Below are 56078 nucleotides of genomic sequence, written 5' to 3' on the forward strand. Positions count from 1 at the left end.
CGGCGTCGGGGCCGGACGACACGGCGGCGTCGATGGACGCCGCGGCGGACGGGTCGGCGCAGGCGACGCGGTCGAACGACACGCCGTGAGTCCGTGCCTGGGCGGCCAGCAGTTCCGGGTTCCCCCCGCCGGCGGCCAGCCCGACCACGGTAAACCGTTCCGGATTGTCGGCGATCACCTCCAGCGCCTGAGTGCCGATGGAGCCGGTGCTTCCGAGAACGAGAATCCTGGTCTTCACTGGGGTATTGTTACACCCGATACTCAACATTCGCTGAGAGTGTGCCAAAATGCACGTTAACGGGACCGCCGCGGCGCGACCGGGCAGAACGACGGGCTGTCGACGTCGGCACTGACCACGAGCTCAACATGGCACCGCGGCGGCGAAGGTACGGCGCAAACAGGAGGATTACCGTGGCCCACGGACACAAGAAGGAAGAGATCTACAACGGCGTCAGCACTCTCGACGTCCCCGCCGCCAAGTGGGGCTGGAGCGGCCTGAGCGAGGGCGCGCTGCAGAAGGCCGGCTGGATTTCCGTGATCTTCCTGATCGCGATGCTCTGGGGCAACCACCCGGGCAAGGTCGAGAACATCTGGCTGATCGCCATCGCCGCGATCTTCGCCATCGCCCTGCTGTGGCGCGCGTTCTCCCCGAAGGGCAAGCAGGTCCGCACCGTGACCGCCCGCAACAAGCCGCTCGGCCACGTCGAGCCGGTGTGGGCCGATGACCAGGTCCACGGCCGCGGCGCCTACGCCGAGCTGTCCGAGTCCCAGCTGCGTGCCTGGAACCACACCCCGGACACCTACGGCAAGGGCCAGACCTCGATCACCGGCGGCATCCCGAACGTCGACGAGGACAAGGGCAAGACCCTCCAGGCTTAATCCTCTCTGGGGGTCCCCCGGGACACCGGCGCCCGCACCGCGTTTCCACGTGGTGCGGGCGTTTTTTCGTGCTCCGCTGGGCCCGCTTTCCCGGACCCTTCCCCTTAGGTCCCCTCAGGCCCCTTCGGCGGCTAGCTGGCCGCAGGCGGCGGCGATCTCGTTGCCGCGGGTATCGCGCACGGTGCAGGGCACTCCCTGCGCGCGGACGCGGCGGACGAACTCGTCCTGCTGCGCCTTCGGCGACGCGTCCCACTTCGACCCCGGGGTGGGGTTGAGCGGGATGAGGTTGACGTGGACGCGCGAGCCGAGCGCCTTGTGCAGCTTCTTGCCCAGCATGTCGGCGCGCCAGCCCTGATCGTTGATGTCGCGGATCAGCGCGTACTCGATGGAGACGCGGCGGCCCGACTTGTCCGCGTAGTAGCGGGCGGCGTCGAGCACCTCCGCCACCGAGAAGCGGTTGTTGATGGGCACCAGGGTGTCGCGCAGCTCGTCGTCCGGCGTGTGCAGGCTCACGGCCAGGCGCACCGACATGTCCTCGTCGGCGAGTTTGCGGATCGCCGGCGCCAGGCCCACGGTCGACACGGTGACGTTGCGCTGCGAAATGCCGAAGCCGTCCGGCACCGGCTCGGTGATGCGGCGCACGGCGGCGACGACGCGCTTGTAGTTTGCCAGCGGTTCGCCCATGCCCATGAAGACGATGTTGGACAACCGGCCGCCCTCGTCGCGCATGGCGGCGGCGGCCTCGCGCACCTGGTCGATGATCTCCGCGGTCGACAGGTTGCGCTGCAGGCCGCCCTGGCCGGTGGCGCAGAACGGGCAGGCCATGCCGCAACCGGCCTGCGAGGAAATGCACAGGGTCGCGCGGTCCGGGTACTTCATCAGCACCGACTCCAGCAGAGTGCCGTCGCCGGCCTTCCACAGGGTCTTGCGGGTTTCGCCGTCGTCGCAGGAGATGTGGCGCACCGGATCCAGCAGCGGCGGGAACAGCGCTTCCTTGACCTGGCCGCGCGCGGCGGCGGGCAGGTCGGTCATGGTCTCCGGGTCGGCCTCGAGGCGGCCATAGTAGTGGCGGGCGATCTGGTTGGCGCGGAACGCCGGCAGGCCGAGCTCCTTCACCGCCTCCTTTAGGGCCGGTCCGTCGAGGTCGGCGAGGTGGGTGTCGGGCATGCCGCGTCGGGGCGCGTTGAAGACGAGGGGAAGTTCCTTGGTCATGATGGCCCCATCATCGCATGTCGCCCGGTATGGCGGCGAACCGCGCGGCAAGGTTGAATGGTGTACATGACTGAACGCGATTACCCCGACGCCGCCGGACGGCCCGTCACCGGCCGGGACAATGCGCCGCTGGACGGGGGCGCCGACGCTTACGCGGCCCCGCGCGCCGACGTGCCCGCCCGCATGGACGACACCGCGGTGGAACCGCTGCCCGCCGATCCCGTCGACACCACCGAGGCCACCGAGACCACCGAGCCTTCCCGCCCCGCCAAGAAGGGCGGCGCCGCGTCGAGCACGTGGGTGGCGTTGATCGTCGGCGCCCTGCTGCTGATCCTCCTGCTGATCTTCATCATGCAGAACCAGCAGACGGTCGAGCTCCACCTCTTCGGCTGGACGTGGAACTTCCCGCTGGGCGTCGGTCTGCTGCTCGCGTCGATCATCGGTGGCCTGATCATGGCCTGCGCGGGCATCTGGAAGATGTTCGAGATGAAGCGCCAGCTGCGTCGCCGCTGATCGTCCCCTCCCCCGTACGCCGGAAGGCGGGCTCCCCTCGTGGGGTGCCCGCCTTCCTTGCTTTGCGACGCCGCCGTCGGCCCCGTCCGGTCAGAGACCGAAGAGAGTCAGCAGCATCCAGGTCATGGCCGCGGCCGGCAGCATCCCGTCGAGCCGGTCCATCAGACCGCCGTGGCCGGGGATCATCGAGGACATGTCCTTGATGCCCAGGTCGCGCTTGAACTGGGATTCGACCAGGTCCCCCAGCGTCGCGGCGACGACGAGCAAGATGCCCAGGAGCAGTCCGAACCACCAGGGGGCGTCGAGCAACAGCATGGCCGCCGCGACGCCGATGACCGATCCGAAGATCACGGAACCCGCGAAGCCCTCCCACGACTTCTTGGGGCTCACCGCCGGGGCCATGGGGTGCTTGCCGAAGAACACGCCGGCCACGTAACCGCCGACGTCGTTGGCCACCACGCAAAGCATGAAGGTGACGATCACCCACACGGGGTTCACGTCGCCCGGGGTGGGCATCCGCGCCAGGCTGGCCCCGAAGGCAAGGCACAGCGGAATCCACATGATCACGAACGTGCCGACGCCGACGTCGCGAAGCCAATTTCGCGGGGCTTCGTTGGCCCCGTACAGGAACAAGCGGCTGACCATGAGGAACATCAGGGTCCCCAACAGGCCCACGGCGATGCCGGCGACGCCCATCGGCCAGGACAGCCAGATCATCGACTGGCCGCCGATCAGCAGCACCGGGCGCGGGAGCATCCAATCCGACTCCCGCAGGCGCTGCGCCACCTCCCACGTGCCCAGCGCGGCGGCACCCGCCACGAGCAGGTACCAGGCCCACGCCCCCAGGAACAACGAACCGATGACCAGAGCGCCCAAAAACGCGCCCATGGCGATGGCCACGGGCACGTTGCGCCCCGCGGAGTTACGGGGTTTGGGGAGGCGGAGTTCCTCGATGAGGCGCTCAGGATTCGGCGAGGGCACGTCAACTCCGGTTCATCGGGCGATTGGGTACGGGCGGGGAGGTCCTAGACCTCCATCAGCTCGGCTTCCTTGCGCTCGACGAGCGAGTCGATCTGCTCGACGTACTTCTTGGTGACGCCGTCGAGCTCCTTCTCCGCCGTCTGCACCTCGTCCTCGCCGGCGTCGCCGTCCTTCTGGATCTTCTTCAGCGACTCCATGCCCTTGCGGCGCACGTTGCGAATGGCGATCTTGGCGTCCTCGCCCTTGCCCTTGGCCATCTTCACCATCTCGCGGCGACGCTCCTCCGTCAGCTGCGGCACGGTGACGCGCAGGACGTGGCCGTCGTTGGTCGGGTTCACGCCCAGATCCGAGTTGCGGATGGCGTTTTCGATGTCCTGCATGACGGACGGCTCGTACGGCTTGATGATGAGCATCCGCGGCTCCGGCACCGAAATGGTGGCCATCTGGGTGATCGGGGTCGGCGAACCGTAGTACTCCGCCACGACACCGTTGAACATCGCGGGATTAGCGCGTCCGGTGCGGATGTGCGTCAGCTCCTCGCGGCAGTGCTCCACGGAGTTTGCGAACTTCTCTTCTGCGTCGAGCAGCGTCTCGTCGATCATCGTCGCCTCTTCTATCTGGGACAGGTCGAACTCGTCCCTCGCGGGTGTTACGGGTCTTTAATCTATCAGCTGCGCACGAGGGTGCCGATGTGCTCGCCCGCCACGGCGCGGGCGATGTTGCCGTCCGTGAGCAGATTGAACACCAGGATCGGCATGTCGTTGTCCATGCACAGCGAGAAAGCGGTGGCGTCGGCGACCTTTAGGTTGCGCTCGATGACTTCGCGGTGGCTGATGTGATCGAACAGCTCGGCGTCCGGATTCGTGCGCGGATCATCGGAGTACACGCCGTCGACGCCCTTGGCCATCAGCAGCACCTCGCAGCCGATCTCCAGCGCTCGCTGGGCGGCGGTGGTGTCGGTGGAGAAGTACGGCATGCCCATGCCGGCGCCGAAGATGACCACGCGGCCCTTCTCCAGGTGGCGCTTGGCGCGCAGCGGCAGGTACGGCTCGGCGACCTGCGTCATCTGGATGGCGGTCTGCACGCGCGAGTCGATGCCCTGCTGCTCCAGGAAGTCCTGCAGCGCCAGGCAGTTCATCACGGTGCCGAGCATGCCCATGTAGTCCGAGCGGGCGCGGTCCATGCCGCGCTGCTGCAGCTGGGCGCCGCGGAAGAAGTTGCCGCCGCCGATGACCACGCACACCTCGGTGCCTGCGCGGGCGACCTCGGCGATCTGGCGCGCGACGTTCTCGACGACGTTGGGGTCGACGCCCACGGATCCACCGCCGAACATCTCACCGCCCAGCTTGAGCATCACGCGCCGGAAGCCGATGCGGTCGTCCTTGTCGGGGGTGGAGGCGGTCATGTTCCTGCTTTCGTCGCGGGGATATTCGGCTATCGGAGATGGTACACGCGCAAAGGGACGGGCCCCGAACCAATGAAGGTCCGGGGCCCGCCCCTGTGTTCGCGATGCTCGCGGGATCGGCCTAGTGCTGGCCGACCTCGAAACGGGCGAAGCCGGTCAGCGTGACGCCGGCCTCGTCCATGAGCTGCTTGACGGTCTTCTTGGAGTCGGCGACGGACGCCTGCTCCAGGAGGACGATGTCCTTGAAGAAGCCGTTGAGGCGACCCTCGACGATCTTCGGCAGGGCGGCCTCGGGCTTGCCCTCCTCGCGGGTGATGTTCTCCAGCACGGCGCGCTCGGACTCGACTCGATCGGCCGGGACGTCCTCGCGGGACAGGTACTGGGCCTTGAGGGCCGCGACCTGCATGGCGGCGACGTGGGCGGCCTGCTCGGCCTCCTCGCCGGAACCGGTGTAGGCCACCAGCACGCCGACGCCGGCGGGCAGGTCGGCGGCGCGGCGGTGCAGGTACACCGCGACGTTGTCGCCCTCGACGGTCACGGCGCGGCGCAGCTCGAGCTTCTCGCCGATCTTGGCGGAAAGCGCCTGCGTGGCCTCGTCGGCGGTCTGGCCGTCCAGATCGGCGGCGGCGAGCTCCTCCTGGGAGTTCGCCTTGACCTTGGCGGCGGCCTCGGCGACCTTGTTGGCGAACTCGATGAACTCGGAGTTCTTGGCCACGAAGTCGGTCTCGGAGTTGACCTCGACCATGGTGTTGCCGGAGACGGCGATGAGGCCCTCGGCGGCGGTGCGCTCGGCGCGCTTGCCCACGTCCTTGGCGCCCTTGACGCGCAGGATCTCGACGGCCTTGTCGAAGTCACCCTCGGTCTCGACCAGGGCGTCCTTGCAGGCCTTCATGCCGGAGCCGGTGAGCTCGCGGAGCTTCTTGACGTCGGCGGCGGTGAAATTCGCCATGTGCGGCGATCCTCCTTGGTGTCGTGTGTCGGATGGGCCATCGGGAAGCGGCCCGGGAGACTGCCCGTGCGGACAGTCTCCCATATCGACGGTTTCCCGTCCCCGCGAAACTACTCGGCGGCCGGGGTCTCGGCCTGCTCGGCCGGGGCCTCGGTGGCCGCAGCCTGCTCGGCCGGAGCCTCGGTGGCCTCGGCGGCGGGCGCCTCGGCCTGCTCGGCCGGGGCATCGCCGGCGTTCTCGCGCGCGGCGGCGGTCTCGCGCTCGGCGCGGACGCGGCGGCCCTCCTCCACGGCGGAGGAGATGATGCGGGTCAGGACGGTGGCGGCGCGGATGGCATCGTCGTTGCCCGGGATCGGGAAGTCGACGTCGTCCGGATCGCAGTTGGTGTCCAGGATGGCGACGACCGGGATGTTGAGCTTCTTCGCCTCGGAAACGGCGATGTGCTCCTTGTTGGTGTCGACGATCCACAGGGCCGAGGGGACCTTGGACATGTCGCGGATGCCACCGAGGGTGCGCTCCAGCTTGGTGCGCTCACGGGTCAGCATGAGGATTTCCTTCTTGGTGCGACCCTCGTAGCCGTTCTCCGCGGCGTCCATGGCCTGAAGCTCCTTCAGGCGGGACAGGCGCTTGGCGACGGTCTGGAAGTTGGTGAGCATGCCGCCGAGCCAACGGTGGTTGACGAAGGGCATGCCGACGCGCTCGGCCTCGTTCTGCACGGCCTCCTGGGCCTGCTTCTTGGTGCCGACGAAGAGGATGTTGCCGCCGTGGGCGACGGTCTCCTTGACGAACTCGTACGCCTCATCGATGTAGGTCAGCGTCTGCTGCAGGTCGATGATGTAGATGCCGTTGCGGTCGGTGAAGATGAAACGCTTCATCTTGGGGTTCCAGCGACGCGTCTGGTGTCCGAAGTGGACGCCGGCGTCGAGGAGTTCGCGCATGGAAACGACAGCCATGTGAATTCAGGGAAGGCCTCTCGTCCGGTCTGACTAGGACCGCGGCTGCTTCCCTTCCTCGCTTTCTGATTGATGTTCGGTTGAAGTCGCGTGCGGGTTTTCCCCGCACCCTGGCGCCGCGGGAACCTCCGCCACCTCCCGGTTTTCACCGGGCACCTGGCGACGTCGGCTGCGATGTGCGGCGCGCGAAGTCAGCGCGCCCGGGTCTTCCGGGCACACTGCGGGGGACAGCCTAGCGCAACGGGGCTGGTCGCGCCAATGCCGCGGCCCGCGCGTGTCCCGTTGTTCCACAGGCCACGATCCTTCCACTTTTGCGCGTCCCCCGGCGGGTTCGCGCTTGACGACGGCCCGGTGCCCCGGTCGACTGGCGGCATGTTCGCCCCACAACGCGAGTTTCTCGTGGTCGCCGCAGCCCTGGCGTCGCTCCTGCTGGCCCTGTCCACCGCGGTGTGGCCCCCGGATGCCGGGGCCGCGGAGGCGGTCGGCGGCGCGGGGATATCGTCGATCCCGCACGTCAAACCGGTTCCGGGCGGCGTCGTCAAGCCTTACGAACCGCCTCCGCGACGGTGGCTGCCCGGGCACCGGGGCGTGGATCTCGCGGCATCCGAAGGGGCGCCGGTGCGGGCATCCGGGGACGGGACCGTGCATTTCGCCGGGATGGTCGCGGGGATGCCGACGGTGTCGGTCATGCACGCAGACGGCATCCGCACCACCTACCAGCCGGTGCGCTGGACGGTGGCGCGCGGGCAGGTGGTGTCGCGGGGCGACGTGATCGGCACGCTCGACTCTGGCCCGGACCCTGGCCTGCACTGGGGCGCGCTGCGCGGCCGGGACTACCTCAATCCCCTGGACCTGCTGGGCAGGCGGCCGATCGTGCTCAAGCCGCCGGAGTGACGCGGGTCAGGCGCGCGGGTGCGCCCTGCGATGCGCCTCACGGAGACGGTCCGTGGACACGTGCGTGTAGATCTGCGTGGTGCCCAACGAACTGTGGCCGAGCATCTCCTGCACGACGCGCAGGTCCGCCCCGCCCTCGACCATGTGCGTCGCGGCGGTGTGGCGCAGCCCGTGCGGCGACAGGTCGACCCCCGCCGCCGACGTCACCGCATGGACGACCCGCCGGGCCTGGCGCGGATCGAGGCGACCGCCCCGGGCGCCGAGGAAAAGGGCCGACGTGTCCCCGCCCGCCAGCAGCTCGCTTCGCAGGCCCAACCACTCCTCGATCGCCCGCGCCGCGGGCTCGCCGAAGGGCACGGTGCGCTGCTTGTCGCCTTTGCCGGTCACGGTGAGCGTGGCGCGCGCCAAGTCGACGTCGAGAAGATTCAGCGCGCACAGCTCGCCGACGCGGATGCCGGCGGCATAGAGGATCTCGATCATCGCCCGGTCACGGGCCGCGATGGCCAACTGCTTGGGGGCGGCCCCGGCTTTCGAGCCCTCGTTCGACTCGTCGGCATTCGCGGCGTCGGCATTCGCGGCGTCGGGATCAGCACCGCCGGCATCACCTCCGGCGCCGCCCCCCTTCTCCCCTTCGAGCATGGCGGCCGCCTGATCGACGGTGAGGATTTCCGGCAGGTGGCGGTGCGGGCCGGGGCCGGTGACGCGAGCGGCGGGGTCGGCGTCGAGCAAGCCGGCGGACACCGCCCAGGATCCGAAACGGCGGATCGCCGTCACCGCCCTGGCCAGCGAGGTGCGCGCCGCCCCTTCGCGGTGGCGGGCGCCCAGGTGCGCGCGAATCGTGCGGACGTCGAGGTCGGTGATGACGTCGAGCCCCGTCAGCAGCGGCACCAGGTCAGCGCGGTAGGCGCGGATCGTGCGCGGGGCCAGCCCCCTGACGTGTTCGAGGTGGTCGAGGAAGTCGCCGAGGGCGGCGTCAAGATTCGGGGAGAGTTCCCCGGAAAGCGGCGACGACGGCCCCCGGTGGTCCGCGCGGTGCGCGGGCCCTCCGGAAGCCGTCGTCGGTGCCTCACCCATGTTGCAAAACCCTACCCCGGCGAACCGGGTGAACGTCGCGACCCCTGAAGACACGACGCCATTTTCCGGCCCACGTTCGTGGGGCGATCGTCCGGCACCAGCCCGTACCGGACGTTCTCTTAGGCTTGCCTGCCCTATCTTACGTAGGCAGATCGAAAGCGCAAGAGTTGAACGCCGATTTTCCGGAGTTTATTCCGGTCACCGATTTTGGCCACCGGTTTTGGTCACCGGTTTCGCCTGCGCCACATGCTGCCGTCGCGGACCACCATCCCCTTGCCCTCGAGTGCCATCAGCAGGTGCATCGTCAGCGGCAACGTCAGCGCGGCCTCGGCGGCGATGGTGGCGGTGTCGGCGCCTCCTTCGTGCCCCGGTTCGCCCGGCCGCGGCGTGGAATCGTAGACTCGCAGTTCGTTGCGGCTCAGGGCCTGGACGGGATCGGCCGCCCAATCCAGCTCCATTTGCGCATCCTCGTCGACGCTGCCCAGTCCCCGGTACAGCGCCAGAACATGATCGGGACCGGTGACCAGCACCGCCCCGCCCTCCCGGATCGCGTCGTGGCACCCGGTCGACGACGCCGACGTCGCCGGCCCCGGCACCGCAGCCACCGGCCGGTTCATCTGGCGCGCCCACGCGGCGGTGTTCCGGGCGCCGGAGCGCCATCCCGCTTCCACCAGCACCGTCGCCCCGGTCAGACCCGCCACCAGCCGGTTGCGGGTGAGGAACCGGTGCCTGGCGGGCCGGATCCCCGGCGGGTACTCGGTGATGATCGCCCCGCCCTCCCCGATCCTGCGGAACAGGTCCGCGTGCGCCGCCGGGTAATCCACGCCCGGCCCGCAGGCGGCCACCGCGACGGTGCGCCCGCCGACCTCGAGAGCCGTGCGGTGCGCCACGGCGTCGATGCCCAGCGCGCCGCCGCTGACGATCGTCGCCCCGGCCCGGGCGACTCCCGAGGCCAGCCGCTCCGTCATCCGCGCGCCATAGGACGTCGCCGCGCGGGTGCCGACCATCGCGACCGCATCACCGAACAGTGAGTCGAGTCGCCCGCCCCGCACCCACAGCGCATACGGCGGCGCCGCATCGTTGCCGACCGCCGTCGACCCGAGGAAGTGCTGGATCGCCTCGACGGGCCATTCCTCGTCTTCCGCGGTGACTAACCGGAAACCGTGGCGGGCGGCGAGGGCCAGGTCCTCGTCCGCCTGGTCCAGGTGATGCCGGCTTTCGGTTGCGCCCGCCAACTCCCGGGGCAACCCGGAGCGGCGCCTGATCCGCTCCGCCGCCGCCTCCGGGCCCACCTCCCCCAGCATCCGGTTCAAGGCGGGGTGTGGCCCTTCCACCACCCGCGCCAGGTACGCCCACGCCCGGCGCGCCCGGTCGTCCGCGGGCCCGGTCATGCCGCCACCTCCCCGTCCGCGGCGGCATGCAGGTCGCAGGCCGATGCCACGTCCTCCAACGTCGGCAGGTCACGCCCGTCGAGGTCCGCCAGGGTCCACGCCACCCGCAGCGCCCGGTCGACCCCGCGCTGCGTTACCGTCCGCTCCGCCAGCCGGCATTCCAGGTAGGCCATGCCCGCATCATCGGCGGGCGCACGCCTGCGCAGCACGGGCCCCGGCACATCCGAGTTCGCGGTGACTCCCGCGATCCCGAGCTTCTCCCATCTCGCCCGCCCACGCTCGCGCGCGGCGATGACCCTTTCGCGTATCGGCGCCGACTCCTCCCCCGGCTCCGGCCGCACCATCGAATGTCTCGGGTGGATGGGCAGCTGGACGTCGATGCGATCGCGCAACGGCCCCGACACCGCAGCCATGTGCCGCCTGCGGGCCCCGGGCGGGCAGATGCAATCCCCCGGTTCGGCGGCCCCGCACGGGCAGGGGTTGGCCGCCATCACCAGCTGCACGCGACACGGGTAACGCACCTGGTGGCGCGAACGCAGCAGCACCACTTCGCCCTGCTCCAGCGGGGTGCGCAACGCATCGAGGACGCGCGCGGGCATCAGCGTCACCTCGTCGAGGAAGAGCACGCCGCCATGGGCCAGGCTCATCGCCCCGGGCCGCGGCATTCCCGAGCCCCCGCCCAACAACGCCGCCGCACTGACCGTGTGGTGCGGTGCGACGAACGGCGGCTGCGTGATCAGCCCGGCCGCGGCCCCCTCGGCGGTGCCCGCCACCGAATGCACCGCGGTGACGTCGAGCGCCTCCGCCGTGCCCAACGGTGGCAGGATCCCCGGCAGCCGCGCAGCCAGCATCGACTTTCCGGTGCCGGGCGGCCCTGACAGGAACAGGTGGTGCCCGCCGGCCGCGACGACCTCCAACGCCCGGCGCGCCGCGTCCTGCCCGTGGATGTCGCGCATGTCCGGCATCTCCCGCGTTTCGGTGTCCCGCCGTGTCCCGTCCGGTTCATCCACGCCACCGCCGGTCAGCGCCCATCGCCACAGTTGCGCCAGCGACGACACCCCACCCACGGCGATCCCGTCGACCAACGCGGCTTCGGCGACATTGGCCGTCGGCACCACCGCCCAGCGCAGCCCCGCATCCCGCGCCGCGATCACCGCCGGCAGGATCCCCTGCACCGGCCGCACGGTGCCGTCTAGCCCCACCTCCCCGAGCAGGACCGTGCGTTCCAGCCTCCCCCGCGCCTCGTCGGCGTCGTCGAGCCCCGCCGACAACACCGCGCACACGATGGCCAAGTCGAACGCCGACCCGTGCTTGCGCAGGCTGGCCGGCGACATGGACACGACGATCTTCGTCCGCGGCCACGTCAGCCCCGAGTTCACCGCCGCGGTCCGCACGCGATCGCGGGCCTCCGCCACTGCGGCGTCGCCCAATCCCCCGATGTGCATGCCCGGCAATCCGCGCCCCACGTCGGCCTCCACTTCGACCAGCACGCCGTCGAGCCCCTGCAACGCCACGGACGCCGCCCGTCCCACGCTCATCTACGCCACGTCCCGGAACCACTCGACGGCCAGGTCCCCGGCGACGGGCACCACGTCCACGACGTCGAACCCCACATGATCGCACTGCTCGCCGGTTTCGCGCAGCCACCGTGCCGCCGCGCGGCGCAGGCTCCGCATCTTCGCGGGCGTGATCGCCTCCAGGCCGCCGCCCATCGTCGGCGTCGAACGCGTCTTGACCTCCACCACGACCAGCGCGTCCCCGTCCGCGAAGATCGCGTCGATTTCATCGCGCCCCACCCGGACGTTGGTGCCGATCAGCCGCATGCCCCGCCCGACGAGGAACTCGACCGCGGCCGACTCCCCCGCGAACCCCAACTGCTTCCCGTGCCGTCCCCGGCTCCGGCATTTGTCTTCCGTTTTCTCGTCCACGCCCCGACCATGACGGATCACGGAGCCCAAAACCCGCCGGCCGGTGCTCCGGCGGGCGGGTTCTGTGGATGGATCGGGGGCTGTGGAAAACCGCCGTCTACTCGGGAAGACGCAGGTCGGGCTTGTCCAGTTCCTCGATGTTGACGTCCTTGAAGGTGATCACGCGGACGTAGCGCACGAACCTCGCCGGCCGGTACATGTCCCACACCCACGCGTCGGACATGCGCAGCTCGAAGTAAACCTCGCCGCCCGAGTTGTGCGGGATCAGCTCGACGGCGTTGGCCAGGTAGAAACGCCGTTCCGTCTCCACTACGTAGGCGAACTGGCTGACCACGTCCCGGTATTCCTTGTAGAGGGACAGCTCGACTTCGGCTTCGTAGTTGTCCAGATCCTCGGCGCTCACGTCGGCCTCTCCCCTCGTTCGATGCGGTGGCGCTGCTGCGCCGCCGCCACATTGGCGTAACTCATCCGGTGTTCCCGGCTCGCGCCGAGCAGCTCCACCGCGGCCATGTGCGCGGCGGTGCCGTATCCCTTGTGGGCGGCCAGGCCGTAGCCCGGCAGGTCACCGTCGAGGTCAAACATAATGCGGTCCCTCGTCACTTTGGCGATGACACTCGCGGCGGCGATGCATCTCGCCGCCGCGTCGCCTCCGATCATCGGCAAATGCGGCGCGGGCAACCCGGGTACCTTCATGGCATCGGTCAGCACGTACCCCGCCGCCATCGGCAGCTTTTCGACGGCCCGCCGCATCCCCGAAACGTTCGCGTGCTGGATTCCCAGGGCGTCGATCTCCCCGGCCGGGACGATGACGGTGGACGTGGCCGTCGCAAAGCGAAGGATCAGGGGGAACAGGCGCTCGCGCGCCGCCGGCGACAGGGCCTTCGAGTCGGTCAGGGCGGCGAGCTCCGGGATGGTGCGGCGCGGCAGAATGCACGCGGCGATGACGATCGGCCCCGCGCACGCCCCTCGACCGGCCTCGTCGACGCCGGCGACCGGGCCGAAACCGCGGGCGTCCAGGGCGACCTCGTACATGCGGTCCTGCGCCAGCCTGCGCAACGCGGGCCGCGGCAGGTGGTCCAGAACCGCCGGGCGATCGCGCCGCGGCGGCCTAGTTCGCCTGGATGTCCGGGTCATCGACGCCGCCGATGCGGCTGAACGGCAGGATGATCGCCTGCACCTTGCCCACCACGTTGTCCACCGGCACCGAGCCCTGGTGCTCGTCGCCGAGGTGGTAGCGCGAATCGAGGGAGTTGGTGCGGTTGTCGCCCATCATCCACAGGTGATCGTCGGGAATGGTGACGGGCCCGAAGTAGGGGCCGCCGCAGGCCTCGGACCCGACCAGCGGATCGACGGGGTTCTGCGGGGGCGCGAGAGTGAACGACTCGTCGACGAGCTTGCCGTCGACCATGATCCCCGCATCGCCCTCGCGGCACTGCACGGTCTGCCCGCCGGTGGCAATGACGCGCTTGACCAGTGCGTTCTCATCCGGCGCGACGACGCCGATCCAGCTGCCCAACGTCTGCAGCGAGTTGACCACCGGATTTTCGGACCGCTGGTTGACGAAGGCGTCGTCCCACGACGGCGGGCCATTGAACACCAGCACGTCGCCCGGCTCCGGGTCGGAGAAACGGTAGGACACCTTGTCCACCCAGATGCGGTCGCCGGTGCAGCCCTCGCAGCCGTGCAGCGTCGGCTGCATCGACTCTGACGGGATGAGGTACACGCGGCCGACGAAGGTCTGCACGCCCACTGAGATCAGCAGGGCGATGACCACGATGATCGGGATCTCGATCCACCACGGGGTCTGCTTGCCGTCGTCGTCGGCGTCATCGCGGCGACGGCGGGACCTGGTGGCCCGTGCCGTTGCCGGGGCCGGGGCTTCCGCGGCGCGCGCGGGTTCTCCCGACGGCCGCCAACTGGGGCCCTTCGGGGTGCGTCCTGCGTCGGGGCGATCGTCCTCGGTCATGCTTGGCGACTATACGCGCCGGGCCCCCGCCCTCCGCCGCAGCCACGCTGTGCCACCGGGCCGGCGGGCCTCGGCGGGTGAACGAAAAAAACGCCGCCCCGGCACCTCGAATCGGGTGCCGGGACGGCGTCGTCGAAAAGCAAGCGGGCCCGAAAAGGGGCCTGACGCTTAGCGCTTCTCCTTGATGCGGGCGGCCTTGCCGCGCAGGTTGCGCAGGTAGTACAGCTTGGCGCGACGGACGTCACCGCGGAACACGACGTTGATGGAGTCGATGTTCGGGGAGTGGACCGGGAAGGTGCGCTCGACGCCGATGCCGAACGAGAACTTGCGGACGGTGAAGGTCTCGCGAATGCCGCCGCCCTGACGGCGGATCACGACGCCCTTGAACATCTGGACGCGCTCGGTCTTGCCCTCGACGATCTTGACGTTGACCTCGACCGTGTCACCGGCGCGGAAGTCGGGGATGTCGTCGCGGAGCGATGCGGCGTCGACCTTATCGAGAATGTTCATGGAGATTTTCCTATCTACTGTGCTGGACAGAGGACCCTGGCGGCTCTTCCCTGGTGGGCGCTCGGCCGGTTCGTGCCCGAAACATGTTCAGCCGTCGCGACGGACGCCGGTTTCCCTGGGGGGCCGATGAACCCGCGAACAACCGGGACAGTATGCCACGCGGCCCTGGTCGCGACCAAATCTCCCCTGGTGGCGCGTGTCCCGGTCGGTGGCGGGGGTTTCTCGGGCATCATGGAGGGCATGGATGGCTTGACGACGGACCGTGGTGGCTCGCCGACCGGCCGATGGGACATGACGGCGCTGCTCGGTTTCGTGGTCGCTCCGCTCGCGGGATTGGCCGCCGTCGTGGGGTGGGCGCTGTCGGTGCGAAGCCGGTTGCCGGAACCCATCGCCACGCATTTCGGCGCCCGCGGCGAGGCCGATGGCTTCGGCGACCTGAGTGGCACTCTGGTGATCCTCGTCGCCGTCACGGTGCCGATGGTGCTGGTGATGGGGCTGTTGGGTGCATGGCGGCGTTTCCCCCGGATTCTACGCAGGTCGTTGGGCCCGGGGTCGCCGGTATTCGTCGGTTTCATGGCCGGGATCACCGCCGACACTCTCGTTCGACAGTTGGATGCCACGACCGCCGACGGCGTCGTGCTGCAGTCGACGTGGTCGTTCGTCGGCGCCGTCGCCGGCCTCGTCGTGGGCGTCATTGTCGCGATGACGTTGAAGGAGGCGAAGGCTCCGAAGGCCGAGAGCGCGCCCGACCCTGCGCTCCCCCGCGGTCCCCGTTCGGAGCCGGTTCGAACGGTAACGTCGATGGGCATGAAGATTTTGGCTGCGGCATGGATCGCCGGCACCGTGGCCTCGTTGCTGTTGTCTCCGGCGCTGTTCCTGATCTTGGGCCTCAGCTTCTTTTACATCGTGCAGACGTATTCGGTGCGTTTGCGCGTTGACGACGACGCCGTCCGGTTCCGGGCCCTGATCGGCGAGTCGATCCCCATGGCGACGATCACGGCGGCCAGACCGACTCGATACGACTGGGGCGATTCCGGTGGCATCGGGATCCGCGGCGTCGATTACCCGCGCTCGCGAGGTAAGCGCATCGCCGTCGCCTCCCGCTCCGGTGAGGCGCTGGACATCGACACGACGGGAACGAAGTGGACGTTCGTGGTGCCGGATGGCACGGCGGAGTCGCTGGCCGGCGACATCAACGCTCGCCTGGATCGCTTGCACGGGTAGCGCGGTTGGCGTGGTTGCGATGGCCCGTCACCGACGACGCGATCGACACGTCCATGGCCGGATCCGACGTCGGTTACCCCTCCTTCGGCACCCTCGAGCCCCGGACGTTGCCCGGATTCATCCGGAGGGCCGGATCAATCTCGCACAACCGCGCCATCGCTTCGGGGTCATTGTTTTCCGGCTCGTAATCCCACGGGCCGGCCCATTCGTCCCACGCATCCGTGTCATCCCCCAAGTCGGGATAGCCGGCGGCTTTCCACTCGTCCCATTCATCGTCCCAGTCGTCGCTCCACTCTTCGCTCTTCTTCGCGGGGGAGTTCGCCCACAGGTCATCGAGGTGCGCCTCCCGGGCGGCATCCGCCTCACCGCTCTGCGTCTCCCCCGCAATGTTCGCTGCACGGTCCGCCGCCGCTTCCGCAGCAGCCCGGATCTTCGCGTGGTTGGCAGCCCGGATGGTTCTCGTCAACCGCGTGGACCGCTGATCGAAGGACTGCCGCTTGATGTGGGCGATCGGCCCATGCGGCACGGTCGTCGCACACACCTCACCGGCGTGATCCGCCCAGGTGACGGTCCCGTCGGGGTTCATCTCCGCGTGCCAATGCCTGCTGGTCTTCATGTTGTGGTGGTGCTGGCACAAACACTGCAGATTCCACGTAGCGGTCTCGCCCGGGCCGAAGTTGATGACGTGATCGAGCTGGCACCTGTGCGCCGGCACTTCGCACCCGGGAAACCGGCACCCGCCATCGCGGGCTCGCACCCGCGCCTTCTGCGCATCCGTCGGAACATAACCCCCGGTGCAGGAGTCGGCGGACAAGCGGGCGTTGTCGGCCCGCTCCAACCACTGCCGGGTGACGTACTTCGGCAACCACCCGGCCCCGTCCAACCAGAGCCGGAGGTCGTTTTCGCCGGCGTTGCCGTCTGCGTAGACGTTGAGAGTCACCGTCGCGCCGGCGAAATCGCCACGGCACATCGACATCAACGCATCGGCCAAAGAGCACTCGTGCCCGTCTTTGATCTTCGATTCGCGGATGGCGCGGACCGTGGCGTCGAACTCGGCCAAACGGTCCTTGCGCAAGATCGCCCGAAGCTCGCCGTAATCACCGGGGTATTCATTGTCGGCCGTGTACGACTCGCCGGTTATCGGTTGGGCGTCACCTTCGTCGGGTGGGGTGGACACCGGCTCGATCGCCTCGACGATGCGGCGCAATTCCCGGGTGAACACCCGGATGCCGGGCAACGCCTGGAAATCCCTGCGCGGGGTGAGGTACTCGAGGAACTTGTCCTCGACGTCGGAAAGATGCTCGTCGGAGACTGCCACGATGGCGTCGGCGATCTTCGTCAGATGCCACAACGGCCACGCGCCCGACCTGCACGGACCCAGGAGCTTCGGCATGCGCCGCAGCATGATCCCCACGTCGCAGTAATCCATCGCGCGACCCCTGCCCGCCCCGATCCTCGTCGCCACCGATGCAGCGTGGGAGGCGACATCGGCATCGCCTTCCGGCGCCACGGCGATGGCCAAGTCCAGCTCGTTGAGGTTGCGGGCCCGGGCGAGGTTGGTCGCCGGTTCGTCACGTTCGGTGGCCCACCGCTTGCGCGGGGCCCGTTCTTCTCGGTTGCGGCGATGGTCCTTGTCGTCGTGCTCGCCGTCGGTGTTGTGTTCATCGACGGTGTCGTGCTCGTCATCGTCGTCATCGAATGCGCCATGGTCGATAGCCATGTCGATTCCCCCGTAGTTTCGATGGTGAATCAAGAAATGGTGGATCAAAAAACTCACCCGAAGATCGAGCCGGCCCATTCCCCCGCCCCTCGCCTCACCACATACCATACAGGTGTTCGAATCGCGGCAATCGAACATGTGGCAACGATTCGGATTCTTTTCGCACCACATTTCACTTTTATCCCAGCAGAGACACCGACACTCGACTCGCATGCCTGAACGAATCCAGGGGCGGATCGATGCGCACGCCGGCCCGTCGCAAAGCACGACGATCAACCGGGGCTTCTCGCACAATGCCGACAGCCGCTACCGTGGCCACATGGGACATTCATTCATGCGCAAAATCATTGGAGCCAAGATCATGGGGCTCGCCGCGGCGGCGACGATGACGCTCGGGGCCGCAGCCTGCTCGAGCGACGAGCCTGCCGAAGAAGCCCCCGCCGACAACGCAGCCACCACCACCGAAACCACCGAAACCACCACCCCGAACGCCGAATCGGAGACCCGCGAGGCTCCCCCGGCCGGCGAGTCCGAAACCGGGGGCGAGCCCTTCACCACGACCCAAGGTTCGACGACGATCACGGTCACCCCGGGCAGCCCCGTGCCGCTCAACGAGACGATGACCGTCGCCTGGAATTCCGAAGGGCACGCGAGCTGCGGCACCATCCTGACGCTGACCACGCCCGACGACATGCTCCTCCGCTTCGACCCCGACGCGGGTTGCTCGGGCGAGTTCAGCGAAAGCCTGATGGAGAGCCTGGGTGCCACCGCGGGCACGTGGACGCTCTCGCTCATGGGCACCCCGGACGGCGACATCGAGGTCCCGATCGACGTCAGCTAGCCCCGACCGTCGTCCCGTACCAGCCGGCGCCCTCCGGCAGGGCGTCGGCCAGCGCCTTCGTGATCGCCCGGTCGGCCTCGACGCCGACGAGCCCGCCCTTCGGCTCGCCGGAGGACCGCACGCGGATGAGGTGGATCTCCTCGATCGTCGGCGCCTGCTCATGCAGCGACATGTGCTGGTCGAGGAGCATGTTGTCCTCCTCGCAATAGTTGCGCTGGATCCGCACGTCGATGCCGTCGTTCCACAGGCCCAAATCGGCGAGGGCGGCATGCATCTGATTTTCGACGGCCTCCCACCGCGACGCGTCGAGCAGCGCGGTGAGATGAGTGGTGAAGGAAGCCATGGCCCGAGGCTACGCCGACCTAACGGCCGAAACCGGCCTTCTTCAGCGCATCGGCCATGGAGCCGGAGGCGCCGGAGGCGCCGGAGGCGTTGCCGCGGTTGCCGCGCTGGCCGCCCGGTTTACCGCCACGGCTGCCGCCACGCTGGCCTCCGCGCCCACCGCCGCCGCGCCCACCGCGCTCAGGCTTCGCGCCCGGCTCGTCGTCCAGGCGCAGGGACAGGCCGATGCGCTGGCGATCGACGTCGACATCCATGACCTTGACCTTGACCACCTCGCCGGACTTGACCACCTCGTGCGGGTCGGAGACGAAGCCCTTGCTCATGGCGGAGACGTGGACCAGGCCATCCTGATGGACGCCCACGTCGACGAAAGCGCCGAATGCGGCGACGTTGGTCACCGTGCCTTCGAGAATCATGCCCGGGGCCAAGTCCGAGACCTTTTCCACGCCCTCCTTGAAGGTCGCGGTCTTGAACTCGGGGCGCGGGTCGCGGCCGGGCTTGTCCAGCTCGGCGATGATGTCGGTGACGGTGGGCACGCCAACGCCGGCGGCCTCATCGACGAAGTCCCGCGGGTCCAGCGAGGACAGGACGCGCGAGTTGCCGATCAGTTCGGCCACGCCCAGGCCCGTCGCCGCGGCGATGCGGTCGACGACGCCGTAGGACTCGGGGTGCACCGCGGAGGCGTCCAACGGGTTGGCCGCGCCGCGCACGCGCAGGAAGCCGGCGCACTGCTCGAAGGCCTTCGGGCCGAGGCGCGGGACCTTCAGCAACTCCTTGCGGGAGGTGAAGGCGCCGTTGCCGTCGCGGTAGGCGACGATGTTCTCCGCCACGGTCGAGCTCACGCCGGCCACGCGGCCGAGCAGCGGCGCCGACGCGGTGTTGACCTCCACGCCCACGGCATTGACGGCATCTTCGACGACCGCATCGAGGGAATGGGCGAGCTTCGTCTGCGACACGTCGTGCTGGTACTGGCCGACGCCGATGGACTTCGGGTCGATCTTCACCAGCTCGGCCAGCGGATCCTGCAGGCGGCGGGCGATGGACACCGCACCGCGCAGGGACACGTCCATGTCGGGGAATTCGGCCGCGGCCAGCGCGGAGGCGGAGTACACCGACGCGCCCGACTCCGACACCGTCACCGGTTCGGGGCGCGCTCCCCCGGCCTTGACCAGCAGGTCCGCGACCTCGCGGGCGAGCTGGTCGGTCTCGCGGGAGGCGGTGCCGTTGCCCACGGCCATGAGCTCGACGCGGTGGGTGGCGCACAGGGTGGCCAGGGCGTCGCGGGCGGCGTCCCACTTGTTCTGCGGCTGGTGCGGGTAGACGACGACGGTGTCGAGGACCTTGCCGGTGCCGTCGACCACGGCGCACTTGACGCCGTTGCGGAATCCCGGGTCCAGGCCCAGCGTCGCGCGCTGCCCGGCGGGCGCGGCGAGCAGCAGGTCGCGCAGGTTGCGGGCGAAGACCTCGACGGCCTCGGCCTCGGCGCGCTCCTTCAGGCGCATGCGGGCGTCCAGCGCCGCGGACACCTCGAGTTTGGTGCGCCAGCCGAAGCGGATGGCCTGGTCGATCCACTCGGATTCGGGCAGGTCGAGGGCGCGGCGGACCATGCCCTCGTAGACGGCGTCGTCGCCGGCGTCGATGCCCAGCTGCAGGATGCCTTCGGCCTCACCGCGCAGGACGGCCAGCACGCGGTGGCCGGGCATGGTCTCCAGCGGTTCGGTGTGCTCGAAGTAGTCGCGGTACTTCGCGCCGGCCTGCTCCTTGCCCTCGACGACGCTCGCCGCCGCCTGCCCGGTCGACCACACGCGCTCGCGGACGTCGCCGACCAGGTCGGCGTCGGTGGAGAACGACTCGACGAGAATCGCGCGGGCGCCGTTCAGCGCGTCCTTCGGCTCGGCGAAGCCCTCGGTGACGTACCCGGCCGCCAACTGCGACGGGTCGGCGGACGGGTTCGCCAGCAGGTCGTCGAGAAGCGGCTCGAGACCGGCCTCGCGGGCGATGTCGGCCTTGGTGCGGCGCTTCTTCTTGAACGGCAGGTAGAGGTCCTCCAACCGCGCCTTCGTGTCGCACGCCAGGATCAGCGCGCGCAGGTCGTCGGTGAGCTTGCCCTGTTCCTCGATGGCTGCGAGCACCGCGGTCTTGCGGTCCTCGAGTTCGCGCAGGTAGGTCAGCCGTTCCTCGATGGTGCGCAGCTGGCCGTCGTCGAGGCCGCCGGTGGCCTCCTTGCGGTAGCGGGCGATGAAGGGCACGGTGTTGCCCTCGTCGAGGAGCTTCACGGCGGTGGCGACGTGCGCCTGATCCACCCCGAGTTCGCGGGCGATGGTGGTCTCGATCATTCCGGCGAGTGTAGTGGCCCGGGTCGTTTCGCTTGACGACGGCCCGCCGGTCGACACTTCGGCATACCGCCACTAGTGCTAGTCTAGGTAGCACTATGAACGGCTTCGACGAACTCCGGAATCTCCCCCAGGGCCTGCATATCGCCCTCGCGGTGCTGCTCGCCGTGCAGGTGACGCTCATCATCGCCGCGCTCATCGTGCTGGCTCGCACCCCGAAAGAAAAGACCAGGCACCTGCCCAAGCCGATCTGGGTGCTCGTCATCCTCCTGGCCAACGGCATCGGGCCGATCATCTTCTTCGCCGTGGGGCGGGAATGGGGTCGAGCAGGGAGACGTCACAGTGATCGGCCCGGCGCGCACCTGCTCGACCGATACGACGCAGCCGCCGCAGCCGACACCACCGCCCCGACCATCACCTTCGACGGCGTCCGCAAGTCCTACGGCGACCATGTCGTCCTCGACGACGTGACGCTGGAGGTGCCGCACGGCTCCGTCTTCGGGTTCCTCGGCCCCAACGGGGCGGGCAAAACGACGGCGCTGCGAATCGCGATGGGCTTCTCCCGTGCGGACGCGGGCGTCGTCAAGCTCTCCGGACACGTCGGGTACCTGCCCGACGTCCCCGCCTTCGATCCGTGGGCGACCCCCGCGGAGTACCTGCGGTTGTGCGGGCGGTTGGAGGGGTTGCGCGGCGAGGAGCTCGATGCGCGGGTGGCCGAAGCCTTGGCGGTGTCCCGCCTGGAATCCGTCGAACGCCCCATCTCCGGCCTGTCGCGCGGAATGCGGCAGCGGCTGGGCATCGCGCAGGCGCTCATCGCGACGCCGGGCATCGTCATCCTCGACGAACCGACCTCCGCCCTCGACCCCATCGCCCGGCGCGAGGTGCTCGACGTCATCGCGTCGCTGCGCGGGCGGGCGACGGTGTTCTTCTCCACCCACGCCATGGCGGACGTCGAAGCCGTCTGCGATCGCGCGGCGTTCCTCGGGCGCGGGCGCATCCTGGCCACCGGCACCGTCGCCGAACTCGTCGAGCGTTTCGGAGACGCCGGGCGGGTGACGGCGACGTTCCGCGCGCCCGAACGCGACAGCGGCAGCAGCGCGAACATTGCAGCCGAAGTCACCCGGGCCCTGGCCGACGCCGGCTGCCGCGACATCGCACTCGCACCCGGAGGCTCCCTCGACGACGCCTTCGCCACGGCCTTGAAGGAGACCCGATGAACCCCGGAACCGCCATCCCGCTGCTCGGCCGCCAATACCGCGCGCTGCGCGCGTCCTGGGCGACGTGGGCGCTGGCCGCCATTGCCCTGCTCTTCGCCGCGACGTCCCCCGTCACCGCCCGCTACCTGCCGGAGATCCTCGGCGGCCTCGTCGGCGGCGGCTCCGGCGGCACCCCATTGCCCATCGACGTCTCCGCGCTGCCCGATCCGACGCCCGCAGACGCATGGGCGCAGTGGTCGTCGAACCTGTCGCAGATCGTCATCGTCATCGTGGCCATCGTCGCCGCCTCGGCCATCTCCGCCGACGTCGCCCGCGGCACGGCGATCCCGCTGCTCGCCCGCCCCATCACCCGCACGGGCCTGTGGGCCACGGCGTTCGCGGCGGTCACGGCGGTCGTCACCGCGGTCACGGTCATCTCCACCGCCGCGATGGTCGCCGTCGCAGCACTGCTTTTCGACGACCTCGCCTCCCCCGACATCCGCCTCATCGCCGGAGGCACCGCCCTGTGGCTGCTCTTCGCCGTCTCCGCCATCGCGGTGACCATGGCGGCTTCCGGCGCGGGCGCGTCGTCGCTGGGCGCGGCCGCCGCCGGCATCGCCTACTTCGGGCTCATGGCCGTGGCCGGGATCTGGCCGCCGATGAAGGAGTGGTCGCCGGCGGGGCTGCTCGCCGCGGCCGACGGCACGGCCGAGCCCGGCGCGATCATCGTGACCATCGCCGTGGCCGCGGCGGCTATCGTCGTCGGCATGGCGGCGTTCAATCGACGGGAGCTCTGAGGCCCCGCATGCTCATCCAGCTCGACTCCACGTCCGCGACGCCGCTGTACGCGCAGCTCGTCGCGTCGCTGCGTCGAGCCGTTTCCACGGGCGAGGTGCCCGTGGGCGACAAATTGCCCAGTGCGGGAGATCTCGCGCAGGCTCTCGATCTGAACAAGAACACCGTGCTGCGCGCCTACCGGCAGCTGCGCGACGAGGGCGTCGTCGAGCTGCGCCGGGGCCGCGGCGCCACCGTCGTCGCCGGAGCCGACGGCGGTCGCGTTCTACCGGAGGCGGTGGAGGCCGCCCTCGACGAACTGGCCGCCATCGCCCGCGAGTCATCCATTCCCATGTCCGACCTAGTGGCGGGCCTGACCATCCGGGGAGTCCGCTGACATGACCGACAGAACCGCCGCCCGTCTCCGCTTCACCGCATCGATGCTCGTGATCCCCCTGGCGGTCACCATCGCCGCGGTCGTCTGGGGACTGTGGGCGAAACCGCAGCTGCCCGACCCGATGGCCACTCATTTCTGGCTCGACATGTCCGCGGACGACTTCGCCTCCCCCGGATCGTTCATCGCGTCGGTCGCCGGCACCGCCATCGCCGTGGCCGTGATCTTCGGCGCGATGACCATGACCGGGATCTCATCCATGCGCGCGGGCAAGATCTTCGCGGGCATCGGGGCCGGATCCATCGCCTACCCTCCGTTGCTTTTGGTCAGCGTCGCCCACCCGCAGCTGGGGCTTTACGACGCCCGCGGTTTCTCGCTGCCCGTGCCCAGCTTCATCGCGGCCTTCGTCGCATGCGGCATCATCGGGCTGTTCGTCGCGGTGTTCATCCGCCCCACCGTGGAGCCGGAGGACACCGTGCCCGCCGCCGCCCCGGTGGCGGTGACCGAGTCGACGCGCGCGGCGTGGTTCGGGCGCGGGCACGCGTCCTGGGTGCTGGTGCTGATCCTGGGGATCGCGGCCGCCGTCACCGCCGTGCCTACCGTGTTCGCCATTCGCGACGGCGACACGGGTCTGGCCTTCGCCTTGGGTGCGTCGACCGTGCTGATGGCGCTGCTGGCGTGGATGTTCGCCGTCGTCCGCGTGCGCATCGACGCCACGGGCGTGCGCTGGTCGCTGGGCCCCGGAATCCCGCGCGGCCACATCCGTTTCGACGCGATCCGTTCCGTGTCCGCGGTGGAGCTCAAACCGGCGGATTGGGGAGGCTGGGGTTACCGCCTCGGAGGGAAGGGCACCGCCATCCTGGTGCGCGGCGGTGAAGGCCTGCGCATCGAGAAGGCGTCCGGTTCGGCGTTGTTCATCAGCGTCGACGATGCCGCGCGCGGCGCGGCACTGGCGCAGGCGTATCTGGCGCGTTAGCGGTCCTACCCCGTCTAGAACCTCCTGCCGCCGGCCATCATCCTGCGCACCGGCGCCGACCGCATCACCAGCAGCGCGATGATCAGCCCGACGATGCCGGCGGCCAATCCCCCGGCGACGTCGGTCAGCCAATGGGCCCCGACCCACACCCGGCTGAGCGCCACGACGCCGATGAGCGCGATCACCGCCCATTGCAGCGCCTTCGCCATGCCCCGGCGAACCATGGGCACGAGCACCTGCACCAGGGCCATGCCGGTGCCCGTCACCCCGGCGACGTGCGCGGAGGGGAACGCGGCATCGTGTAGCGCCGGCAACTCGGAGATGCGCAGGCCCCCGGCGGGACGGTCGCGGTCGAGCACCCACTTCATCGCGTACGTCATGGCGATGGACGTGGCGAACGCCAACGGCACCAACAGCGCCATGGCCCGCAACCGCCGCCACAGCAGCAACGCCCCGATGGCGGCGGCCGGGGCGACGAAAATGGGCCGGAACACCTCTGTCACGCCGAGGAACAACCCGTCGAGGTCGCCGTTGAACGTGCCCGCCCGTAGATCGCGCACCCACCCCGCGAAACGCAGGTCCACTTCCGAGCCCGTCTGCGTGGTGGCGAACCAGGCCAGCGCCACCAATGCGGTGACCCAGCCGACGACGTGCATGGGTCGGGCGATGGACACCCGGCTCATTCGGCGAGACCGCCTTCCCCGAAACCCTCGACGACGGTCGTCTCCCCCGCCCACGGCGTCGATTCGCCGAAGGAGGAACCGACCGCCTCGGTCACCTCGTCCTCCAGCCCCTCCGGGCCCCGGGTGGTCACGGCGATGGCGTGCAGGACCTCCACCGTCGGCGGCTGCGAATTCATGGACAGCCACCGGTCCATGAGGGATTCGGCGGCGGCGTCCTCCACCGGCTCCGTCTCGCCGCCCGACAGCGGCACGGCGGCGCGGAACTTCACCAGCTCCAGCCCCAGCCCGGCCAGGGCCGCGGTGAGGCGGGCGCCGAACGCGGGCATGGCGCCGGGGTCGAGGAGCGCGCGGACGATGGTCTGATATTCGGTCATGGACACGTGTCTAGCACGGCCCCCGGATCGCGCCTATCGTGGCGTTGGACATTCCGATTTGAGGAGACCACCATGTCCGACGCCGCCGCAACCCACGACCCGTCCCCCGCCCCCGAGACCTTCATCGACGTCATCGCGGCCGCCCCCGCGGCGAAGGACGGGGAGTTCCCCGCCGCCGAGCGCGTGCTCACGGCCGATGGCGCGACGATCGTGGTGTTCACCTTCGCCAAGGGCCAGCGCCTCGACGATCACCACGCGCCCCATCCCATCACGGTCCAGGTCGTCGAAGGATGCCTGAAGTTCACCGTCGAGGACCGCGATTACCATCTCAAGCCCGGCCGCGTGCTCCACGTCCCCGAGGGCACGATGCATTCCGTCGAGGCCGACCACAAGGACGCGGTCTTCCTGCTCATGCTCTCGACCGCCCCTTCCGCGTAACCGCCGCTACTCCTCCGGGCTGACCCCGTCGTCAAGCGTCTTGCGGTCCCGCGCGGACAACTCGACGCCCTCCAACAACTCCGGACGGCGCGCCTGAGTGCGCAGCAGCGCCTGATCGCGCCGCCACCGGTCGATGCGCGCATGGTTGCCGGACAGCAGCGCGGCGGGGACCTCGCGGCCGCGCCACTCGCGGGGCTTGGTGTAGCCGGGGCCCTCGAGCAGGCCGTCGGAGAAGCTGTCCTCCTCGTGGCTGCGGCGGTTGCCCAGCACGCCCGGCACCAGCCGCACGACGGCCTCCGCCATCACCAGCACCGCAACCTCGCCGCCGATGAGCACGTAATCGCCGATGGAGACCTCCTCGACCCGGTAACGCTCGGCGGCGTCCTCGACGACGCGCTGGTCGATGCCTTCGTAGCGGCCGCAGGCGAAGACGATGTGGCTCTCGTGCGACCAGCGCCGCGCCATGTCCTGGGTGAAGGGCGCGCCGGCCGGGGTGGGCACGACGAGCAGAGGCTTTGCGACGTCGCCGGCCGCTTCCCCATCCGGCGCCACGTCCGCGTACGACGACTCCGCCGGCAGGCCGGCCAATTCGTCGTGGCGCGCCTGGCCACGGTGCGGCACCGCGCTGTCGAGGGCGGCGGCGCGGGCGGCGGGGCCCGTGCCGGCGGCGACGTCGTCGAGGGCGGGGCCCCAGACGTCGGGCTTCATCACCATGCCGGGGCCGCCGCCGTAGGGCGAATCATCGACCGCCTGGTGGACGCCGGTGGCCCACTGGCGCAGGTCGTGGACGCCGACTTCGAGGATCCCCTTCTCGATGGCCTTGCCCAGCAACGCGTGGCGCAGCGGGTCGAGGTAGTCCGGGAAGATGGTGACCACGTCGAGGCGCATGCCGCTCACAGCTCCAGCAGCCCGTCCGGCGGGGTGATCACGATCGCGCCGTTGTCGACGTCGACGATGGGCACCAGCGCGTGGACGTAGGGCACCAGGATCTCCCGGCCGTCGTCCCCGTCCCCGTCGAGGGTGACCCGCAGCAGGCGCTGCGAGGGGTTGCGGATGACCCCGGCGACCTCGCCGATGTCCTCCGGCTCCGGCAGCGCGCCCTCGTAGGCGCGGGCGTTGGCGGTGTCCTCGTCGACCGCGCCGACGTTGAGCACGCGCAGGCCGATGAGCTCGTGGTCGTAGTGGGCGTCGTCGGCGTCGTCGAACACCGGCGGGGCGAAGAAGCGCATGCCGCGCAGCGTCTCGGCGTCGTTGCGGTCCGGGACCTCCTCGAAGAACACCAGCAGGCGGCCCTGGTGCGGGCGCATCGACTTCACGGTCAGGTCGCGTTCGCGGCCGGATTGCTTGCCGACGAGCGGCGTCCCCACGGCGAAACGGCCCGCCGGGTCGTCGGTGGTGGCGTCGACGACGACCTCGCCGCGCACACCGTGGGGCTTGATGACGCGCCCGATCTGCACCAGGTCGGCGCCATCGCCGCCGCCGGTCTTGTTTCCCGAATTCTTCTGGCTCACGCGCCCCAGACTATCGCGCCGGCCGCCGCAGTCGCGTCAGCGGTCGGTCACGCGCCCGCCGTCGACTGACACGGTCCTCGTCGCGCGGAAGGCGTCGCGCATCCGCCGGTCGTGGGTGACCAGCAGCACGGTGCCGTCGAAGGACTCGACCGCCTGCTCCAGCTGCTCGATCGCCGGCAGGTCCAGGTGGTTGGTCGGCTCGTCGAGCACCAGGGTGTTGGTGCCGCGGGCCTGCAGCAGCGCCAGCGCCGCGCGGGTGCGCTCGCCGGGCGACAGCGAATCGCAGGGGCGCCCGACGTGCTCGCCGGTCAGCCCGAACTTCGCCAGGAGCGTCCGCACCTCCGCGTCCGGCCACTCGGGCATTTCGGCGGCGAAGCGGTCGACGAGGAGGTCGGGGCCGTCGAACAGCTCGCGGGCCTGATCGACGCGGCCGACGATCACGCCCGACCCCGTCGACGCCTCCCCCTCGTCGGGCGCCCGCTCCCCGACGAGCAGGGACAGCAGCGTCGACTTGCCGGAGCCGTTGGGGCCCTCGACGAGCACGCGGTCACCCTGGTTGATCTGCAGCGAAACGGGCCCCAGCACGTAACCGGCGTAGCGCACCGCCGCGTCGCGCAGCGTCGCCACCACGGTGCCCGACCGCGGCGCCGCTGCGATGGACATGCGCAGCTCCCACTCCTTGCGGGGCTCCTCGACGACGTCGAGCCGTTCGATGGCGCGCTCGGTCTGCGAGATCTTCCCCGCCTGCTTCTCCGAGCGCTGGCCCGCGCGATGGCGGATGTGCTTGTCCTTCTCCGGGTTCTTTCCGCCGTGGGCCCTCATCGCATTGCGGGTGCCCTTGTCCAGCCACGTCTTCTGGGTCTGCAGACGGCCCTTGAGCTTGTCGACGTCGCCGGCGTACTCCTCGTAGGCCTCCCGCGCGCGGCGGCGGCGCAGTTCCCGCTCGGCGAGGAAGGCCTCGTAACCCCCGTCGAACACGACGATCTGGCGTTGCGCCGCATCGAGCTCCACCATCCGCGTGATGGTGCGGGCCAGGAACTCGCGATCGTGGCTGACGATGAGCATCGGCCGTCGCTCGGCGGCGATGAACGCCTCCAGGCGCGCGATGCCGTCGAGGTCGAGATCGTTGGTCGGCTCATCGAGCAGCAGAATGTCGTGGCCGGCCAGCAGGATCACCGCCAGGTTCGCGCGGGCGGCCTGGCCACCGGACAGGGAACGCATCGACGCGCCGACGATTGCGTCGTCCAGGCCCAGATCGGCGACGGTGCGCGGCAGGCGCTCATCGAGGTCCGCGCCGCCGAGCGCCAGCCACCGCTCCAGCGCCAGCGAGTATTCATCCGCCGCGGCCGGGTCGTCGGCCATCGCCTCCGCCAGCGCGTCCATGCGCTCGGCGACGGCGGTGACGCCCGTGCGGCGCGCGACGAACTCCGCGACGGTCTCGTCCCGGCGCTCGACCTCCTGCTCCAGCAGCCCCACGGTGGCATCGGGCGGAGAGGTGAAGATCGTGCCGGACATCTCGGCGGCGGGGGCTCCGGCGGCCGCCGACAGCAGCGTCGATTTGCCGGCCCCGTTGGGTCCGGTCAGCCCCGCGACGTCGCCCGGCGCCAGCACCAGGTCGAGATCCGCGAAGAGGGTCCGTGGTCCGTGGGCGGCGCCGACCCCGCGAAATTCGATTGTTGCCATGCGGCACACCTTACCCCGGCCACACGGTGCCCCGGACATGCGAAAACGCCGCCGCCCTGCGCGGGCGACGGCGTCGTCGTAAAGCGAAGAGCCGAAATTACTCGGCGGACTCCTCGGCCGGAGCCTCCTCGGAAGCGGCGGCCTCCTTGGCCTCGGCGGCCTTGGCCTCCTCGGCCTCCTTCGCGGCCTTGGCCTCGGCGGCCTCCTTGGCGGCGCGGCGCTTCTCGGTGATGGCCTCGGCGGACGGGCCCTCGTTGGCCTCGGCCAGAGCCTGGTTGAACAGGTCCAGCTTCGACGGCTTCTCCTCGGCCACCTTCAGGGTGCCCTCGGCGCCCTCGATGCCCTTAAACTTCTGCCAGTCGCCGGTGACCTTCAGCAGGGCCAGGACGGGCTCGGTCGGCTGCGCGCCGACGGACAGCCAGTGCTGCGCGCGGTCGGAGTCGATCTTGATGACGGACGGCTCGGACTTCGGCTCGTAGGTGCCGATGTTCTCGATGACGCGGCCCGAACGACGGGTGCGGGCGTCGGCGATGACGACGCGGTAGTGCGGGGTGCGGATCTTGCCGATGCGCTGGAGCTTGATCTTGACGGCCATGTGGCGTCTTCCTCTCGGTCACGGGGCAATTCTTGTGACACCCCCGCAACGCTGGCGGGGGCCGGTTTTGCCCTTGGTTTGATCTGCGGGTGACCATCGGTCGACCGTGGTCGGGTCCGACGAACCGCAGCGTCGCCCACGCGGCGCGCGGACAACCCCGGAAACGATACCAGCGCCCGCCCCGCTGCCCAAAACACGGCCCGGACACGGCCCGGACACGGCCCGCGAGATTGCACTCCACGCGCACTGGTGCCGCCGAACCGAAACCGAATTGTTATTCTGACCGGCGTCCCGAACGCCCGCTCGCGCCGGTGCTCCCCGCCGCGCCACGACCCCCGAGGTGCCCACTGCACACGCCCGCCTCCGCCCGCGCCTACCGTCATGATCTCGACGGACTGCGCGGTTTGGCGATCGCGCTGGTGGTGCTCTTCCACGTTTTCGGCGGTTCGGTCTCCGGCGGCGTCGACGTGTTCCTGCTGTTGTCGGGCTTTTTCTTCCTCGGCTCGCAGATCCGCAACGCCGACCGGCCCGGGCAATCGATCAACCCCCTGCATTCGCTGTGGCGCACGGCCAGGCGGCTCTTGCCCGCGTTGCTGGTGGTGTTGGGCGCGACGACGGCCGCGGCCCTCGCATGGTTCCCCCAGCTGCAATCGCCGTCCATGGCCGCTCAGCTCACCGCCTCGGTTCTCTACCGGCAGAATCTGGCGCTGGCCAACCAGGTCCAGGACTACGCGGTCGCAGGTTCGACGGTCTCCCCGCTGCAGCACCTGTGGTCGATGTCCGTCCAGGGCCAGTTCTACGTCGGCGGCATCCTGCTCGTCTCCGCCATCGCCTTCCTGGTGCGGCGCGGTACCCGGGGCACGGGGGTCGCAGGAGGGTCGGTGCGCGCCATCATGCTGCCGATCCTGCTGGTGGCCACCGTCGCCTCCTTCGCCTACGCGACGTGGCTGCACGGCGGTTCGCAGGGCCTGAACTACTACTCCACGTGGTCTCGCATCTGGGAGATCACCGCGGGCGGGCTGCTCATCTACGCGGCCGCCGGCGTTTCCCTGCCCGATCGCGTGAAGCCGTGGTTGCCGCCGGTGGGCGTCGCGATGATCGTCTCGACCGGGTTCTTCCTCGACGGTGCCGGCCTCTTCCCCGGCCCCTGGGCGCTGTGGCCGCTGCTCGGTGCCGCACTCGTGGTCCTCGGCGGGGGCGCCGGCGTCACGTCGCGGCTGCTCGCCTCCGCTCCGATGAAGTGGCTCGGCGACGTCGCCTACGCCCTTTACCTCTGGCACTGGCCGCTGCTGATCCTGGGGATGCTGGCCATCGGCGCGAATGCCCCGGGGAAGAAGCTCGGCGTTGCCGTCGTCGCCGTTTCACTGGTACTGGCCTGGCTTACGCACCGTTTCGTCGAAAAGCCCCTCATGCAAAAGGGACGTCGCCCGGCGGTCGGCGACCGCCCCCTGCACGGGGCCGCCGATGCGCTGCGCACCTCGCGCGCCACACGCCGCCGCGCGGCTGCGGGGCTGGCGCTGGCCACCGTCGCGGTCCTGATGATCACCGCCTCCCCGGTCCAGCAGCACCGCATCGCCGTGGCCCGCGAGACCCCGCTCGACCCGGTGGCGTACCCCGGCGCCAGGGCCGTCACCGACGGCGCCGACGTGCCCGCCGGAGTGCCGCCGCGCCCGAGCCAGGACCTGATCAACAACATGTGGCCGCTGCCCGCGCAGGAGGGCTGCCTGTCCGTGCGCGGCGACGACCCCGATCTCGTGGCGACCACCAAGCGCCACACCGACGACTCCCCCTGCGTCTACGGCGACGTCGACGCCGACCGCTCGATCGTCCTGGTCGGCGGATCACACTCCGAGCAGTGGTTCTCCCCGCTCGAACAGGTCGCGATTGCCGCCGGATACCGCCTGGAGGTCATCCTGCGGCCCGGCTGCGCCACGTTCCTGGACTCGGTGTGGGACATGAACGACCTGTGCGCCGAATGGTCCGCCGCCGTCCTCGACCACTTCGCCGACGACCCGCCGGACGTCGTGGTGACCACGTCCAGCCGCCCCGGCTTCGAGAACACCGACTACACCCCGGACGGGTACGTCGAGTACTGGGCCGCCCTGGCCGACATCGGCATTCCCGTCGTGGCCATCCGCGACACCCCGTGGCTCGTCGACGAAAACGGCGACCCCTACAACGCCACCGATTGCGTGGCCACCGGCGGCGACCCCGTCGATTGCGGCCCCCGCCGCGACCGGGTGCTGTCCCCCGCCAATCCGGCCGACGGCATCCTGGCGCAGTGGCCGAACACGCTGAGCCTCGACTTCTCGGACGTCATCTGCCGCGAGGACGTGTGCCCGGCCGTCATCGGCAACATCTACGTCTACCGCGACGACAACCACCTGTCGGACCAATTCGCCGCGTCCCTGTCGGAGGAGATGAAGCGCCGCATGATCCCGTTCCTGGACGGCCTCGAAGGCGGTCGCGCATGACCGGCGGATACCGGCACGATCTCGACGGGCTGCGCGGCCTGGCCATCGCCTTGGTCGTGGCCTTCCACGTGTTCGACGGCCGGGTCTCCGGCGGCGTGGACGTCTTCCTGCTGCTGTCGGGCTTTTTCTTCCTCGGCTCGCAGATCCGCAATGCCGATCGACCCGAGCAGTCCATCAACCCGTGGTGGTCGCTGTGGCGCACCGCCCGGCGCCTGCTGCCGTCGCTGATCCTGGTGCTGGCGGCCACCACCGTCGCGGTGCTGGCCCTGGCCCCGGGGCTGCGCAACGGCGAAACCGCCTCGCAGTTGACCGCCTCGCTGCTGTACTTCCAGAACGTCGAACTGGCCGAGCAGGGCGCCGACTATGCCGCGGCCTCCAACCAGGTCTCGCCGCTGCAGCACCTGTGGTCGATGTCGGTGCAGGGGCAGTTCTATCTGCTGGGCATCCTCATCGTCTCGGCCGTGGGATTCGTGGTGCGGCGCATCGCGGCAACCGGGCGGCGGGCCCCGTCGACCGCCGCGGTGATGCTGCCCATCCTCGTCGCCGCCACGGCGGCGTCCTTCTGGTGGGCGCTGGTGCTCCACGCCGAGGACCAGGCCCTCAACTACTACTCCACCGCCACCCGCATGTGGGAACTGACGCTGGGCGCGCTCCTGGCATTGTTCGTCGCGCGGACACGCGCCCGTCTCTCCGCCCGAACCGATCGCACGCGTCTTCCCTCGGCACTGTCGTCTGCCGTGGCGCTCATCGGCGTAGCCATGATCGTGTCCACCGGGTTCTTCCTCGACGGCGCCGACTCTTTCCCCGGCCCCTGGGCGCTGTGGCCCCTGGGCGGCGCGGCCCTGGTCATCCTCGCCGGCGGGTCGGGCGCGGTGTCGCGGTTCCTCGGGTCGGGCCCCATGCGCTGGCTCGGCGACGTCGCCTATTCGCTGTACCTGTGGCACTGGCCGTTGCTCATCATCGCCATGTCCGCGCTGGACTTGTCGGAACCCAACGTCGGCATCGGCGTCGCGGTCATCGCCCTCTCCCTCGGACTGGCCTGGGCCACGCACGCCCTCGTCGAAAAGCCCCTCATGCAGCGCGGCAAGCGGCCCCGCCGCGACGCCCGCCCCGTCCGCTCGGCCCTGCGGTCGTTGAAGGCGCCCGCCGCCCGCGGCCGGGCCTTCGGCGGCGTCGTGCTGGCCGCGGCGGCGGTGACCATGCTGCTGGCCGGCCAGGAGCACGCCAACCGCCTCGCGGCGGCGTCCGAATGGTCCTTCGACCCGGTCGCGTACCCGGGCGCGCGGGCGCTTTACGACGGAGCCCACGTCCCCGAGGACGTCGACCCCGCGCCGTCCGCCGACCTCATCGGCGAGATCTACCCGAAGATCGGCGACGAAGGCTGCATGACCTACACGGGCGAACCCGGGGACGTCTTCCGCGACGTCCGGCTCGGCGGCCCGCGGGAAGGCGAGCCGTGCGTTTACGGCGACCCCGACGGGGCGAAGACCATGTACCTGATCGGCAGCTCCCACTCCGAGCAGTGGGGCAACCTGCTCGACCGCATCGCCCGCGACAACGGGTGGCGGCTGATCCCCTTCATCCGCCAGGGCTGCGTGGTCACCACCGGGCCCGACGCGGACACGTCGGACCCCGACTGCGCCGAATGGAGCGACCGGCTGCTCGACCGCATCGCCGCAGAGCAGCCGGACCTGGTCATCTCCAACTCGACGCGCCCCGGCGGCGGCTGGGGCGAAGGCGTCGACGAGGTCTCCCCCGGCGCGGCCGCGGCCATGCGGGCCATCGACCGCGCCGGCGTGCCCTTCGTGGGCATCCGCGACAACCCGTGGCACCTCGACGGGCCCGCCGATCAGCGCAACATCCCCGCCTGCCTCGCCTCCGGTGGCACGCCCGAAGAGTGCGGCACCCGCCGCTCCGAGGCGCTCGCCCCAGTCGACCCCGCCGCCCGCCTTCTGGAATCCTTCGACCGCGCCTGGTCCATCGACCTCAACGACTTCATCTGCGACGGCGGCCACTGCCCCGCCGTCGTCGGCAACATCATCGTCTACCGCGACTCCAACCACCTGTCCGTCGCCTATGCCGACACCCTCCAGCCCATGCTTGCGCTGGAACTCGAGCCGATCCTCCGGGAACTCGAAAGGGACTGAGCGGCGCAAACGAAGAACGGGCCGGCCACGATCGTGGCCGGCCCGTCGTCAAGCGGGGTCTTTCCCGGGAAAACCTAGCGGCCCTTGCCGCCCTGCCCGAAGTCCAGGTTGTCCAGGTCGATGCCCTCCATGCCCGGGGGCATCTTGCCCTTCATCTGCTTCTGCAGCTCCGACATGTCCGGCATGCCGCCGCCCATGCCCGGCATCCCCGGCATCCCGGGCATTCCCGGCATGCCGGGCATCCCGCCCTGGCGCATCGACTTCGGCGGCGTCGGACCGCGGCCCTTGCCCTTCTTGCCCTTGCGGCCCTTCTTGTTCTTGCGGTTCGACGGGCGGCCGCCGGGCATGCCGAACTTGCCGGCCATCTGGGCCATCATCTTGCGGGCCTCGAAGAAGCGGTCCACCAGCTGGTTTACCTCGCTGACCGCGACGCCCGAACCGGCGGCGATGCGCTTGCGGCGCGACGCGTTGAGGATCTTCGGGTCGTTGCGCTCGGCCGGGGTCATGCCGCGGATGATCGCCTGCATGCGGTCGAGGTGCTTCTCGTCGACCATGTCGGCCATTTCGGACATCTGCGCGCCGCCGGGCAGCATCTTCAGGATGTTGCCGATCGGGCCCATCTTGCGGACCATGAGCATCTGCTCGAGGAAGTCCTCCAGCGTCAGCTCGCCGGAACCCATCTTGGCGGCGGTCTTCTCCGCCTCGGACTGATCGAAGACCTGCTCGGCCTGCTCGATCAGGCTGAGCATGTCGCCCATTCCCAGGATGCGGCTGGCCATGCGCTCCGGGTGGAAGACGTCGAAGTCCTCCAGCTTCTCGCCCGTCGACGCGAACATGATCGGCTTGCCGGTGACCTCGCGGATCGACAGGGCGGCGCCGCCGCGGGCGTCGCCATCGAGCTTGGTCAGCACCACGCCGGTGAAATCGACGCCGTCGCGGAAGGCCTCGGCGGTGACGACGGCGTCCTGGCCGATCATCGCGTCGATGACGAACAGGACCTCGTCGGGGTTGACGGCGTCGCGGATGTCGCGCGCCTGCGTCATCAGCGTCTCGTCGATGCCGAGACGGCCGGCGGTGTCCACGATGACGACGTCGTGCTGGGTGCGCTTGGCTTCCTCGATGCCGGCCTGGGCCACGGCCACGGGGTCGCCGTGGGAGGTGCCCATCTCGTGCTCGTAGGAGTCCATCGACGTGCCGGGGTCCGGCGCGAACGTGGGCACGCCGGCGCGCTGGCCGACGATCTCCAGCTGCTGCACGGCGCCCGGGCGCTGCAGGTCGCACGCCACCAGCATCGGGGTGTGGCCCTGCTTGGCCAGGTGGCTGGCCAGCTTGCCGGCCAGGGTGGTCTTGCCGGCGCCCTGCAGGCCGGCGAGCATGATCACCGTCGGCGGGTTCTTGGCCAGGCGCAGGCGCTGCGTGTCGCCGCCGAGGATCTGCACGAGCTCCTCGTTGACGATCTTGACGACCTGTTGCGCCGGGTTCAGCGCCTGCGACACCTCCGCGCCGGCGGCGCGCTCCTTGATGCGCTTGATGAAGGCGCGCACCACGGGCAGGGAGACGTCCGCCTCCAGAAGGGCGAGGCGGATCTCGCGGGCGGTGGCGTTGATGTCCGCCTCGGACAGACGTCCCTTGCCGCGAAGATCCTTCAGCGCCCCTGTGAGCCGTTCGGAGAGTGATTCAAACACGGGTGGTCGATCTCCCTGATGGTGTCGATGTCATGGATGTAGCTTCACCACCATACCCGGCGCCCCCGCCCGGCACGCCAACCGCCGGGGCGGTCAGCGCAGGGCCGCGTCGCCCACTTCGCCGGTGCGCACGCGCACGGCGTCGGTGACTTCGGTGGCCCAGGCCTTGCCGTCGCCGATGGTGCCGGTGCGGGCGGCGTCGGCGATGACGGACAGGGTGGATTCGGCCATGTCGTCGGGGACCACGACGTCGAGCCGGAGCTTTTCGACGAAGGCCACGGCGTATTCGGCGCCTCGGTAGACCTCGGTGTGGCCCTGCTGCCGGCCGAAGCCGCGGACCTCGGAGACGGTCAGGCCCGATACCCCCGATTCCTCGAGGGCCGCCCGGACGCTTTCCAGGGTGGTGGGCTTGATGATGGCGGTGATGAGCTTCATGATCGTGGGCTCTCGCTTTCCTCGCTGCGGTGTTGCGGTTCGTGGACGTGGGGGTCTCAGCCCCGGACGATGACCGGGATGCCGCCGGAGCTGTCGTAGGCGGTTTCGCGGTGCTCGGCGTTGTCGACGCCGGCGCGCTCCTCGGTTTCGTCGATGCGCCAGCCCATCGCGGACTTCAGGCCCATGGCCAGGATCCAGGTGACCAGGCCGGAGAAGATCATGGCGACGACGGCGATGATGATCTGGATGGCGAAGAGCTTCAGGCCGTCGAGGCCGCCGCCGGTGAGCAGGCCGTCGCCGGAGGCCAGCAGGCCGACGCCCACGGTGCCCCACAGGCCGGCGACGAGGTGGACGCCGACGACGTCGAGGGAGTCGTCGAATCCGAAGCGGTACTTCAGGGACACGCCCAGGCAGGCCAGGGCGCCGCCGACGACGCCGAGGATCAGCGAGGTGACCGGAGTCAGCGCACCGGCTGCCGGGGTGACGGCGACCAGGCCGGCGACGATGCCGGAGGCGGCGCCGAGCGAGGTGGCGTGGCCGTAGCGCAGGCGCTCGACGGCGAGCCAGCCGAGCATCGCGGCCGCGGTGGCGGCGGTGGTGTTGACCCACGCCAGGCCCGCCATGCCGTCGGCGGCGAAGGCGGAACCGCCGTTGAAGCCGAACCAGCCGAACCACAGCAGCGCCGCGCCGAGCATGACCAGCGGGAGGTTGTGCGGGCGGTGCGCCTCACGCATGAAACCGTGGCCGCGGCCGATGACCAGGGCCAGGACCAGTGCGGCCATTCCGGCGTTGATGTGGACCACCGTGCCGCCGGCGAAGTCGATCGGCGCGATGGCCGCGACGGTCTCGCCGGCTTCGGTCACGGTGCCGAAGAGCATGGCGGACAGGGAGTCGGCGGAGTGGCTGAGCAGGCCACCGCCCCAGACCATGTGCGCCATCGGGAAGTACGCGAAGGTCGCCCACAGGCCGGTGAAGACCATCCAGGTGCCGAACTTCACGCGTCCGGCCAGCGCACCGGAGATCAGCGCCGTGGAGATCACCGCGAACGTCAGCTGGAAACCGACGTCGATGATGTTGGCGTACCCGGAGGCCCCGGCGACGTAATTGCCGGCGTCATCGGTGATCTGGCCGGAGAGGCCGAACTGCTCGAAGGGATCCGCGAAGATGCCCGCGAAAGAGTTGGAACCGTAGGACATCGACCAGCCCCACAGCACGTAGACGACGGTGACGACGCCGAGGGCGCCGAAGGACATCATCATCATGTTCAGTACGGCGCGGCGGCCGGTCATTCCGCCGTAGAACAGCGCCAGCGCGGGGGTCATCAGCAGCACCAGCGACGCGGAAATGAGCATCCACGCCGCGTTGCCGGAGTTCAGCACAACCTCATCGGGGGTCATCGCGTCTCCTATTTTCCTGTGTTCTCAATGGGACGCACATGAGTATCGGGGGGTGCTGTTACGGCGAAACCCGCCGAACGGTTACGTTTCCGTCACCATTCGGCGGGTTGGTGTTTCGCCGGCGTTGCGCTTGTTTCCGGGGGGTTACCGGAGCTCCGCGCCCGGGATCAGCCCAGGAGCGCGTCGACGAAGCCCTCGGGTTCGAACGGGGCGAGGTGGTCCGCGCCTTCGCCGAGGCCGACGAGCTTGACCGGCACCCCCAGCTCGCGCTGGACCTGGAAGACGATGCCGCCCTTGGCGGTGCCGTCGAGCTTGGTCAGCACGACGCCGGTGATGTCGACGACGTCGCGGAACGTGCGGGCCTGGATCAGGCCGTTCTGCCCGACGGTGGCGTCGAGCACGAGCAGGACCTCGTCGACGGCGGCCTTCTTCTCCACGACGCGCTTGACCTTGCCCAGCTGATCCATCAGGCCGGTCTTGGTGTGCAGGCGGCCGGCGGTGTCGATGAGCACCACGTCGGATCCGGCGTCGATGCCCTTGGCCACCGCGTCGAAGGCGATGGAGGCCGGGTCGGCGCCCTCGGGGCCGCGGACGGTGGTGGCGCCGACGCGGCGGCCCCAGGTCTCCAACTGGTCGGCGGCGGCGGCGCGGAACGTGTCGGCCGCGCCGAGCAGCACGTCATGGCCCTGGGCCACGAGCACGCGGGCGAGCTTGCCGGTGGTGGTGGTCTTGCCGGTGCCGTTGACGCCGACGACGAGCACCACGGCCGGCTTGCCCTCGTGCGGCAGCGCGCGGATGGAACGGTCCATCTCCGGTCCGCACTCCTCGATGAGCACCTCGCGCAGCAGGGCGCGCGCCTGGGCCTCCGAGGAAACGCCCCGGGAGGCGATGCGCTCGCGCAGCTTCTCGACGACGTTCATCGTCGCCGCAGTACCGAGGTCCGCCATGATCAGCGTGTCCTCGATCTCCTCCCACGCGTCCTCGTCGAGGTCGCCAGCGCCGAGAATGCCCAGCACCGACTGGCCGATGGCGTTCTGCGACCGGGACAGTCGGCCGCGCAGGCGGGAAATGCGGCCGTCGGCCGGATCGATGTCGTCGAGCTTCTGCTCCGGCACGACCGGGGCAACGGCCTCGGTGGCGACGTCGTCGACCTCGGCGGGGCGATCATCGACCGTCGCGGTCTCGGCGACCGGCTCGCGGACGACGCCGGCGTCGGCGTCGGTGTCTTCGGGAGCCTCCGCCACCGGCTCCGGTGCGAGATCGGCGGGCGGGACCACGTCGGGCGCCGGCTCATCGAGATCCTCGACCTCGGGCAGCGCCGGCTCGTCGGCGAGCTCCTCCGGAACCTCGGGGGCCTCCATGTCCTCGACGGCCTCGACGGACTCGACGGGGGTTTCGGGTTCGGCGGGGGCTTCGGGGTCCAGCTCGATGATCTCGGTTTCGACCGGCTCCGGCTCCGGCGCCGGCTCGGGCTCCGGCTCCGGCTGGGGCTGGGGCTCCACCTCCGGTTCGGGCTCCGCCACGGGCGCGGGCGGCACGGGCGGCGCGGGCGGGGCGGGCGGCGTGGCGCCCAGCTCCTGGCCGGGCAGCAGGTCGGGCTGCTTCTCCGGCTTCTTCGTCGGGGCCGGGGCGGCCGGGGCGAAGTTGAATCCGCCCGTGGCCTGGTAGTTGCCCGACTTCTCCGCCTGGGTCAACTCCTCCGGGGCCTTCTTCTCCTCGAACGAGATGGTGTTCTTCTTGCGGCGGGCCAGACCCACCAACAGCAGAATCACCAGCAGCAGCACCACGACAACCGCGGCGAGAATGATCCATTGCGTAACCGTCATGGCAACCAGTCTTGCAGGTTCTCCCGCATCCGGCCCACCCCGGGGCACGGTGCCCGGGTGCGGCGGCCGCAATACAGTGGCCTCATGGCATCGCCCGCAATCCAGGAACTCACCGATTCGCTGCCCGACGGCACCGTGATAGTCGACGCCGACGTCGCCGCCACCTACTCTCGCGACCGCACCGACGTGCTCGCCGCAGGGGCTCCCCTGGCCGTCGTTTCGGCCCGCTCCACCGACGACGTCGCCCGCGCGATGGCGTGGGCCCACGCCCACGACGTGCCCGTCGTCACGCGAGGAGCCGGGACCGGCCTGTCCGGTGGGGCCACCGCGACGCCCGGCTGCCTGGTCCTGTCGCTGGCGAAGATGAACCGGATCCTGTCCATCGAACCCGACGATTTCGTCGCGCGCGTGGAGGCCGGCGTGATCAACGGGGATCTGGACCGCGCCGCGAAGCCCCACGGGCTGATGTACGCGCCGGACCCGTCGAGCATGGACATCTCGACGATCGGCGGCAACATCGCCACCAACGCCGGCGGGCTGCGCTGCGTCAAGTACGGAGTGACCCGCAACTCGGTGCGATCCCTGACCGTGGTGCTCGCCGACGGGCGCGTGCTGCGCACCGGCCACGACACCGTCAAGGGCGTGTCCGGGCTGGATATGGCCGGCCTGTTCTGCGGCTCCGAAGGCACGCTCGGGGTGATCACCGAGGCGACCGTGGCGCTGGTCCCCCGCCCCGCCGGCGACCCGGTCACCCTGCTGGCCCCCTTCCCCACGGCCGACGCCGCCCTCGGCGCGGTGTCGGCGGCCATGCGCCTGGGCGCGGACCCGGAGCTGATGGAATTCATGGACCGCCGCACCCTGCAGTCCATCGACGACTGGAAGGGCACCGACTTCGCATCCTCCGGCGGGATGGTGCTGTCCCAGGTCACGGGGCCGGATGCGGCGGCCCGGGCCGAGCTGATCGCGGAGGCGTTCCGGGCGGGCGGCGCCGACGACGTCGCGGTGTCGGCGAACCCCGCCGAGGGTGAACAGCTCATCGCCATCCGCCGCCTGGCGTATCCCGCCAAGGAACGCCTGGGCCACGCGTTGACCGAGGACGTGTGCGTGCCGCGGTCGCGGCTGGCGCACATGATGCGGTTCATCGACCGCCTCGCCGCGGAGAAGGACCTGACCATCTGCACGGTCGCCCACGCCGGCGATGGCAACCTCCACCCCGTGTTCATCTACGACGGCGCTACGCCGGCCGACGTGCCCGGCGTCGTGTGGGAATCCGCCGGCGAGATCTTCCGCGAGGCGCTGCGCGTCGGCGGGACGTTGACCGGCGAGCACGGCGTCGGCACTCTCAAGCGGCGGTTCCTGGCCGAGGAACTCGGCGACGTCGGCGTGGACGTCCAGCGGGCGATCAAGGCGGCGCTGGACCCGAAGGGCCTGCTCAATCCGAGCAAGGCGCTGGCCTGAATCGGTCCCGCCCCGGCGGCGATCAGGCGATGCGCACGCCCTTGGGCAGCGACCCTGCGGGCACCTTCAGCCGCCGGAGCGCGAACGCGACGCCGAGCCCGCCGAGCAGCAGGTTGATGGCCAACCCCGGGGCCCACTTCCAGCCCGGGCCCTCCTCCACCGGCCGCGGGGTCGCCTGGGTGATCCCGCCGTCGCCGGGCTCGCGCATCGAATCGGCGAGCTCCGCGCACGTCTCGGGCTGCCGCTCGGGTTCGTGGAAGGTGCGGTCGACGACGTCGCGGACGATCGGCGTGATGCCCGGCGCGTCGCCGGAGTACGGCAGGGCGTCGGACAGCACGACCACGGGGTTGGGCAGGAACGTCCACGCCAGCGCGCGGGTGTCCACGGTCCGCAGTTCGGTGATTTCTTCGCGGCACCAGCTGCCGGTGTCCTCGAGGTCGAGGTTCTCGTCGTACCGCGTCATGTAGGCCACCTGCCGCATTTCGCGTTGTTCCATCAGCGGCATGGACAGCAGGAACACCACGGGCAGGCCGATGACCAACACCGCGACGATGAGGTAGGACAGCATCGTCGACGACGCGGTGCGCGGGGTCAGCGCCGACATGCCCAGCCCCATCCCCGACACGCCCAGCAACAGCAGCGCCACCACGGCCACGCCGAGAATCATCGCCCACCACGGCATGCCGCCGCGGATGACGGTCCACAGCAGCACCGGCAGGCTCACCGCGAGGAAGGCCAGCGAGGCCAGCCAGGCGGCCAGCAGCTTTCCGACGGCCACCGTCCACGTCGGCACCGGCGCCGCCTGGATCAGGGCCAGCACTCCATCACGGCGGTCGCCGTTGATGGAGGACGCGGTTTGGGCCGGGGCGACGAGCAACCCGACCAGCAGCACGAACAGCAGCGTGCCGGTGGCGATGGCTTCGGCGGACGCGCGCGCCCACGCCTGCTCGTCGCCGGACAACCCCGGGCCCACCGCCCCGAAGAAGACGGTCTGCAGGACCACCGTGGCCACCAGCACCACGAACCAGCCGATGAGCAGCACCCGCCACCTGGTCGATCGCGCCCGCTGGGTCAGCTCCAGAGACAACACTCCCCGCAGCGCCTCCCACGTGCCGGGCCCGGAGGCTCGGCCGCGGCGAGCCGGGGTCGTCATCTCCGGGTTCGTCATTTCCGGGGTCGTCGCATCGTTCTTGTCCGTCACCGTTCCGCCCGCCATTCCAGGTATCGCGATTCCAGCGTCCTCCGGCCGAAGGACGCGACCACCACCCCCGCCGCCAACGCCCTGCCGAGCACGGCCGACGCGGCCTCCGGTTCGGCGGCGAAATCCGCCCACGTCACCGTCTGCCCCGAGCCGTCTCCGTCGCCGGCGCCGGAAACCGTCGCGCCCAGCGCCGCCCCCTCGGACTCCGCCCACCGGCGCAACGCTGCCCCGTCACCGTCGACGGTCACGCGCCACATCGGCGTCCGGCCGGCGGAGGCGGGCGGAAGCGTGCGGCCGTCGCGCATCATGATCACGTCGTCGACCATCTCCTCCAGCTCCGGCAGGATGTGCGAGCTTACGATGATCGCCGCCCCCGCCTCCGCCCGGCGCCGCAGGATATGGCGCAGCGCCACGCGGGAATCGGGGTCCAGCCCGGACGCCGGCTCGTCGAGAAGCAGCACCGCCGGATCGTGCACCAGCGCCCGGGCCAGCGACAGGCGCTGTTTCTGACCGCGCGAGAGCACGCGCACGCGGTTGCCGGCGAACTCCGACAGGCCGACCTCGGCGAGCAGATCGGTGGCGCGGGAGTTCGCGGTCGCCCGGTCCAGCCCGTAGATGCGGCCGAAGGCGGCGACGATCTCGTGCGCCGTCATGGTCTCCCACGTGCCCACGTGGTCGGGCATCCAGCCGATGCGGGCGCGGGCGGCGGGCCCGTCGGTGGCGGGATCCGCCCCATCGACGTCGACGCTGCCGGAGTCGGGGGCCAACAACCCGGCAAGCACCAGCAGCAGGGTCGTCTTGCCGCTGCCGTTGGGGCCGATCAGGCCCGTGATCACGCCGGGGGCGACATCGACGTCCGCATGCTCGATGGCCACCTTCCCATCGAACTCCCTGCGCACGTCCCGCGCCCTGATGCTCATGGCTCCAACGTATACCCCTGGGCCAATGCGTCGGCGAGGCATTCGGCGACGAAGAACTGTCCCCGCAGCTCCAGGCGGGCGGCGACGCTGCAGTGCGGTGCATCCGCCGGCAGCCCGATCGCCTCGGCGACGACGGACAGCGCTTCCCGCGGGTCCGCGGGGGGATCGCCGAGGCCCATCGCCGAAAACGCCGTGGCCCACGGGCCGTGCCCGGTGGTGGGCGGGACGTCGACGATCTCCATGTGCTTTTCGACGATGACGCGCACCCGTCCGCCCGCAGGGGAACCAGCGGCGAGGTGATCGGCGATGCTCGTGCCGACGGCGCCCTGGCGGCGCCAGCGCACCGACTTCGGGCCGAGCTCGCCGGGCAAGTTGACCGGGACGTCGAACGGGGCGCCCAGCAGGGCCGGGATGGCATGGGGGATCTCGTACGACACGTCGGCGGACACCGCGTCGTCGACGTCGACGAGCAGCGACCAGCGGCCCTGATGCACGTACATGCCCGACGTCATCTCCGGGCGCGCGTGATTGACCGGGTTCCGGTCCTCGCGCCCCGCCACCGTCCACGTGTCCGGGGCGGAACGGACGATGCCCGGCTCGGCGCCCAGGGCGTTGCGGATGGACGGCTTGGTGCGCCCGGGGATCAGCTCCGCGAGCTGGGCGGTGGTCATGGGCCCGTCCGCCAGCGTGAGCACCGCCAGGGCCCGGTCGCCGATCGACCTGTCGCGCGTGAGCACGTGGCCGCGGAACAGGAAGCGGCAGCCCACGGTCGAGAGGTAGTCGGCCAACAATCCGGCGTCCACGCCGAGTGCCCCGGCCACGGCGGCGACGTCGGCCGCGCCGGTGTCGTCGGCGAATTCGCGCAGCACGGCGTCGACCCGGTCGGCCGCACCGTCGGCCACGAGCCAGCCGCAGCCGACCAGGGACCAGTCGGGGGCCACGGCCTCCACGACGTCGAGCAGATTGACGCCGGCGTCCGGGATTGGTTCCAGCAGACAGGGAACGGCCGCCAGCGCATCGGCGACGTGGGCGAACGGGCGGATGCGCCGCCGCAGGCCGTCGACGACGAGGCCGGTCAAGGGGCCGGAAGCCAGTTCCTCGCGCAGCGCGGCCTCGAGCTGGCGGACCCGCTCGCGGGTCAGATCAAGGTCGGCGCCGATGCTGTCGAGCGTGCGGCGGGTGATCATCCGCTCGCGCAGGATCACCGGCCAACGGGGGTCGCGCTGCACCACGTCGGCGATCTCGCCGACCGCGGCCACCAGCAGATCCCCGTGGACGGCCGAGGTCGCGTCGAGCAGCAACCGCGCCGGTTCGGGGACCGGGAGCGCCGCTGCTGCGTCGCCGGACAGCGACAGCCATTGGGCGAGCGCCAGATGCGCGTCGAAATCGGGCCCGGAAGCGGGCATCGGCCGTCACCTCCGGGGCGGTCGTCTTGGTCGGTCGACCAAGATCATATCCCACGCCCGCTCGGACCAGAAGCAAATCCAGGCAATCCCGTTAACCCTCGGCCGTCGGTGACATCCGTTGCGAGATAACGCGAGTGACGCCGTCGCCGCGCATGGTGACGCCGTACAGGACGTTGGCGACGTCCATGGTCGGCTTCTGGTGCGTGATGACGATCAGCTGCGACGACTCGCGCAACTCCTCCAGCAGCGCGATTAGCCGGCGCAGGTTGACGTCGTCGAGCGCGGCCTCGACCTCGTCGAGGACGTAGAACGGGCTGGGCCGGGCGCGGAAGATGGCCACCAGCATCGCCAGTGCCGTCAGCGACTTTTCGCCGCCGGACAGCAGCGACAGCCGCTTGACCTTCTTGCCCGGCGGCCGGGCCTCGACTTCGATGCCCGTGAGCAGCATGTCGTCGGGCTCGGTGAGAATGAGCCGGCCTTCGCCACCGGGGAACAGCGTGTCGAAGACCTTCGGGAACTCCCGCTCGACGTCGAGCCAGGCCTCGGTGAACAGCCGCAGGATGGTTTCGTCGACCTCCTCGACCACGGCCAGCAGGTCGGCGCGCGCCCGGCGGACATCGTCGAGCTGGGTGGACAGGAAGTCGTGGCGCTCCTCCATCGCCTTGAATTCCTCCAGCGCCAGAGGATTGACGCGGCCGAGCACGCGGAGGTCCTTCTCGGCCCGCTTGAGCCGGGCCTCGGCCTCGGCGCGGTCGAAGTCCTCCCCCGGCGCATGGGATTCCAGCAGGTCGGCGACGGGGACGCCGAGCTGGTCGATGATCGTCTCCTCCGCCTGGTCGACGCGCAGCTGCGCTTCGGCGCGGGCGATGTCGCCGCGGTGGGCGCCGTCGGTGAGTTCCGCGACGCGTTTGGCCGCCGCCGACGCGTCGGCGCGGGCCTTGTTCAATTCGGCGCCGATGGCCTTGCGGGTCGCCTCGAGCTCATCACGGTCGGCCGCTGCGCGTTCCAGGGACACCGACACCCGCTCCGCGACGTCGCCGGACAACTCGGCGACGGTGGCCGCCAGCGCGCGGGATCGTTCCCGGCGCAGCTGGGCCGCTTCGTGGCGGGCGCGGGCCTGCCGCTCCGCAGTTGCTTGGCGACGCAGCCTCTCCGCCCTGCCCCGCACTCCGCCGGAGCGCTCTTCCGCCGTGCGCAGCGCCAGGCGCGCTTCGGTTTCCATGGCGCGGGCCTGGGCCAGCGCGGCGGCGGCGTGGTCGCGCTCCTCGGTCGACGGCTCCCCGTCCGCGGGGTCGTCGTCGACGCGGGCGAGCCGGTCGGCGACGTCGTCGAGTTCCTCGCGGAGCTTCACCAGACGGTTTTCCGCTTCCTCCCGGCGGGCGGACGCACGCTCGGCGTCGTGGTCGACGCCGGCGAGTTGGGACTGGGCGCGGGTGCGGGCGTCGGAAAGGGCCTTCAGGCCGCGTTCATGCTCGCGCAGGGCGGCGCGGGCGGCCGCGGAATCGGTGCGGCGGTCCTCCTCTTCGGCGACGGCGCCGGCCAGCACGCCGGCGAGGTCCGCGAGTTCGTCGCGGGCAGCGGCGAGCTCTTCTTCGGCGGCGGCGATGCCCGCGCCGATCTCCACGCTGGACCGGGCGCCTCCGGATCCGCCGGAGACCCAGCCGGGGCCATGGAGACGGCCGTCGGCGGTGGCGGCACGCAGACGATTGTCCTCGTCGACGACCCGGCGGGCGGTGGCGGCGTCCGGGCACAACACGACGTCGACGAGCAGCCCCGACAGCGCGGCGGACAGCTCCACCGGGTGCTCCACCACGTCCAGCGCCCACGTGCAGCCCGCCGGGGCGGACGCGTCGAGGCGCCAGCCATCGCTGCCGCCGCCGGGTTCCACGACGACCGCGTGGCCGGCGGCGGCGTCGGAAAGCTCCGTGATCAAGTCGTCGGCGGAATGGCCGGTGCCTCCCGATTCCCCGGGATCCCCCGCCACCAGCGCTTCGGCGGCAGGTCCCAGCGCTGCGGCGATGGCCGAATCCCATCCGCCGGTGACGTGCAGTGCACCGGAGAGGGCGGGCAGATCGTGGGCGTCGCGCAACCAGCCCGCGCCGTCGGTGGCCGCGGCGCGGCGGGCGGCGTCGAGGGCCTCGATGCGCGCGGACAGGCCGGACACCGATTTCTCCAGAGTCCGCTCCCGGTCGCGGAGTTCCTTCACGCGGGCGGTGGCGGCGGTGGCTTCGGCGGCGGCGCGTTCGTTGGCGCGGGCGAGTTCGGGGCCGGCGGTTTCGGCTTCGGCCAGGACCTCGGCGGCGTCCTCCAGCGCGTCGGCGGCGTCGTCGCGGCGCTGGCCCGCTTCGGCGACATGCTCGGCCAGGCGCGCGGACTCCGCTTCGGCGGATTCGATGCGCATGCGCAGCGATTCTTCGGCGGCGACCAGGCGGACGACGCCTTCGCGGCGGTCGGCCAGCGCGCGGACCTGGGCCATGTGCTCGGACTCGGCGGCGCGGAAGGCGTCCTCTGCTTCGGCCAGGACGTCGCGGACGGATTCCAGGCGCTCCCGGGTTTCCGCCTCTGCCTCCGCCAGTTCCTCTTCCTCGGCGGCGGCGCGCACGGCGCGGGCCTCCAGGTCCTCGGGGTCCTGGCCCGTCCACGGCGCCGGCGCGGAATCGGCCGCGCGGTCGGCGGCGATGCGGCGGGTGGCGCCGACTCGCTCGGACAGCGCGGACAGACGGAACCACAGCTCGCGGGCGGCGTCGGCGCGCGGCGTGACGTCCTCCAACTCCGCTTCGAGATCATCCCGGCGCTCGGCGGCCGCTTCGGCCAGTTCCTCCTGCGCAGCCACCTTGTCGGCGACCATTTTCGCGCGCGCGGCGGCGTCGGAAAGCGCTTCCCGCAACGCGACGAGATCCGCCGCGGCCAACGCCAACTTGACCTCGCGCAGATCCGCCTGGACGGTCTGCGCGCGGCGGGCGGCCTCGGCCTGGCGGGCCAGGGGCTTGAGCTGCCGGCGCAACTCCCCGACCAGGTCATCCAGACGGTCGAGGTTGCCCTGCATCGCCTGCAGCTTGCGCTGGGCCTTTTCTTTGCGACGCCGATGCTTGAGCACGCCGGCGGCTTCCTCGATGAAGGCGCGGCGCTCCTCCGGGCGCGATTCGAGAATCTGGGCCAGACGGCCCTGGCCGACGATGACGTGCATTTCGCGGCCGATGCCGGAGTCGCTGAGCAGCTCCTGGACGTCCATGAGACGGCAGCGGGAGCCGTTGATCTCGTATTCGCTGGCCCCGTCGCGGAACATGCGGCGCGTGACGGAGACTTCGGAGTACCCGATCGGCAGCGCGCCGTCGGAGTTGTCGATGGTCAGCGTCACCTCGGCGCGGCCCAGCGGCTTGCGGCCGGAGGTGCCGGCGAAGATGACGTCCTCCATCTTGCCGCCGCGCAGGGTTTTCGCGCCCTGCTCGCCCATCACCCACGCCAGGGCGTCGACGACGTTGGACTTGCCGGAGCCGTTCGGGCCGACGACCGCGCAGATGCCCGGCTCGAACTTCAGCGTGGTCGCCGACGCGAAGGACTTGAAGCCCTTGAGAGTCAGCGATTTGAGGTGCACGACAGGACATTCTGCCATGTCGGGCCGTGCGATCCGGTGATGACGGGGCGCCGCGCGGTTCGGGAAGTGCGGGCCGGCGCGTGGGCTACTTGCGGTCGAAGCCCCCGTAGCCGCCGCGGGCGTCGCCGAAATCGGCGACGACGGTGGACACCGAACCGGGCGCGTCGGGACCCTCCAGCCATGCGAGCAGATCCTCGCACGCCGTCGCCGGCCCCTCCGCGACGACGAGCACCCGGCCGTCCGGGTAGTTCTTCGCGTAGCCGGTCAGCCCCAGTTCCAGGGCGCGGACCCGGGTGGCCCACCGGAAGCCGACGCCCTGCACGTGGCCGTGCGCCCAGGCGGTCAGGCGGGTGCCCGCCGGTTCTTCGCCCGTCACTTCTGCACCCGTCACTTCTGAACCGCGGCCGAGCCACCGTCGTCGGTGCGCACGGTCATCGGGTCGGAGCCGTCCCAGCATTCGATGTTCTCGTGCCCGCGGATCCCGGGGATGTCGTCGCGGTGGTACACGGGGTTGAGGCCCTTGGACTTCTGCGCCGCATAGTTGCCCAGCAACGCCACGGCCACGCCGCCCAGCGGCAGGATCGCCGCGATGTTGATGGTGGCCATCAGCGCCGAGAACACGTCCGCCAGCGCCCACACCAGCGGCACCGAACCGATCGCGCCACCCAGGACGCACAGCATGATCAGGGCGCGCACGCCGTTGAGCAGAGCCTTGCTGTCGTTGAGGAACGGGATGTTCGCCTCGGCGTAGTAGTAGTTGCCGACGATCGAGGAAAACGCCAGGAAGAAGATGATCACGGTGATCGCGTGGATCGCCCAGCCGCCGATCTGCGCCGCCAGCGCCGCCTGCGTCAGCGCCGTGCCCTCCGCGCCGGTGCCGTACTCGGGATTGGACAGCAGGATGATCACGGCGGTGACGGTGCAGACGATGATGGTGTCGAAGTAGACGCCCAGGGTCTGGATCAGGCCCTGCTTGCACGGGTGCGACACCGACGACGTCGCCGCCGCGTTCGGGGTCGAGCCCATGCCGGCCTCGTTGGAGAACAGGCCGCGGCGGACGCCCTGCATGATCGCGGTGCCGACCGCGGCGCCGGCGATCTCTCGGATGCCCAGGGCGTGCTCGACGATGAGCGCGAGCATCGACGGGACTTCGCGCCAGTTGATGGCCAGCACGATGATGCCCAGCAGGATGTAGGCGATGGCCATGACCGGGACGATGACCTGGGTGACCTTCGAGATGCGCTGGATGCCGCCGAAGATGATCAGGCCGGTGGCCGCGGCGAGCACCAGGCCGATGATGGTCTTCATGCTCAGCGAGTCGTTGCCCGTGGACTCGGCCACGGCGGCGGTGATGGAGTTCGACTGCACGGCGTTGAACACGAAGCCGTAGGTGACGGTGATCGCCAGCGCGAACAGGATGGCCAGCCAGCGCCACTTTTCGCCGAGGCCGCGGGTGATGTAGTACGCCGGGCCGCCGCGGTAGGAGTCCTTGTCCTTGACCTTGTACAGCTGGGCCAGGGTCGACTCCACGAAGCTGGTCGCGCCGCCGATGATGGCCAGCAACCACATCCAGAACACCGCGCCCGGGCCGCCCGTGGAGATGGCCACCGCCACGCCGGCGACGTTGCCGGTGCCCACGCGCGATGCGGCCGAAATGGTGAACGCCTTGAAGCTGGAGATGCCCTTGACGCCCTCCGAAATGTCGGAGGGCCTCTCGGTTATCGACCGGAACATCTCCGGCAGATAGCGGATCTGCACCAGGATCGTCCTGGCGCAGAAGTACAGGCCCGTCGCCACGAGCAGGGCGATCATGAACAGCCAGTATTTGTCGTTCCAGGCCGTTACGGCGCTAGTCGCGCTCTCCATCCACGTCATGCGTTAGACATTAGACCCGTCTGAGCCTTCGGTAAACGCTTGGACAGGAACCACAGCATCACCAAAGCGGCGACCGCCCACCACAGGTAGGAATTGCCGAACACGTGCCAGAAGACGCTCCAGTCCAGTTCCCGGCCTTGTTCCGCCGGAGCCAGCGCCTGTGGCTCCAGCGCAAAGCAGACCAGGCCCGAGAACACGAAGAACCAGGCGAGTCCGTTGCCGGCGCCATCGGAACGCAGGGCGAGCGCGGCCACCGCCACCACCATCACCGGCACCCACACCCAGTGGTGGGACCAGGACACGGGGGACGCGAGCAGGCCGAACAGCGCGTTGGCGCCGACCGCGAGGAACGGGTGGCCGTCGCGAAGCAACCGGAGCATGACCACGACCGTGACCGCCAGCGCGACCAGGACCAGCAACAGCCACAGTCCGCCGCCGGACTCTTCGGTGTGCAGGCCCAGGCGCCACAGCTCGGCGTCGATCGACTGGTTGGAGGCGTACATCGGCCCGCCGATGCGGCCGGTGTTGATCAGCGTGTCCGTCCAGTATTGGGTGGAATCGGCGGGGACGACGAGGTGGCCGAGCAACGTCAGCGCGCCGGCCGACGCCGCGATGCGCGCGATGCCCGCCCAATCCAGGCGCAGCAGGAACCACAGGCCGAACACCGCCGGCGTGAGTTTGACGGCGATGGCCGCGCCCGTGAGCAGGCCCCGGTACTTCGGCGGCACCACCAGCACGTCGATGGCCACCAGCGCCATGAGCATCACGTTGACCTGGCCGAAGGACAGGGTCGTGTGCACCGGCCCGAACCACAGCAGGGCGGTGGTCAACGCCAGTGCCAGCCATCCGGCGTCGGTGGGCGCCAGGCCGCCCAGCTTCACGACGACGACCTTCAGCACGTACCACAGCGCAACGATGGTCACCGCCGTGACCAGGACGAACGTCAACTGCAACGGGATCAGCGCCAGCGGCGCGAACAGCACCGCGGCGACGGGCGGATACGTGAACGGCAGCCAGATGTCGATGGACGTCGGGAACGCGCCGTCGTACAGCGGCAGCCCATCGAGCAAGCGCCGGCCGCCGACCGCGTAGACGTCGGCGTCGAGGAGGTAACGCGCGTTGCCCGAAAAGTCGATGAGCTTCGTCGCCGCCAGCGCCACGAAGGCCACGACGATGGCGATGCGCGCCCAGGTGGTGCGCAGAATGCCCGCCGCGGGAGTCCGGGTGCGGGAGGTGGCGGTCGTCATGGGGTCCTTCGGGGTAGGCGCTGGCAGCGCGGGCAGTGATAGCTGGAACGGTTCATGAAAGTCGAGCGGATGATGGGGGTGCCGCAGCGGCGGCACGGCCGGCCCTCCCGGCCGTACGCCTCCAGGTCGCGGGCGAAATAGCCGGACTCCCCGTTGACGTTGACGTACAACGCGTCGAAGCTGGTGCCGCCGACGGCGATCGCCCGGCCCATCACCTCGCGGCCGGCGCGCAGGAGCTTGGCCAACGTCCGCACCGACAGCTCATCGGCCGGTGTTTCGCCGTGGACGCGTGCGGCCCACAGCATCTCGTCGGCGTAGATGTTGCCGATGCCCGACACGACTTCCTGGTTGAGCAGCACCCGCTTTATGCCGCTGGTGCGGCGGCGGATGGCGTGCGCCAGGTTCACCGGGTCGACCGCCGGGTCCATGAGGTCGCGGGCGATGTGAGCGGCCGGCTCCGGTACGCCGTCGCCGCCCGCCCCGCAGGCCCACACCCACCCGAAGGTGCGCTGGTCGCGGAACTGCAGCGTAAGGCCGTCACCATCGGTCCCCTCCAATTCGAGGACCGCGCGCACGTGCGGCGACGGCGGCGATTCCGGGCCGGGGACGACCAGCTGGCCGCTCATGCCCAGGTGGATGAGCAACGCCGACTCGTCGTCGAGCGACAGCCACAGGAACTTGCCCCGCCGGCCGGTGCCCGTGATCGTGCGGTCGATCAGGCGTCCGGCGAACTCCCTCTCCCCGCCCGGCTGGCGGCGCACCGCGCGGTCGCGCAGCACCCGCGCACCAGTGATGCGCCTGCCTCGGACGTGCGGATCGAGGCCCAGGCGGATGGTCTCGACCTCGGGGAGTTCCGGCACCCGTCCCCCTAGGCCAGCGCCGCGTGCGCCTGCTCGGCGGCGAGCATCTCGGCTTCCTTCTTCGTCGCGCCCGTGCCGGTGCCGCGGACGACGCCGTCGACGAACAACTCGACGGAGTAGGTCCGGGCGTGGTCGGGGCCCTCGGAAGTGACCGCGTACTCGGCGGCCGGAAGCGACTTCGCGGATAGACGCTCCTGGAGCAGCGTCTTCCAGTCGCGGCCACGGGACTGCGTGGGGGCCTCGTCGATCATCTCGTCGAACAGGCGAAGGACGGTGGCCTTGGAGATTTCGAAACCATGCTGCAGGTAGATGGCGCCCAGCAGCGCCTCGACGGTGTCGGCGAGGATCGAGTGCTTGTCCGCGCCGCCGGTGGCCTTCTCCCCCCGGCCCAACAGGATGTGCGGGCCCAGCTCGATGGAACGGGCCAGGTCGGCCAGCGCGTACATGTTGACCACGCCGGCGCGCATCTTCGAGATGTCCTGCTCGGCGCGATCCGGGAACCGGCGGTACAGCTCCTCCGCCACGCACATGCCCAGCACCGCGTCGCCGAGGAACTCCAGGCGCTCGTTGTTGGTCAGGTTGCCGTTCTCGTTGGCGAAGCTGCGGTGCGTCAGCGCCAGGCGCAGACCATCGTCGTCGAGCTCGACGCCGAGGCGCTCCAGCAGCGGCGCGTGATCGACCGAGGTGAACGCGGCCTGGCGCGCCGCTTCACCGCTGAGCCGCCGCTTACGGCTCACTTGTCGCCCTCGGCACCGGTGGAGCCGGCACCGCCCAGGTCGCCGAACTTCTCGGCCAGGCCCGCCCACCGCGGATCCGGGGCGTCCTCCTGCTCGCCGGACACGCCGTCGGGTTCCGGCACGCCGGTGTCCTCCGCGTGGCAATCGCGCTTTTCGACGGTCTCGCACGACGGATTGAACGGCAGGGCCAGCACGGCCTCGTCGATCACGGCCTGCGTGATGTCCGCCAGATCGCCCACCAGCCCCGGCACCTCGTCGGCCACGTCATCGTCGACGTCGCCGGTGACGAAACCCTCGCCGGCCGAAAACACGGTGGACACGTGGATGTCCAGGTCCCCGGCGAGGTCGCCGAGGCAACGGACGCACTGGCCGGACAGCGGGGCGCGGACGTCGGCGTCGATGAGGACGCCACCGCCCAGGGGCGTCACGATGCCATCGAGCTGCACCTCGGCCCCCTCCTCGACCGCGATCATCTCGGCGCCGATGCGCTCGGGGGTCTCGCCGACACGGGAAAAGGGCTCGGGCGCGCCTTCGCGCAGCACCCGGCCCACGTCAAACACGAAAGGGGAAGCGGCATTCATAATGCGGTCATCCTACCTCCCCCGCCGGTTTCCCTCTCCGGCGCGTCGGGTCAGCGTCGGTAGTCCCCGCCACGCTCGCCGCGGTCGTACTGGCGGTCGGATCCGAGGTCGCTGCGGTCGCCACGGTCATCGCGGTCACCGCCGGCCCCCGACGCCCCGGCTCCCTTGCGCAGCGCCGAACGGTCGCGGCCGACCGAACGCAGGGTCTCGGACAGCGCCGACTCGAACTCGGCCAGCTTGTTGTCCACGTACACGTCGCACTCGCCGCGCAGGCGCTTGGAATCCGCGTAGGCGGACTCCACGACCCGGCGGGCCTCCTCGTTCGCCTCGTGCACGACCGTGGACTCGGACACCAAGCGCTGCTGCTCGGCGAGACCGTCCTGCACGGAGCGGTCGTAGGCCGCGTTGCCCGACGCGACGAGGCGGTCGGCCTCGGACGCGGCGCGCTCGGTGACCTGGTGGTACTCGCGATCGGCGTCCTCGCGGCGGCGGTCGGCGTCGTTCTGTGCCTCCGCGACCGTGGCGTGGGCGCGGTTCTCCGCGTCCTCCACCATGCGGCGGGAGCGGTCCTCGGCCTCGTCCATGATCCGGCGGGCCTCTTCCTCGGCCGCGGCGATCGACTCGGCGGCGGTGGCCTCCGCGTCGCTGACGATCATGTCGCGCTGATCGAGGACGTCCTGCGCATCATCGAGCTCGGCGGGAAACGCGTTGCGCAATTCGTCGAGAAGCACCAGCACGTCGCGGCGCGGCACCATGCAGTTCGCCGTCATCGGGACGCCATAGGCTTCCTCGACGGTCTGGACAAGTTCATCGAGGGTTTCAAAGACGCGGTACATGGTCCCGAGATTACGCGACGACCTGCATGTTCGCGGTGATTGCAGGCCACGGCGTTTTGCGGCCGCCCAGACGGCTACGTCAGGCGCGCGCGCAGGGCCGCCTGCACCGGATCCGGCACCAGGCCCTCCACCGATCCGCCGTAGCGGACGACTTCCTTCATCAGCGTCGAAGAGACGTGGCCGTACTTCGGGTCGGCCTCGATGAACAGGGTGTCGACGCCGGACATCCGGCGGTTCATCTGCGCCATGGGGACCTCGTACTCGTAGTCCATTGCCGAACGCAGGCCCTTGACCAGGGTCTTGATGCCGTGCTCCGTGGTGTAGTCGACCAACAGCTCCGACCAGGAATCCACCCGGACGTTGTCGAGGTGCCCGGTGCACTCCTCGATCAGGCGCATGCGCTCCTCCGGGGTGAACATCCCGGACTTGTTCGGGTTGTGGGTGACCAGCACGGTCACCTCGTCGAAAAGCTCCGCGGTGCGCTGGATGACGTCGAGATGGCCACTGGTCAACGGGTCGTAGGAACCGGGACAGCAAGCATGGGTCATTCGTCTTCCCCTCGTCGGTAGATCGCCGTGTCGAAACGGGCCAAACCGTGGATGCGGCGCTTGAGCTTCTGCTCCAGGATGCCGTATCCCTCGGGCCAGACGGTTTCGTCGTCGGCGGAATGCCTCTCGACGGTGACCACCGCCCCGTCCTTCAGCGCCGGCCGCAGGGCCTCGAGCATCTCGGTGACCGCCTCGCCCGCCAACTCGTACGGCGGATCGGCGATGACGCGGTCGAAGTGGTCCTCCGGCGCGCCGGCCAGGTAGGTCGACGCCTTCATCTCGGCGAGCAGCACCCGCGGGTGCCCCACGGTGCCGATGTTCGTCCGGATCGCCCTGGCCGCCGCCGCGGAACTCTCCACCAGGACGACCTCGTCGGCGCCGCGCGACGCAGCCTCCAGGCCCAACGCCCCGGAACCGGCGAAAAGATCGAGCACCGTCATGCCCTCGATGCCGAACCGCGACGACCACGACGAGAAGATCGCCTCGCGCGCGCGGTCCGTCGTCGGCCGCGTCGCCTCGCCCTTCGGCGCGACGAGCCTGCGTCCCCGGGCCACCCCGGCGATGATGCGCGTCATCGGCCCGCCTCCCGCGCGTCCGCGGCCGCCGAACCGTGCGGCGCCAACAACAGCAGCGGGTCGCCGCCGGAAACGTCGGAGAAGTCCTCGACCAGGATCTTCGCCACGGTCGCCGGGCACGGCGCCTGCACGGGCGCCTCCAGCTTCACGGCCTCGACCACCGCGACGGGCAGCCCCGTGGTCACGTCATCGCCCTCGGCGACCTGCAGCCGCGCCACTCCCGCGAAGGGGGCGCACACGACCACGGCGCCGTTGTCACCGTTCGTTTCGCTCATGGCCCCGAGTCTACGGGCGGCGCCCGGCGCGGCTCAGGTGCGGTCCAGGAATCCCGCTTCCTCATCGGTGATGTCGTAGGTCAGGGCCCGGGACTCCTCTGGGCGCGTCGCCACCAGATGCGCCGCGTCGGCGCGGGCGCGCTCGATGATCCGCCGATCGTCGCCGAGGTTCAGCAGCCCCAGCCCGGCGGTCAGCCCCGACTGGCCCTCGCCGAGCACGTCGCCGTGCTTGCGGGTGCGCACGTCGATCTCGGCGAGCTC

Annotated in this window: 56 protein-coding genes (2 of these 56 running past the window's edge); 13 read left to right on the forward strand and 43 right to left on the reverse strand. The window is 70.3% G+C overall.

Going from position 1 to position 56078, the window contains the following annotated elements:
* A protein-coding gene (gene dxr, locus CX1_RS09520; RefSeq protein WP_046650153.1) for a 1-deoxy-D-xylulose-5-phosphate reductoisomerase crosses the window boundary here: on the reverse strand, window positions 1-268 show its 5' end (the start). It extends 911 nt beyond the left edge of the window; the window shows 268 of its 1179 coding nt (coding positions 1-268); the start codon lies at window positions 266-268; the stop codon falls past the left edge of the window.
* A gap of 143 nt (window positions 269-411) precedes the next feature.
* Between dxr and CX1_RS09525 the strand changes: the two genes are divergently transcribed.
* Window positions 412-879, forward strand: a complete 468-nt coding sequence (locus tag CX1_RS09525) for a DUF2631 domain-containing protein (RefSeq protein WP_060925576.1) — start codon at window positions 412-414, stop codon at window positions 877-879.
* A 114-nt stretch (window positions 880-993) separates the two neighbouring features.
* On the opposite strand, the gene rlmN is transcribed toward CX1_RS09525, so the two are convergent.
* Window positions 994-2091, reverse strand: coding sequence for a dual-specificity RNA methyltransferase RlmN (rlmN, locus tag CX1_RS09530; RefSeq protein WP_060925577.1), 1098 nt, complete (start codon window positions 2089-2091; stop codon window positions 994-996).
* 66 nt (window positions 2092-2157) lie between these two features.
* Here rlmN and CX1_RS09535 point away from each other — a divergent pair, with 66 nt between their 5' ends.
* A complete protein-coding gene (locus CX1_RS09535) occupies window positions 2158-2604 on the forward strand; it encodes a LapA family protein (protein WP_082719289.1) in 447 nt (148 codons plus the stop codon).
* Between the two features lie 90 nt (window positions 2605-2694).
* On the opposite strand, the gene CX1_RS09540 is transcribed toward CX1_RS09535, so the two are convergent.
* The 5 genes from CX1_RS09540 to rpsB form a co-directional block, all read right to left on the reverse strand.
* Window positions 2695-3585, reverse strand: coding sequence for a phosphatidate cytidylyltransferase (locus CX1_RS09540; protein WP_046650152.1), 891 nt, complete (start codon window positions 3583-3585; stop codon window positions 2695-2697).
* Window positions 3586-3629: 44 nt separating this feature from the next.
* The gene (gene frr, locus CX1_RS09545; RefSeq protein ID WP_046650151.1) at window positions 3630-4187 is read right to left on the reverse strand and encodes a ribosome recycling factor; all 558 of its coding nucleotides are present in this window, start codon (window positions 4185-4187) and stop codon (window positions 3630-3632) included.
* A 65-nt stretch (window positions 4188-4252) separates the two neighbouring features.
* Entirely contained in the window at window positions 4253-4990 is a 738-nt protein-coding gene (gene pyrH / locus CX1_RS09550) for a UMP kinase (protein WP_046650150.1), read from the reverse strand.
* A gap of 121 nt (window positions 4991-5111) precedes the next feature.
* On the reverse strand, window positions 5112-5939 hold the full coding sequence (gene tsf / locus CX1_RS09555) for a translation elongation factor Ts (RefSeq protein WP_046650149.1): 828 nt from the start codon (window positions 5937-5939) through the stop codon (window positions 5112-5114).
* Window positions 5940-6049: 110 nt separating this feature from the next.
* Window positions 6050-6892 carry a 30S ribosomal protein S2 gene (rpsB, locus tag CX1_RS09560; RefSeq protein WP_060925578.1) on the reverse strand — a complete coding sequence of 281 codons (843 nt, stop codon included), beginning with the start codon at window positions 6890-6892 and terminating at the stop codon, window positions 6050-6052.
* A 372-nt stretch (window positions 6893-7264) separates the two neighbouring features.
* On the opposite strand from rpsB, the gene CX1_RS09565 reads away from it, so the two are divergent.
* Window positions 7265-7786: a M23 family metallopeptidase gene (locus CX1_RS09565; protein WP_046650147.1), complete on the forward strand. Its 522-nt coding sequence runs from the start codon at window positions 7265-7267 to the stop codon at window positions 7784-7786.
* A gap of 6 nt (window positions 7787-7792) precedes the next feature.
* Here the strand turns inward: CX1_RS09565 and CX1_RS09570 are convergent, their stop codons facing one another.
* The 8 genes from CX1_RS09570 to rplS form a co-directional block, all read right to left on the reverse strand.
* Window positions 7793-8860 (reverse strand): tyrosine recombinase XerC, encoded by a 1068-nt coding sequence (locus CX1_RS09570; protein WP_052753143.1) that lies wholly within the window; start codon window positions 8858-8860, stop codon window positions 7793-7795.
* Window positions 8861-9084: 224 nt separating this feature from the next.
* A complete protein-coding gene (gene dprA / locus CX1_RS09575; RefSeq protein ID WP_046650146.1) occupies window positions 9085-10251 on the reverse strand; it encodes a DNA-processing protein DprA in 1167 nt (388 codons plus the stop codon).
* Complete coding sequence (locus CX1_RS09580) at window positions 10248-11789, reverse strand: YifB family Mg chelatase-like AAA ATPase (RefSeq protein WP_046650145.1); 1542 nt, start codon at window positions 11787-11789, stop codon at window positions 10248-10250. The genes dprA and CX1_RS09580 overlap by 4 nt, the downstream gene beginning before the upstream one ends.
* Entirely contained in the window at window positions 11790-12179 is a 390-nt protein-coding gene (locus CX1_RS09585) for a YraN family protein (RefSeq protein WP_060925579.1), read from the reverse strand. It lies immediately after the preceding gene.
* A 97-nt stretch (window positions 12180-12276) separates the two neighbouring features.
* On the reverse strand, window positions 12277-12582 hold the full coding sequence (locus CX1_RS09590) for a DUF2469 domain-containing protein (RefSeq protein ID WP_046650144.1): 306 nt from the start codon (window positions 12580-12582) through the stop codon (window positions 12277-12279).
* The gene (locus CX1_RS09595) at window positions 12579-13235 is read right to left on the reverse strand and encodes a ribonuclease HII (protein WP_060925580.1); all 657 of its coding nucleotides are present in this window, start codon (window positions 13233-13235) and stop codon (window positions 12579-12581) included. Before CX1_RS09595 ends, CX1_RS09590 begins: the two co-directional genes overlap by 4 nt.
* 52 nt (window positions 13236-13287) lie before the next feature.
* Window positions 13288-14145 (reverse strand): signal peptidase I, encoded by an 858-nt coding sequence (gene lepB / locus CX1_RS09600; protein ID WP_060925581.1) that lies wholly within the window; start codon window positions 14143-14145, stop codon window positions 13288-13290.
* A gap of 168 nt (window positions 14146-14313) precedes the next feature.
* Window positions 14314-14655 (reverse strand): 50S ribosomal protein L19, encoded by a 342-nt coding sequence (rplS, locus tag CX1_RS09605; RefSeq protein ID WP_046650142.1) that lies wholly within the window; start codon window positions 14653-14655, stop codon window positions 14314-14316.
* Between the two features lie 240 nt (window positions 14656-14895).
* Between rplS and CX1_RS09610 the strand changes: the two genes are divergently transcribed.
* The gene (locus CX1_RS09610) at window positions 14896-15879 is read left to right on the forward strand and encodes a DUF1648 domain-containing protein (protein WP_160298016.1); all 984 of its coding nucleotides are present in this window, start codon (window positions 14896-14898) and stop codon (window positions 15877-15879) included.
* A 73-nt stretch (window positions 15880-15952) separates the two neighbouring features.
* Here CX1_RS09610 and CX1_RS09615 read toward each other — a convergent pair whose 3' ends face one another.
* Complete coding sequence (locus tag CX1_RS09615) at window positions 15953-17599, reverse strand: HNH endonuclease signature motif containing protein (RefSeq protein WP_060925582.1); 1647 nt, start codon at window positions 17597-17599, stop codon at window positions 15953-15955.
* A 319-nt stretch (window positions 17600-17918) separates the two neighbouring features.
* Here CX1_RS09615 and CX1_RS09620 point away from each other — a divergent pair, with 319 nt between their 5' ends.
* Window positions 17919-18440 carry a hypothetical protein gene (locus tag CX1_RS09620; RefSeq protein ID WP_146780692.1) on the forward strand — a complete coding sequence of 174 codons (522 nt, stop codon included), beginning with the start codon at window positions 17919-17921 and terminating at the stop codon, window positions 18438-18440.
* Here CX1_RS09620 and CX1_RS09625 read toward each other — a convergent pair.
* Together CX1_RS09625 and CX1_RS09630 are read right to left on the reverse strand one after the other, a co-directional pair.
* The gene (locus CX1_RS09625) at window positions 18433-18783 is read right to left on the reverse strand and encodes a hypothetical protein (RefSeq protein WP_052753142.1); all 351 of its coding nucleotides are present in this window, start codon (window positions 18781-18783) and stop codon (window positions 18433-18435) included. The genes CX1_RS09620 and CX1_RS09625 overlap by 8 nt on opposite strands.
* Window positions 18784-18802: 19 nt before the next feature.
* Entirely contained in the window at window positions 18803-21118 is a 2316-nt protein-coding gene (locus tag CX1_RS09630) for a Tex family protein (RefSeq protein ID WP_060925583.1), read from the reverse strand.
* Between the two features lie 95 nt (window positions 21119-21213).
* On the opposite strand from CX1_RS09630, the gene CX1_RS09635 reads away from it, so the two are divergent.
* The 4 genes from CX1_RS09635 to CX1_RS09650 are packed head-to-tail and all read left to right on the forward strand — an operon-like array spanning window position 21214 to window position 24455.
* Entirely contained in the window at window positions 21214-22332 is a 1119-nt protein-coding gene (locus CX1_RS09635; protein WP_052753141.1) for an ATP-binding cassette domain-containing protein, read from the forward strand.
* A complete protein-coding gene (locus CX1_RS09640) occupies window positions 22329-23108 on the forward strand; it encodes a DUF2705 family protein (RefSeq protein WP_060925584.1) in 780 nt (259 codons plus the stop codon). Before CX1_RS09635 ends, CX1_RS09640 begins: the two co-directional genes overlap by 4 nt.
* An 8-nt stretch (window positions 23109-23116) precedes the next feature.
* On the forward strand, window positions 23117-23482 hold the full coding sequence (locus CX1_RS09645; RefSeq protein ID WP_046650136.1) for a GntR family transcriptional regulator: 366 nt from the start codon (window positions 23117-23119) through the stop codon (window positions 23480-23482).
* A 1-nt stretch (window position 23483) separates the two neighbouring features.
* Complete coding sequence (locus tag CX1_RS09650; protein WP_046650135.1) at window positions 23484-24455, forward strand: hypothetical protein; 972 nt, start codon at window positions 23484-23486, stop codon at window positions 24453-24455.
* A gap of 14 nt (window positions 24456-24469) precedes the next feature.
* Here CX1_RS09650 and CX1_RS09655 read toward each other — a convergent pair whose 3' ends face one another.
* A complete protein-coding gene (locus tag CX1_RS09655; protein ID WP_046650134.1) occupies window positions 24470-25138 on the reverse strand; it encodes a phosphatase PAP2 family protein in 669 nt (222 codons plus the stop codon).
* Window positions 25135-25512, reverse strand: coding sequence for a hypothetical protein (locus CX1_RS09660; RefSeq protein ID WP_060925585.1), 378 nt, complete (start codon window positions 25510-25512; stop codon window positions 25135-25137). Before CX1_RS09660 ends, CX1_RS09655 begins: the two co-directional genes overlap by 4 nt.
* A 72-nt stretch (window positions 25513-25584) precedes the next feature.
* Between CX1_RS09660 and CX1_RS09665 the strand changes: the two genes are divergently transcribed.
* On the forward strand, window positions 25585-25950 hold the full coding sequence (locus tag CX1_RS09665; RefSeq protein ID WP_046650132.1) for a cupin domain-containing protein: 366 nt from the start codon (window positions 25585-25587) through the stop codon (window positions 25948-25950).
* 6 nt (window positions 25951-25956) lie between these two features.
* On the opposite strand, the gene trmD is transcribed toward CX1_RS09665, so the two are convergent.
* From trmD to rpsP, 4 genes are all read right to left on the reverse strand, one after another.
* Window positions 25957-26838, reverse strand: coding sequence for a tRNA (guanosine(37)-N1)-methyltransferase TrmD (gene trmD / locus CX1_RS09670; RefSeq protein WP_046650167.1), 882 nt, complete (start codon window positions 26836-26838; stop codon window positions 25957-25959).
* Window positions 26839-26843: 5 nt separating this feature from the next.
* Window positions 26844-27410: a ribosome maturation factor RimM gene (gene rimM / locus CX1_RS09675; protein WP_046650166.1), complete on the reverse strand. Its 567-nt coding sequence runs from the start codon at window positions 27408-27410 to the stop codon at window positions 26844-26846.
* Between the two features lie 87 nt (window positions 27411-27497).
* The gene (locus CX1_RS09680) at window positions 27498-29144 is read right to left on the reverse strand and encodes an ABC-F family ATP-binding cassette domain-containing protein (protein WP_046650131.1); all 1647 of its coding nucleotides are present in this window, start codon (window positions 29142-29144) and stop codon (window positions 27498-27500) included.
* Window positions 29145-29241: 97 nt separating this feature from the next.
* Window positions 29242-29739: a 30S ribosomal protein S16 gene (gene rpsP, locus CX1_RS09685; protein ID WP_046650130.1), complete on the reverse strand. Its 498-nt coding sequence runs from the start codon at window positions 29737-29739 to the stop codon at window positions 29242-29244.
* A gap of 404 nt (window positions 29740-30143) precedes the next feature.
* Here rpsP and CX1_RS09690 point away from each other — a divergent pair, with 404 nt between their 5' ends.
* Together CX1_RS09690 and CX1_RS12690 are read left to right on the forward strand one after the other, a co-directional pair.
* Complete coding sequence (locus CX1_RS09690; protein WP_060925586.1) at window positions 30144-32213, forward strand: acyltransferase family protein; 2070 nt, start codon at window positions 30144-30146, stop codon at window positions 32211-32213.
* The gene (locus CX1_RS12690; protein ID WP_060925587.1) at window positions 32210-34360 is read left to right on the forward strand and encodes an acyltransferase family protein; all 2151 of its coding nucleotides are present in this window, start codon (window positions 32210-32212) and stop codon (window positions 34358-34360) included. The genes CX1_RS09690 and CX1_RS12690 overlap by 4 nt, the downstream gene beginning before the upstream one ends.
* A 74-nt stretch (window positions 34361-34434) precedes the next feature.
* On the opposite strand, the gene ffh is transcribed toward CX1_RS12690, so the two are convergent.
* From ffh to ftsY, 4 genes are all read right to left on the reverse strand, one after another.
* The gene (gene ffh / locus CX1_RS09700; protein ID WP_046651030.1) at window positions 34435-36045 is read right to left on the reverse strand and encodes a signal recognition particle protein; all 1611 of its coding nucleotides are present in this window, start codon (window positions 36043-36045) and stop codon (window positions 34435-34437) included.
* Between the two features lie 93 nt (window positions 36046-36138).
* Window positions 36139-36480, reverse strand: a complete 342-nt coding sequence (locus CX1_RS09705) for a P-II family nitrogen regulator (RefSeq protein ID WP_060925588.1) — start codon at window positions 36478-36480, stop codon at window positions 36139-36141.
* Between the two features lie 56 nt (window positions 36481-36536).
* On the reverse strand, window positions 36537-37877 hold the full coding sequence (locus tag CX1_RS09710) for an ammonium transporter (RefSeq protein ID WP_060925589.1): 1341 nt from the start codon (window positions 37875-37877) through the stop codon (window positions 36537-36539).
* 167 nt (window positions 37878-38044) lie between these two features.
* The gene (gene ftsY, locus CX1_RS09715) at window positions 38045-39703 is read right to left on the reverse strand and encodes a signal recognition particle-docking protein FtsY (RefSeq protein WP_046651031.1); all 1659 of its coding nucleotides are present in this window, start codon (window positions 39701-39703) and stop codon (window positions 38045-38047) included.
* A gap of 84 nt (window positions 39704-39787) precedes the next feature.
* Between ftsY and CX1_RS09720 the strand changes: the two genes are divergently transcribed.
* Window positions 39788-41161 carry an FAD-binding oxidoreductase gene (locus tag CX1_RS09720; protein ID WP_046651033.1) on the forward strand — a complete coding sequence of 458 codons (1374 nt, stop codon included), beginning with the start codon at window positions 39788-39790 and terminating at the stop codon, window positions 41159-41161.
* A gap of 22 nt (window positions 41162-41183) precedes the next feature.
* On the opposite strand, the gene CX1_RS09725 is transcribed toward CX1_RS09720, so the two are convergent.
* The 15 genes from CX1_RS09725 to CX1_RS09795 all read right to left on the reverse strand — a co-directional run.
* Window positions 41184-42362, reverse strand: coding sequence for an ABC transporter permease (locus CX1_RS09725; RefSeq protein ID WP_146780694.1), 1179 nt, complete (start codon window positions 42360-42362; stop codon window positions 41184-41186).
* Window positions 42359-43282: an ABC transporter ATP-binding protein gene (locus tag CX1_RS09730; protein ID WP_060925590.1), complete on the reverse strand. Its 924-nt coding sequence runs from the start codon at window positions 43280-43282 to the stop codon at window positions 42359-42361. The genes CX1_RS09725 and CX1_RS09730 overlap by 4 nt, the downstream gene beginning before the upstream one ends.
* Window positions 43279-44688, reverse strand: a complete 1410-nt coding sequence (locus CX1_RS09735) for a hypothetical protein (protein ID WP_046651036.1) — start codon at window positions 44686-44688, stop codon at window positions 43279-43281. Before CX1_RS09735 ends, CX1_RS09730 begins: the two co-directional genes overlap by 4 nt.
* 91 nt (window positions 44689-44779) lie before the next feature.
* Window positions 44780-48283, reverse strand: a complete 3504-nt coding sequence (gene smc, locus CX1_RS09740) for a chromosome segregation protein SMC (RefSeq protein WP_060925591.1) — start codon at window positions 48281-48283, stop codon at window positions 44780-44782.
* Window positions 48284-48368: 85 nt separating this feature from the next.
* The gene (locus CX1_RS09745) at window positions 48369-48674 is read right to left on the reverse strand and encodes an acylphosphatase (RefSeq protein ID WP_244465360.1); all 306 of its coding nucleotides are present in this window, start codon (window positions 48672-48674) and stop codon (window positions 48369-48371) included.
* The gene (locus CX1_RS09750) at window positions 48671-50149 is read right to left on the reverse strand and encodes an alanine/glycine:cation symporter family protein (RefSeq protein WP_060925612.1); all 1479 of its coding nucleotides are present in this window, start codon (window positions 50147-50149) and stop codon (window positions 48671-48673) included. Before CX1_RS09750 ends, CX1_RS09745 begins: the two co-directional genes overlap by 4 nt.
* Before the next feature lie 5 nt (window positions 50150-50154).
* Window positions 50155-51405 (reverse strand): glycosyltransferase 87 family protein, encoded by a 1251-nt coding sequence (locus tag CX1_RS09755; RefSeq protein ID WP_046649437.1) that lies wholly within the window; start codon window positions 51403-51405, stop codon window positions 50155-50157.
* Window positions 51402-52265 (reverse strand): bifunctional DNA-formamidopyrimidine glycosylase/DNA-(apurinic or apyrimidinic site) lyase, encoded by an 864-nt coding sequence (gene mutM, locus CX1_RS09760; RefSeq protein ID WP_046649438.1) that lies wholly within the window; start codon window positions 52263-52265, stop codon window positions 51402-51404. The genes CX1_RS09755 and mutM overlap by 4 nt, the downstream gene beginning before the upstream one ends.
* Before the next feature lie 8 nt (window positions 52266-52273).
* Complete coding sequence (gene rnc / locus CX1_RS09765) at window positions 52274-53002, reverse strand: ribonuclease III (RefSeq protein WP_046649439.1); 729 nt, start codon at window positions 53000-53002, stop codon at window positions 52274-52276.
* The gene (locus CX1_RS09770; protein WP_060925592.1) at window positions 52999-53583 is read right to left on the reverse strand and encodes a YceD family protein; all 585 of its coding nucleotides are present in this window, start codon (window positions 53581-53583) and stop codon (window positions 52999-53001) included. The genes rnc and CX1_RS09770 overlap by 4 nt, the downstream gene beginning before the upstream one ends.
* A gap of 50 nt (window positions 53584-53633) precedes the next feature.
* Window positions 53634-54419: a DivIVA domain-containing protein gene (locus CX1_RS09775; protein ID WP_046649440.1), complete on the reverse strand. Its 786-nt coding sequence runs from the start codon at window positions 54417-54419 to the stop codon at window positions 53634-53636.
* A 74-nt stretch (window positions 54420-54493) separates the two neighbouring features.
* The gene (gene coaD, locus CX1_RS09780) at window positions 54494-54967 is read right to left on the reverse strand and encodes a pantetheine-phosphate adenylyltransferase (RefSeq protein WP_046649441.1); all 474 of its coding nucleotides are present in this window, start codon (window positions 54965-54967) and stop codon (window positions 54494-54496) included.
* Window positions 54964-55542 (reverse strand): 16S rRNA (guanine(966)-N(2))-methyltransferase RsmD, encoded by a 579-nt coding sequence (rsmD, locus tag CX1_RS09785; RefSeq protein WP_046649442.1) that lies wholly within the window; start codon window positions 55540-55542, stop codon window positions 54964-54966. The genes coaD and rsmD overlap by 4 nt, the downstream gene beginning before the upstream one ends.
* Complete coding sequence (locus tag CX1_RS09790) at window positions 55539-55817, reverse strand: acyl-CoA carboxylase biotin carboxyl carrier protein subunit (RefSeq protein ID WP_046649443.1); 279 nt, start codon at window positions 55815-55817, stop codon at window positions 55539-55541. The genes rsmD and CX1_RS09790 overlap by 4 nt, the downstream gene beginning before the upstream one ends.
* Before the next feature lie 33 nt (window positions 55818-55850).
* A protein-coding gene (locus tag CX1_RS09795; protein ID WP_255217653.1) for an ATP-dependent DNA helicase RecG crosses the window boundary here: on the reverse strand, window positions 55851-56078 show its final stretch. Its footprint extends 1902 nt past the window's final position; 228 of the gene's 2130 nt are visible here — the last part of the coding sequence; its start codon lies beyond the right edge, outside the window; it ends in the stop codon at window positions 55851-55853.

This window comes from Corynebacterium xerosis NBRC 16721 = ATCC 373 (genome assembly GCF_001552415.1).
Lineage (GTDB): Bacteria > Actinomycetota > Actinomycetes > Mycobacteriales > Mycobacteriaceae > Corynebacterium > Corynebacterium xerosis.

Bases quoted from the DNA above. Each gene is read 5' to 3' on its own strand.
- rlmN (WP_060925577.1), bottom strand. From the start codon at position 2,091: ATGACCAAGGAACTTCCCCTCGTCTTCAACGCGCCCCGACGCGGCATG.
- CX1_RS09535 (WP_082719289.1), top strand. From the start codon at position 2,158: ATGACTGAACGCGATTACCCCGACGCCGCCGGACGGCCCGTCACCGGC.
- frr (WP_046650151.1), bottom strand. From the start codon at position 4,187: ATGATCGACGAGACGCTGCTCGACGCAGAAGAGAAGTTCGCAAACTCC.
- pyrH (WP_046650150.1), bottom strand. From the start codon at position 4,990: ATGACCGCCTCCACCCCCGACAAGGACGACCGCATCGGCTTCCGGCGC.
- tsf (WP_046650149.1), bottom strand. From the start codon at position 5,939: ATGGCGAATTTCACCGCCGCCGACGTCAAGAAGCTCCGCGAGCTCACC.
- rpsB (WP_060925578.1), bottom strand. From the start codon at position 6,892: ATGGCTGTCGTTTCCATGCGCGAACTCCTCGACGCCGGCGTCCACTTC.
- CX1_RS09565 (WP_046650147.1), top strand. From the start codon at position 7,265: ATGTTCGCCCCACAACGCGAGTTTCTCGTGGTCGCCGCAGCCCTGGCG.
- CX1_RS09570 (WP_052753143.1), bottom strand. From the start codon at position 8,860: ATGGGTGAGGCACCGACGACGGCTTCCGGAGGGCCCGCGCACCGCGCG.
- dprA (WP_046650146.1), bottom strand. From the start codon at position 10,251: ATGACCGGGCCCGCGGACGACCGGGCGCGCCGGGCGTGGGCGTACCTG.
- CX1_RS09580 (WP_046650145.1), bottom strand. From the start codon at position 11,789: ATGAGCGTGGGACGGGCGGCGTCCGTGGCGTTGCAGGGGCTCGACGGC.
- lepB (WP_060925581.1), bottom strand. From the start codon at position 14,145: ATGACCGAGGACGATCGCCCCGACGCAGGACGCACCCCGAAGGGCCCC.
- rplS (WP_046650142.1), bottom strand. From the start codon at position 14,655: ATGAACATTCTCGATAAGGTCGACGCCGCATCGCTCCGCGACGACATC.
- CX1_RS09610 (WP_160298016.1), top strand. From the start codon at position 14,896: ATGGATGGCTTGACGACGGACCGTGGTGGCTCGCCGACCGGCCGATGG.
- CX1_RS09615 (WP_060925582.1), bottom strand. From the start codon at position 17,599: ATGGCTATCGACCATGGCGCATTCGATGACGACGATGACGAGCACGAC.
- CX1_RS09620 (WP_146780692.1), top strand. From the start codon at position 17,919: ATGGGACATTCATTCATGCGCAAAATCATTGGAGCCAAGATCATGGGG.
- CX1_RS09625 (WP_052753142.1), bottom strand. From the start codon at position 18,783: ATGGCTTCCTTCACCACTCATCTCACCGCGCTGCTCGACGCGTCGCGG.
- CX1_RS09630 (WP_060925583.1), bottom strand. From the start codon at position 21,118: ATGATCGAGACCACCATCGCCCGCGAACTCGGGGTGGATCAGGCGCAC.
- CX1_RS09635 (WP_052753141.1), top strand. From the start codon at position 21,214: ATGAACGGCTTCGACGAACTCCGGAATCTCCCCCAGGGCCTGCATATC.
- CX1_RS09640 (WP_060925584.1), top strand. From the start codon at position 22,329: ATGAACCCCGGAACCGCCATCCCGCTGCTCGGCCGCCAATACCGCGCG.
- CX1_RS09645 (WP_046650136.1), top strand. From the start codon at position 23,117: ATGCTCATCCAGCTCGACTCCACGTCCGCGACGCCGCTGTACGCGCAG.
- CX1_RS09650 (WP_046650135.1), top strand. From the start codon at position 23,484: ATGACCGACAGAACCGCCGCCCGTCTCCGCTTCACCGCATCGATGCTC.
- CX1_RS09655 (WP_046650134.1), bottom strand. From the start codon at position 25,138: ATGAGCCGGGTGTCCATCGCCCGACCCATGCACGTCGTCGGCTGGGTC.
- CX1_RS09660 (WP_060925585.1), bottom strand. From the start codon at position 25,512: ATGACCGAATATCAGACCATCGTCCGCGCGCTCCTCGACCCCGGCGCC.
- CX1_RS09665 (WP_046650132.1), top strand. From the start codon at position 25,585: ATGTCCGACGCCGCCGCAACCCACGACCCGTCCCCCGCCCCCGAGACC.
- trmD (WP_046650167.1), bottom strand. From the start codon at position 26,838: ATGCGCCTCGACGTGGTCACCATCTTCCCGGACTACCTCGACCCGCTG.
- CX1_RS09680 (WP_046650131.1), bottom strand. From the start codon at position 29,144: ATGGCAACAATCGAATTTCGCGGGGTCGGCGCCGCCCACGGACCACGG.
- rpsP (WP_046650130.1), bottom strand. From the start codon at position 29,739: ATGGCCGTCAAGATCAAGCTCCAGCGCATCGGCAAGATCCGCACCCCG.
- CX1_RS12690 (WP_060925587.1), top strand. From the start codon at position 32,210: ATGACCGGCGGATACCGGCACGATCTCGACGGGCTGCGCGGCCTGGCC.
- CX1_RS09705 (WP_060925588.1), bottom strand. From the start codon at position 36,480: ATGAAGCTCATCACCGCCATCATCAAGCCCACCACCCTGGAAAGCGTC.
- CX1_RS09710 (WP_060925589.1), bottom strand. From the start codon at position 37,877: ATGACCCCCGATGAGGTTGTGCTGAACTCCGGCAACGCGGCGTGGATG.
- ftsY (WP_046651031.1), bottom strand. From the start codon at position 39,703: ATGACGGTTACGCAATGGATCATTCTCGCCGCGGTTGTCGTGGTGCTG.
- CX1_RS09720 (WP_046651033.1), top strand. From the start codon at position 39,788: ATGGCATCGCCCGCAATCCAGGAACTCACCGATTCGCTGCCCGACGGC.
- CX1_RS09730 (WP_060925590.1), bottom strand. From the start codon at position 43,282: ATGAGCATCAGGGCGCGGGACGTGCGCAGGGAGTTCGATGGGAAGGTG.
- CX1_RS09735 (WP_046651036.1), bottom strand. From the start codon at position 44,688: ATGCCCGCTTCCGGGCCCGATTTCGACGCGCATCTGGCGCTCGCCCAA.
- CX1_RS09750 (WP_060925612.1), bottom strand. From the start codon at position 50,149: ATGGAGAGCGCGACTAGCGCCGTAACGGCCTGGAACGACAAATACTGG.
- CX1_RS09755 (WP_046649437.1), bottom strand. From the start codon at position 51,405: ATGACGACCGCCACCTCCCGCACCCGGACTCCCGCGGCGGGCATTCTG.
- CX1_RS09770 (WP_060925592.1), bottom strand. From the start codon at position 53,583: ATGAATGCCGCTTCCCCTTTCGTGTTTGACGTGGGCCGGGTGCTGCGC.
- CX1_RS09775 (WP_046649440.1), bottom strand. From the start codon at position 54,419: ATGTACCGCGTCTTTGAAACCCTCGATGAACTTGTCCAGACCGTCGAG.
- coaD (WP_046649441.1), bottom strand. From the start codon at position 54,967: ATGACCCATGCTTGCTGTCCCGGTTCCTACGACCCGTTGACCAGTGGC.
- rsmD (WP_046649442.1), bottom strand. From the start codon at position 55,542: ATGACGCGCATCATCGCCGGGGTGGCCCGGGGACGCAGGCTCGTCGCG.
- CX1_RS09790 (WP_046649443.1), bottom strand. From the start codon at position 55,817: ATGAGCGAAACGAACGGTGACAACGGCGCCGTGGTCGTGTGCGCCCCC.